Raw genomic sequence first — 41,523 nt, forward strand, 5'->3', positions numbered from 1 at the left:
GCATTTAATTGGAAGAAAGGGCATCAGTGAATATTGTTGACCAATTGTTAAGACAAGGAAAGTCATTATTATCTCCCTTTGGACTATAACAAATTGGACAACAATATTAACTACGGGAATGATTCGGTCTGTTTTAGGCTTGCTTTTTAGTATCTTTTTCTGTATCATAATAGTGATATTGAAAAAATTAGAATGACTAGTTGGAGAGTATAGAATGGCACGTATTATTTACAGTCCTAAGGACATTTTTGAACAAGAGTTTAAGACCAGCATGCGCGGTTTTGACAAGAAAGAAGTCGATGAGTTCTTGGATAACGTTATCAAGGACTATGAAGCTTATATTGCAGAAAACGAAGCCTTAAAAGCTGAGATTGAACGCTTGAAAAAGGTAACACCACCCGAACGCCAAACCTCGGCTATGGAGACCAATATGGCGCCACAGCCAACACGTATCACTCAATCAGCGACTAACTTTGATATTCTCAAGCGGATTAGCCGCTTAGAAAAAGAGGTCTTTGGCAAACAAATCGCTGATAAATAATTCATCACAAAGGAAATGCAATTTTTGGATAATCGCATGGTATTGTCATACTATGAGGAAAGTCCATGCTAGCACTGGCTGTGATGCCGGTAGTGTTTGTGCTAGGCGAACAAATAAGCCTAGGAATATTCGTTTAAGAATATTACGGCGGGAGAACTGGCTAAGTTTTAGGATATGCCATAGTATCTCTGAAAGTGCCACAGTGACGGAGTTTTTATGGAAACGTAAAAAATGGAACGCGGTAAACCCCTCAAGCTAGCAACCCAAACTTTGGTCGGGGCATGGGATACTTGGAAACGAACAAGGTATCCTGACTGTTTATTTAAACAGTAGACAGATGATTATCGAAGGAAATGAGACCTAGTCATTTCTGGAACAAAACATGGCTTATAGAAAATTGCATATTAGGTTGTTAAGCTAGCTCTGGCTAGCTTTATTTAATGAGAAAGTAATCACATGAAAGAAACATTTAAACTTGTTGCCACTGTTGCTGCCGGCCTTGAATCAGTCGTGGCCAAAGAGGTCCGTGCTTTAGGGTATGACTGCCAGGTTGATAACGGTAAAGTCTATTTTACAGGGGATGTCAGAGCTATCATCACCACTAATTTATGGTTGCGCGCAGCTGATCGGATTAAAATTATCGTAGGAACTTTTCCAGCAAAAACTTTCGAAGATCTTTTCCAAGGCGTCTTCAAGCTAGACTGGGAGGCCTACCTCCCTTTGGGCGCAGCCTTTCCCATCACCAAGGCCAAATGTGTCAAATCAAGGCTCCATAATGAACCAAGTGTGCAGGCCATCACTAAAAAGGCCGTGGCCAGAAAGCTTCAGCAGGTTTATCATCGCCCTGAAGGCGTCCCCCTTCAAGAGTCGGGTGCAGCCTTTAATATTGAAGTTTCGCTTGTGAAGGACAAAGCTACTTTGATGATTGATACCAGCGGTTCTAGCTTGTTTAAGCGTGGTTATCGTGTGGCTAAGGGCGGAGCGCCTATTAAGGAAAATATGGCGGCGGCTATTTTAGCTTTGACCAATTGGTTCCCGGATAAGCCGCTGGTTGACCCGACTTGTGGTTCGGGCACCTTTTGTATTGAAGCCGCTTTGATTGGCATGAATATTGCCCCAGGCTTTAATCGTTCCTTTGCCTTTGAAGCCTGGCCTTGGGTAGATCAAAGCCTGATCCAAGCCGTTCGTGATGCTGCTGAAATGGAAGCCAACTATGATATTGAGCTGGATATTTCGGGCTTTGATAGTGATGGCCGCATGATTGCCATTGCCGAGCAAAATGCCGCTGAAGCTGGCCTGACCGGTGTGATTACCTTTAAGCAAATGCGACTACAAGATTTTCGCACGACAAAGCAAAATGGCGTGATTGTTGCCAATCCTCCTTATGGAGAACGGTTGCTTGATGACAAAGCTGTTGACATCTTGTATAATGAAATGGGTGCAACATTTGCTCCGCTAAAAACTTGGAGTCAATTTATTTTGACCAGTGACGAACAGTTTGAACGTCACTTTGGGCGAGTCGCCGATAAAAAACGCAAATTATACAACGGCACCCTAAAAGTTGATTTATACCACTTTTACGGTCAGCGTATAAAGCGTCAGCAATGATTGAGAGGTAATAGGTGTGTCAGAAGATACAAAGGATTTTGAACAAGACGAACAAGAGTCGCTAGCCATAGATGATGCTAAGCATCTGACTGTTGGCGAAGCTGTTCGCAAAGAATCAGAAATCAAAGCCGGAGTCACTGAAGATGATAGTATCTTGGATAAATACATCAAACAACACCGTGACGAGGTTGCATCACAAAAGTTCGAAACGAAGGCTGCTGAGATGGAAGCCTTAGATACGGCTAGTTTAGATAAATTCATCGAAAAGCAGCGGCAAGAGTTGGCAAAATATACAGAATCTAAGGTTGCTGACCAGCAAGCTCAAGCAGCTCAGGAGACCTCACCGACAGATGGTGAACAGCCAAATCATCACGACACTGCTAACGAGGAGGAAGAGTCGATTGTTGCTGCTCAAACCCCGGTCACAGAAGACCTATTGGTTGAGGAAGCCCCAGTAATAGTGCCTGGACCAACAGAAAACCTGCTGGTTCCATCCCATTTTGATGAGCCTCATTCAGATGAAGACCATCCTTTTAAGGATGAAACGCCAAAGAAAAACCCCAAAAAGGGCCTTTTAGTCGCTCTCTTAGCCTTATTGTTGCTTGTCTTGGCGGTTGCTTTTGGCCTAAATGTTCTCAAACAAAAAAATAGTGCACCAAGCACAAAACAGAGTCAAACCAGTGTCAAGGAAATTTCTAAAATTAGCAAAAACAAGGCCAACGCTCAAGCCTTTGAAAAAAGCTACGCTAGTTTTTTCCTTGATAAAAATCAAACAAAGTTAAAAAATGATATGTTTGACCATTTGCCACAGCTTACGACCCAATTAGCCAAGCTAAAAGGCACAGCCTATTATGAGTCGGCCAATCAAAAAGTTGACCAATTGAAAAAACAGATTGCTGCTATTCAGGCAGTCAATGGTAAGTTTTCAAGTCAGGCGATTAAAAACGGCGAAAAGGTGACGGCAAGTGTAAAGTCTGATGCGAACTTTGATGATTTAAAAGCTGATCAGCTCAAAACGGGTAACGCAACCCTAGATAGCCTGCTACAATCGGTCATTACAGATGGCCGCAACCAACTCAAACAAAAATCCGAGACCGCAAAAGCTGCCCAAGCCGCTAAAACGGCAGCGCAAGCTGATAAAGCAGAGGCAGCAAACACCGATAGTCAGCCTGGTGGGCAAGAGGCAGGGCCACAAGCTAATCAGGCCCAAGTGACCCCAAATCCGACTGGTTCTGTGACCATTGTCGGTAATGGCGCTAGCTATAGTCATCTTGAGCGCAACCTTTCTCGGGTTCCATACAATCAAGGCTTGATTGCAGACCGGACTAATCCGGCCTGGGCCTTCAATCCTGGTGTTTTGGAAAGAATTGTTGCCACTTCGCAAGCGCGTGGCTATATTTCCGGCAATAACTATATCTTAGATCCGGTGAATATTATTAATGGCAATGGCTACTACAATATGTTTAAACCAGATGGCACTTACTTGTTCTCACTTAATTGTAAGACGGGTTACTTTGTCGGCAATGCTCCAGGCCATGCTGACGCGTTAGATTATTAATAGAAACATACAAAACAGCGATTTGCAAAAATCGCTGTTTTGTATGTCACTTCAACACTTTCAGCACAAAAATCGTTAGCACTTTGAACAAAACAAAAGAGAGAACCAAATTGAGGTTCTCTCTCGTATATAGACTTTGTCCCCCACTACATGTAACAATCAAAGGCATGTCAATTGATATTGTTTTTACGATTTGTTAGTCTTTCTTATTTGAAATTCTATTTCCGCTTTCATTTACTTTTTGATTCTAAATACTTAGAAATCACAAAAACAATTAACCAGATTAAAGCAACTGGGAGCGAAAAGAAATTGTTAGTTCGACTGAAGTATATCAGCTGAAAAATGCCGAAAAGCAAGGTCCAAAATAATATTTCTTTTAGAAGTTTATGCCGCATTGTAACCCCCAAATAGCTAATTGTCCGGCAATGAATGCAACGTTTGTTCTGACCCATGCTTTGGCAACATATTTAATGACTATTGTGGCTAATTCTTTCCATGCTTTTCTTTTGGCATACGTAATGATTGTTCCAATACTTATCATTGCTAACAACTCGTCTTTGATTTTATTTGCCATATAACTTCCCAATGCATTCCAATCCATTTTATACATGATGACATCATCATCTTGGATTTGAGATAAATTTGTATTCATTTCTCTGTCGGCAATCATTAATTCTTCTTCACTATAATTTGCTTGAGCATACTGTTTGAAATTTTCTTCTGTTACTCCTTTAGCGAACATCTTTTCTAAAACCGCAGCAAACTTATCCATCTGTTTTTGTTCTTCGGTAGTATATTCTGAAGTTATCGAGGTTCTTTCATCAGCTAGTACTCTGGCTGAAATAAAGGGCGGTACCGTCGTAGATATTACTAAAAGACTTGTTAATAACAATGCTATATATTTTTAATTTTCATTTGTATACCCTTTTTTAAGTATTGACGACCACGGTAGATTAGTTATTTTAATTTGTTTGATAAGTACAATTTTCTATTTTAACTCCTTTCTATCTCAAACAAATTGTTTCCGCTTTCATTTTACGACTTTTGATTGCGAAAATCAATGGAAAATATAGCGTTTTGATAGTTTTTTAATCAAACAATAACAGAGAGGTTTGCCGGGCAGTTTTTTTCAGAAGGACTTCTTTTGACTTCAATAAGTCACCCAGCATGATAAAAATGTCCTTGTGGTTCGAGAAAGTTCAGCAAAAACCAAAACATCCGAATGTGCCAGCCAGAGAAAGCGTGGTGGCATTGTCGAGAGGAAATCCAATCTAAAAAAGCAGGACCGGCTCTAGCCAGACCTGCACCATATTCTTATTTTATGAACTTGTGTCCCACCAAAGACTTATATATAATGGGTGCGGATTTTAGAAAAAAGCTAGGTTTCTAAAAAATAACAGAGATGGAGAAACACTAATGTTAAAGAAAAAACGCACTCAGGTGATACTAGCCTGCTTGAGCTTGGTCATCTTAGCGCTATACTTATGGGCTCCTGAAGCCGTTAGTGCGAATAGTGATGGCTCACTTTTTAGTTCGGATGAGTCAGTGCTAGAATCATTATTTCAATTTTTCCTTGGTATTATTAGCAAATTTATAAGTCTATTCAGGGGTTAACAATAAAAAAATTAGTTCTAGTGGCTTAAGTTTAATTTGTTAGAATACATTCCCAAGGATTGGCACTGCCAATCCTTTTTTAGCCCGGCTCGCTTGCTGGTGGCTCTGTTTCAGCTGCTCGCGCAGCAAGGGGCTGATTGGCGGGATGCTGGCTGCTCAAAACCCCCTCTTTTTGGTCAAAAAAGAGGGGGTTTTGGTGACTAGAGGGCCCAAGGAGCTAAGGCTCAGGCCAAAGGGCCCTTGTGAGCGGTGCTTGGGCTTAGGGTTTAGACGATCTGTCTCTTAAAGGCATCATCTGAGATTCCCTGGCTTAAGATCAGCTTGGCCCATTCTTTAGCGGCAAAGAGGCTGTGATCTTTGTAGTTGCCACAGGATTCAATAGTGGTACCAGGCACGTCTTCCCAAGTGATGCCGTTGGCAATTTCTTGCAGAGAGTCCTTGATGATGCTGGCGATTTCTGTGCTGCTGTGCTGGCCCCACATGATCAGGTGAAAACCAGTCCGGCAGCCAAAGGGGGAGCAGTCAATCATGCCATCAATGCGTTGGCGAATAAGCTTGGCCAAGAGATGCTCAATAGTATGTAGGCCGGCGGTTTCAATAGCATTAGTGTTTGGCTGCACCAGCCGCACATCAAAATTAGTAATGGTGTCGCCCTTTGGTCCTTGATCTTTAGAGATCAGTCGAACATAAGAGGCTTGAACGAGGGTGTGATCGAGTTCAAAACTCTCAACGATAACGTCTTTTGCCATAAAAGTCTCCTTTTTTTTATGTTCTTATGATACCATAAAAACTTTCTGACTAAGAGAGAATTCTGTTTTATTTAAATTGTCTAAAAGATTATTTTATGATAAACTTAGTAATAGATTTCTATAAAGAAAACTAATATATATTGAGGTATAAACATGATTTATGTGATTACATTACTTGTTTGTGCCCTCATTGGTTTGATCATAGGTTATGTGCTTATTTCGTTGAAATTAAAATCAGCGAAAGAAGGTGCAGATTTGACCCTTTTAAATGCTGAGCAAGATGCTGTTAACATTCGGGGAAAAGCGGAGTCTGATGCCCAAAATATCCGCTTGGCAGCTGAACGTGACAGTAAAGCAAGCCGTAAAGAATTACTGCTTGAGGCAAAAGAAGAGGCCAGAAAATATCGTGAAGAAGTTGCAAATGAATTTAAATCTGAAAGACAAGAGTTAAAACAGTTAGAAACACGTTTAACAGAACGTGCCTTTTCTCTTGACCGTAAAGATGAAAATCTATCAAGTAAAGAAAAAACACTTGATAGTAAAGAACAAAGTCTGACCGATAAATCTAAACATATTGATGAGCGCCAAACGCAGGTAGAAAAATTAGAAGATGAAAAACGCGCGGAATTAGAACGCGTTGGAGCGATGACAATTGCCGAAGCTCGTGAAGTCATCCTGATGGAAACGGAAAATAAGCTCACGCATGAAATTGCGACACGTATCCGTGAAGCTGAGCGTGAGATTAAGGATCGTACCACCAAGACCGCTAAAGATTTATTGGCTCAAGCCATGCAACGTGTGGCAGGTGAGTATGTGACCGAGCAAACGATTACGACAGTTCATCTGCCAGATGACAATATGAAGGGCCGTATTATTGGCCGTGAGGGCCGTAATATCCGGACTTTAGAAAGCTTGACAGGTATTGATGTCATTATCGATGATACCCCAGAAGTGGTTGTCTTGTCAGGTTTTGATCCGATTCGCCGTGAGATTGCTCGCATGACTTTGGAGTCCTTGATTGCTGATGGACGGATTCATCCTGCAAGGATTGAAGAATTAGTCGAAAAAAATCGCCTGGAAATGGATAACCGCATTCGCGAATATGGTGAAGCAGCTGCTTATGAGATTGGGGCTCCTAATCTTCACCCAGATTTAATCAAGATTATGGGGCGCCTGCAATTTCGCACTTCGTATGGCCAAAATGTCCTTCGCCATTCCGTGGAAGTTGGTAAATTGGCTGGTATCTTAGCTGGTGAACTGGGCGAAAATGTTTCGCTTGCGCGGCGCGCCGGCTTTCTCCACGATATGGGCAAAGCCATTGACCGAGAGGTCGAAGGTAGCCACGTCGAAATCGGCATGGAATTCGCTCGTAAGTACAAGGAACACCCTGTTGTCGTCAACACCATTGCTAGTCACCATGGTGATGTTGAGCCCGATTCAGTGATTGCTGTGCTCGTTGCCGCAGCGGATGCCCTAAGCTCCGCTCGACCTGGTGCGCGCAATGAATCTATGGAAAATTATATCAAGCGGCTACGCGATTTAGAAGAAATTGCCACTAGCTTTGATGGGGTGCAAAATAGCTTTGCCCTCCAAGCCGGTCGTGAGATTCGCATCATGGTCCAACCAGAAAAGGTTTCTGATGATCAGGTTGTCGTTTTATCCCATAAAATTCGTGAAAAAATCGAAAATAACCTGGACTATCCGGGCAATATCAAGGTTACTGTCATTCGAGAAATGCGAGCTATTGATTATGCTAAATAAGACAAAAATTGTGATTCGTCTGAGTCACAATTTTTTGTACAGAAAGGCAAAAAACCTGCAAGCACAAAAAGGCAGCGGTCACAGGGCTTGCTTTGCCCTAGCTACTGATCAGACGTTAAAAAATAACAAGCCAAGCCGCCCTAGCCCTAGCAAGGAAGTGCTCACCACGCCTCGCTTCGTCTCACCTGACTCGGCTTGGCTTTCTTAATACCTTGTAAGTTGCTGTAAATAAGGACGGCTAAGAGAGGCGAGTGCTATTATGTTGTGTTGGCACATTTGTGCAGCAGGGTGTTTCGTTTGTGAAGGCTACCAGGCACCCACCCTCTTTGAAATGCAAATGGTAAGGAGGGGCTTAACTAGAAATAGCTTACTTGGTATACAAAGCTAGCGCGAGCAAATAATTACCTTGAAAAAGGTAGGTGATTTTGTTAAACTATTAGAAAGCAGTTTTTAAGGAGATAAGAATGTCTGAACGTGGTTTGTTGATCGTCTTTTCCGGGCCATCAGGTGTTGGAAAAGGAACGGTACGCCAGGAAATTTTTTCAACGCCTGATCATAAATTTGAGTATTCCGTTTCAATGACGACGCGTCCGCAAAGGCCGGGTGAAGTTGATGGCGTGGATTATTTCTTTCGAACCCGTGAAGAATTCGAAGAGCTCATTCGCCAGGGGCAAATGTTAGAATACGCAGAATACGTTGGCAACTATTATGGGACACCCTTGACTTATGTGAATGAGACGCTTGATAAGGGAATTGATGTTTTCTTAGAAATTGAAGTACAAGGAGCCTTACAGGTCAAAAATAAAGTGCCAGATGGTGTCTTTATTTTTCTCACTCCCCCAGATTTAGATGAGCTCCAAGATCGCTTGGTAGGTCGTGGAACTGATAGTCAAGAAGTCATTAAAAAACGCATTGAACGGGCCAAGGAAGAAATTGCCTTGATGCGCGAATATGATTATGCGGTGGTTAACGACCAGGTTCCCTTAGCTGCAGAGCGAGTGAAACGAATCATTGAGACCGAACATTTTCGAGTGGAGCGGGTTATCGGTCGTTATGATAATATGATTAAAGAAACCAATCCCCTATCTTAATTATTTGGAAAGAGTGAATTACCATGATGTTAAAACCCTCAATTGATACCTTATTGGACAAAGTTCCTTCAAAATATTCTCTTGTGATGTTACAAGCAAAACGTGCACATGAACTGGAGGCAGGTGCTAAACCTACCCAAGACTTTAAGTCAGTAAAATCCACCTTGCGCGCCCTTGAAGAAATCGAATCTGGCAATGTGGTAATCCACCCAGATCCTGTTTCTAAGCGTGCAGCTGTGCGGGCAAAATTAGAAGCTGACCGCATTGCTAAGGAAGAGGAAGAACGTAAAATTAAAGAACAAATTGCCAAAGAAAAAGAAGAAGAAGGAGAAAAAATCTAAGGTTTTTAAAAATCTTAGTTTTTTTCATGCTACTAAAGACACGTTAAAGAAGGAGGCAGTATGACAAGAGTTGCCGACATTATTGTCGATATTCCTTTAATGCAGACCGATCGCCCTTATACCTACTTAGTACCAGATCACCTTCTTGATATGGTGGCGATAGGCTCAAGAGTGCACGTCCCTTTTGGCAAGGGTGATCGCTTACTTCAGGGCTTTGTCATTGCGGTGCACTGCACGAAAGCCCCCAGCCAGCTTAAGTCGATTGTAGCAGTCTTAGATGCTCAGCCTGTCCTTAACCAAGAACAGCTTGATTTAGCGACGGAGATGCGTCATAAGGTGTTTTCCTACAAAATTAGCTTGTTAAAAGCAATGCTACCAAATGTGCTTAATTCTCATTATGACAAATTACTGAGTCCTACGCAGGAGCTTAAGCCAGCGGACCACGAGCTTATTTTTGGTCAAGGCAATCAAGCTCTCTTTTCCCAGCTCAGTCAAGACCAACAAGCAAGGGCTCTCGCCTTGGTCAAACAAGGTCAGCTTTCCCTTAGTTATTTGGCAACGGATAAGAAAACCCTAAAAACACGTAAGATTTATCAGGTTGACCTGGCTGTGTTAGAAGCCTTGCCGATTTCTCCTCGTGCGAAAAAGAAAGAGGCTCTGCGGCAGTTTTTGTTAGCCAATCCCCAGCAAGCCCCACTTGCGGACCTTTATCAGATTTATTCGCGGGAGCTCGTTCGCTATTTTATTGACCAAGCTGCCCTAGTGATCACAACGGAGCAAGTCAATCGTAGCGACAGCTATTTTGACACAATAGAGCAAACGCAGGCCCTTCCTCTTAATACTGAGCAGGCGAAGGCGCTTGCAGCAATTACTGCTGCTATTGGCACAACAGCAAAGCCCTTTTTACTAGAAGGGATTACAGGTTCTGGCAAAACCGAAGTTTACCTGCAGGTAATAGAGGCAGTCTTAAGGATGGGAAAGACGGCTATTGTCTTAGTTCCGGAGATTTCTTTGACACCGCAGATGACGCAACGCTTTATTGCTCGCTTTGGCAAATTGGTTGCTATTATGCATTCGGGTCTCTCTGATGGGGAGAAATACGATGAGTGGCAAAAGATTAAGTTAGGCCAGGCCAAGGTAGTGGTCGGTGCTCGCTCAGCTATTTTTGCGCCCTTAGAAAATATTGGTGCAATCATCATTGATGAGGAGCATGAGGCTAGCTACAAGCAAGAATCAAACCCTCGTTATCATGCCCGAGACGTTGCTCTTTTGCGGGCCAAAAGGCATCAAGCAGCCTTGGTCCTTGGCTCAGCAACGCCAAGTATTGAGAGTCGTGCTAGGGCTAGTAAGGAGCGATACCAGCTTTTGCGTTTGAGCCAGCGAGCCAATCCTGCAGCTCTCGTCCCTCAAGTACAGATTATTGATTTTCGAGATTATATCGGCCAAAATCAGACCAGTACGTTTACCCCTTATCTGCTAGAGCAGATCAAAACCCGCCTGGCCCAGCAAGAACAAGTAGTTCTTCTGCTAAATCGTCGCGGTTATTCTAGTTTTATCATGTGTCGCAATTGTGGTTATGTGGATGACTGCCCTAATTGTGATATTTCCTTGACCTTACACATGGACACAAAGACTATGAACTGTCACTATTGTGGCTTTCAAAAGCCGATTCCCAAGCTTTGTCCTAACTGCCATAGCCAGAGTATCCGTTATTATGGCACTGGGACACAAAAGGCCTATGAGGAACTGAGTGCTCTCTTGCCTTTGGCCCGCATTTTACGGATGGATGTTGACACCACACGTAAAAAAGGCAGTCATGAGAAGTTGCTGAGCGCCTTTGGCCGGCACGAAGCTGATATTCTCTTAGGCACGCAAATGATCGCTAAAGGCTTAGACTTTCCAAATGTCACCTTGGTTGGGGTTTTAAATGCGGATACGTCTCTTAACCTGCCTGATTTTCGGGCATCAGAAAAAACCTTTCAATTATTAACCCAGGTGGCTGGCCGGGCTGGCCGGGCAGATAAGCCAGGTCAAGTCCTCATTCAAACCTATAATCCTAACCATTATGCGATTCAACTAGCCAAGCAGCAAGATTATGAAGCGTTTTATGCTTATGAAATGAAAATCCGGCAAATGATGGCTTATCCCCCTTATTATTATACGGTGGGCATCACGCTGTCTCATAGCGATGTGGCATTTGTGACCAAAAAAGCCTATGCGGTTTTAGGCCAGCTCAAGGCAGCCTTGTCAGATAAAACCAAGCTTCTTGGGCCAACACCAAAGCCGATTGCTCGCACCCACAACATGCACCATTACCAAATTATTATTAAGTACCGTTTTGAGGACCAGCTAGAGGCTGTCTTAAATCAACTGCTAGATTGGCATCAGCTCGTGGAAAATCGTCCCTTGCGATTGAGTATTGACCATGAGCCCCAACAATTAATGTAAGCAGTGCGATTTGCTTAACATAAGACTGAAAGGAAGAACAATGACAACCAAAATACTATTTATGGGCACCCCTATTTTTTCTGCAACTATTTTGCAGGGCTTGCTAAATGATGACAGGTATCACGTATTAGCAGTAGTGACTCAGCCAGATCGTGCAGTGGGTCGTAAAAAAGTTATAAAGATGACACCTGTCAAGGAGTTGGCCTTGGCCAACCACCTGCCGGTCTATCAGCCAGAAAAACTAGCAGGTAGTCAAGAATTAGAAGAGTTGATGACGCTTGATGCTGACGGGATTGTAACTGCTGCTTTTGGCCAATTTCTGCCGGGCTCATTACTTAAGACGTTTGATTTTGCAATTAATGTTCATGCTTCCTTACTGCCTAAGTATCGTGGTGGCGCTCCGATTCATCATGCCATTATTAATGGCGACAAAGAGGCAGGAGTGACCATCATGGAAATGGTCACTAAAATGGATGCCGGTGATATGATCGCTAAGGCGGCTCTTCCCATTGAAGAAGATGATAATGTGGGAACGATGTTTGAAAAATTGGCGGTTCTTGGTCGCGATTTATTGTTAAAGACCTTGCCAGCCTATCTTTCTGGCCAATTAAAACCCCAGGCACAAGACGAGAGCCAAGTCAGCCTGTCACCCAATATTAGCCCAGAAGAAGAACGAATTGATTGGAACCAACCGGCTAGAGCCATTTATAATCATGTTCGGGGCTTGAATCCTTGGCCGGTTGCTCATACGCTTTTAGGCGGACAACGTTTTAAACTATATGAAGTAGCAGTAGTTGATGGTCAAGGTCAGCCTGGTCAGATCCTTGCTAAGACGAAAAAGTCATTGATTGTTGCTGCTGGGCAAGGGGCTCTCGCTCTCAAGGTTGTCCAACCAGCAGGCAAGCCACGGATGACCGTGACGGATTTCTTAAATGGTTTTGGTCGTAGTTTAGAAGTGGGAGATTATTTTGGCAAATGATGGGCAAAACAGTGCGCGTGGCTTAGCTCTTAAAACATTAGAGGACGTGTTTGTAGAAGGGGCCTACTCCAATATCGCACTTAATAAAAACCTCAAATCCAGTAACTTAGCTGAAAGAGATAAAAATTTGGTGACCGAAATGGTCTATGGAACAGTAGCACGCAAGATCGCCTTGGAATGGTACGTGGCGCATTTTATAGCCGATCGAGACAAATTGGAAACCTGGGTCTATTTATTGCTCTTGCTCAGTTTTTATCAACTGCACTATTTGGATCAGGTGCCTGCTCATGCAATTGTCAATGATGCGGTAGCTATTGCCAAAAGCCGGGGCAATAAAAAGGGGGCAGAGAAGTTAGTCAATGCTGTTTTGCGCCGAGCTAGTGTAGAAGCTTGGCCAGATCCTAATAAGATTAAGCGTACTAATAAACGTTATGCTACGCTTTATTCTGTGCCAGTTTGGTTGGTTAAAAAATTGATCGAACAGTTTGGAAAAGACCGTGCTGTGGCTATCATGGAAAGTCTTTGGGTGCCTAGCAAGGCTAGTTTACGTCTGATTGATATGAAGCAAAAAGCGGCTATTAAGGCTGACCTTGGCTTACGCGATTCCCAATTGGCCAAGACAGCGCTAGTAGCTGATTCTGGTCGCTTTGCTGCTAGTAAATGGTTTCAAGCAGGCCTTGTGACCATCCAGGATGAGTCAAGTCAGTTGGTTGTTCCTACCTTGGCGCTGGAAGGAACAGAAACAGTCCTAGATGCCTGCAGTGCACCTGGTGGCAAGACCAGTCAGATTGCCGCTCAACTAACGAGCGGACATGTGACTGCTCTTGATTTATACGACCATAAACTTGCCCTGGTCAAAGAAAATGCTAGTCGCTTAGGCGTAGCAGATAAGGTCAAGACCCAAAAGCTGGATGCTCGGTATGTCCACCAATATTTTGCTGCTGATAGCTTTGATAAAATTTTAGTTGATGCTCCTTGCTCAGGAATTGGCTTGATTCGTCGTAAACCAGATATAAAATATAACAAGGCCAACCAGGATTTTGCTGCCTTGCAAGCGATTCAATTGGCGATCTTGTCTAGTGTTTGTCAAACACTAAGAAAAGGTGGTATAATAACCTATAGCACTTGTACGATTTTTCAGGAAGAAAATCAGCAAGTTATCGAAACATTCTTGCAACATCATCCTAATTTTGAGCAAGTAACATTAAAACATACTCAGTCAGATATTGTGAGAGATGGCTGCATCCTTATCACACCTGAACAATACCATACGGATGGGTTTTTCATTGCTCAACTTCGTCGTATTCAGTAGTATTTAGGAGGAGACTGACACAGTCAGAAAAATACATTATGGAAATCTCGTTAATAACAGACATTGGACAGAAACGTTCCAATAATCAAGATTTTGTCAATAAGTTTGATAATAAAAAAGGCACAACCTTGATTGTCCTAGCAGATGGTATGGGCGGGCACCGCGCTGGTAATATTGCCAGTGAGATGACGGTGACTGATCTTGGACGACAATGGACCCAAAATGACTTAAGTGATCTCAATGAGGTCAAAAATTGGTTGGTAGAAACCATTGAAGAAGAAAACAAACGTATTTATGAAATGGGCCAAACCGAAGACTTTAAGGGTATGGGAACAACTGTGGAAGCGATTGTCTTGATTGATTCAACAGCTATTTTTGCCCATGTTGGTGATTCCCGCATTGGATTAGTCCGTGAGGGCCAGTATGAATTACTAACTAGTGACCATTCTTTGGTTAATGAACTGGTCAAAGCTGGACAAATCACAGAAGAAGAAGCAGCCAGCCATCCCCAGAAAAACATCATTACCCAATCCATTGGTCAAGCAGCTCCTGTAGCGACTGATCTGGGATTGAAGGTTCTAGAACCTGGGGACTACTTGGTCATTAATTCTGATGGCCTGACCAACATGGTTTCCAATGCTGAAATTGCCGAAATTCTCTCTAAAGAGTTAACTTTAGACGAAAAAAATGATGCATTGGTGCAGTTGGCAAATCTTCGCGGTGGTCTTGATAACATCACAGTAGCTATTGTCCATAACGAAAGTGAGGATGTTGAATGATACAGATTGGCAAGCTCTTTGCTGGTCGTTATCGCATCTTAAAATCAATTGGTCGCGGAGGGATGGCTGATGTCTATCTAGCTAATGATTTAATCTTAGATAACGAAGATGTAGCCATCAAGGTGTTACGGACGAATTATCAAACCGATCAGGTGGCAGTTGCTCGTTTCCAACGAGAAGCTCGAGCCATGGCTGAATTGAATCATCCGAACATTGTTGCGATACGAGATATTGGCGAGGAAGACGGCCAGCAATTCTTAGCAATGGAATATGTGGATGGTGCTGATCTTAAAAAATACATTCAAGATAATGCACCACTATCTAATAATGAAGTTGTCCGGATTATGGAAGAAGTCTTGTCAGCTATGACACTGGCTCACCAAAAAGGTATTGTGCACCGAGATTTAAAACCGCAAAATATCTTATTAACCAAATCTGGCACGGTTAAGGTTACTGACTTTGGGATTGCAGTAGCTTTTGCTGAGACCAGTTTAACCCAGACAAATTCCATGCTAGGCAGTGTGCATTATTTATCACCTGAGCAGGCAAGAGGCTCTAAGGCTACTGTGCAAAGTGATATTTATGCCATGGGGATTATGTTATTTGAAATGTTGACTGGCCATATTCCCTATGATGGAGACAGTGCCGTTACCATTGCCCTGCAACATTTCCAAAAGCCCCTGCCGTCTATTATTGGAGAAAATAGTCAGGTGCCGCAGGCTCTGGAAAATGTCGTCATCAAAGCGACAGCTAAACGTTTGTCTGATCGCTATGCGACAACCTTTGAAATGAGTCGAGACTTGATGACGGCGCTCAGCTATAATCGAAGCCGCGAGCGCAAGCTGGTTTTTAGTGATACTGAAAATACCAAGCCTCTGCCTAAGGTGACACCGACACCCAATGTAGCACCCAAGGCAACGCCTGCTCCTGCGGTTAAAACACAATCCGAAAAAACGCCCCAGTCGCAACCAGTGCCAAAGCCAAAAAAAGAAAAGAAGGGCCGCTTTTTTGGCACCCTGCTAAAAATAGTCTTTGCTCTTTTTATTGTTGGCTTAGCCATCTTTGCCTACTTAATCCTCACTAAGCCCAATGCCGTAAGAGTGCCAAATGTGACCGGTTCAAGTGTGGCAGTTGCAAGAGAAGAACTGGAAAATCTGGGCTTTAAGATTGGCAAGGTTAAAGAAATAGAAAGTAACCGGGTTGCTGAAGGAAATGTTGTCAAAACCGATCCGGCAGCCGGGACCTCCAAACGTCAAGGTTCAAAAGTTGATCTCTTTGTCTCGATTGGCAACAAAAGCTTTGTGATGAAAGACTACAAGGGCCAGCAGTACAAGGATGTCATCACTGAATTGGTGGACACCTACGGCGTTGCAAAATCAAAAATCAAGATTGAACGCATTGATACAAACGAATATGAGGTGGGCACAGTCATCGGCCAATCGCCAACGAGTGGTGAGAAGTTCCATCCCAATGGTAAATCGAAAATCACCTTGAGTGTGGCCAGTTCTGATACTGTTTCAATGCCGGTCCTAACAGGCTTTAGCTATGCTGACGCGGTAGCAGAATTGACAAGACTTGGCATTTCTGCCTCCCGGATTAAGGGCTATTATCCAGATCCAAATTCTCCAACAGGCTATACCAAAATGGCTTCGCCCAAAGGCACCCTAGTTGTGAGTGCGCAAGACCCTTATGCTGGTACAAAGGTTAGTGTCTCAGATACTAATGAAATCAGCCTTTACTTCTATCCAAGTGATGCCGCTCATCCTGATGGCTCATCGTCATCAGATGCTTCGCATAATAGCAGTCAAAGCAGCAGCAGTACTTCAAAAGATGCGACATCATCATCTAGCTCCTCACAATCAAGCCAAAATGGGACAAGCCATAGTACATCAGAACCAACCCTGTCACCATAATTACAAAAGCTCCGCAGTCAATTATGAACTGCTGAGCTTTTTTGCCTCGTTGTCAACCGTAGTGGGTGATTGATAGACTGATAATTAAGCACGAGAGCAGCTAAAAAACGTTTTTCTTTTGTGGTTTGGTCGCTCCTAGGGGGTGCGCTAGTCACTACAGCAATTATAGCGTTTTTCACCTGCTCATAAGGTGCGCTAGGAGATGAATTATTAACAGAATTTTGATAAAATGACAAGAGAACGAAAGGGGTCCAATGCGCAAATTCCAGTTTTTTATCCTCGTCGAATGTATTTTATTCGCCATGGGCTTAATGACTATCTTGTCAAACAGTCTGACAAGCTTTTTGTTTATTTTAGTTATTGTCTTATTAGTGTTACGTTTTTACAATCAAGATAGCCGCAATAATTTTATTTTATCGGTCAGTTTATTGCTGCTTTTCCTAGTCTTTATGCTCAATCCCTATATTATTTTAGGTGTCTTATTAGCCATTGTTTATGTGATCATTAATCATTTTTCACAGGTCAAGAAAAAAAATCGTCTGGCGCTGCTCCAACTCAAACAAGAAGGCGTCCAGCCGCGTCCAACCAAGCATCAGTGGATTGGTGCTGCCGTTTATGATAGTGACTACTATGCCTTTGATGATATTAATATTATTCGCATCAGTGGTAATGACACTATTGATTTGACCAAGGTTATCATTGCTGGGCAAGACAATGTCATTATTATCCGTAAAATCCTTGGTAAAACCACACTTTATGTACCAATTGATGTTGCAGTGACTCTGGATGTGAGTTCGGTCTATGCCACTGTGCAATTTTTTAGCAAAGCGGCCTATGATTTACGAAATGAATCCTTGCGTTTAGAAGGTCCTGATAAGGACTATTACCTAAAAAAAGTAAAAATCATTGTCAATACCATTGCAGGGGATGTTGAGGTGGTGCAACGATGAAAAAGCGTTACTATATTCTCGTTTGGGCCTATGCCAGCATTACGATCTTATCCATTGTCTTTATTGTTCTTAATAACTTAGGCATCACCCTGAGCTATTTATATGAGCATATTTGGATTTTAGAGAAATTACTTTTTTCCATATTATTGTTAATTGTTTCGGTAACCTTGTTGCTCTTATTAATTTGGATTATTTTCGATGATAATAGTAAGCGTAGCATTAATCAAAACCTGCGCCGTATTCTCAATAATCAAGAAATCTATGTGGATGAAACTTCTGAAACCAATGTTAACCTTGTGCGCCTCTCACAAAAAATGGCCCATATGACTAAAAGTCTGCAAAAAAAAGAAAGTGCCTATATCCTAGACACCCAAAATATCGTACACCGCGAACGCAAGCGGATTGCGCGGGATTTGCACGATACTGTCAGCCAGGAATTGTTTGCTTCGTCCATGATTTTATCTGGAATTTCGCTTAGCTTGGAACATTTGGAGCAAGAGCAGTTGAAAATCCAATTAGAAGCAGTTGAAGAGATGTTGCAAAATGCTCAAAACGACTTACGGATTTTGCTATTGCACCTTAGACCGACCGAATTAGCCAATCGAACCCTGACCGAAGGCATTGAGATGATTCTCAAGGAATTAACAGATAAAAGCGCCATTGAGGTGGTTTATCGTGAAAATATTGGGAAATTGCCAAAAGCAGTAGAAGATAATCTCTTTCGGATAGCACAGGAATTTATTAGTAATACTCTTAAGCACGCAAAAGCTAGCCGTATTGAAGTTTACCTCAATCAAGCCGATAATGAAATTGAATTAAAAATGTTGGATAATGGAATTGGCTTTGATATGGACGAAGTTCGAGACCTCAGTTATGGTCTTAAAAATATCGAAGACAGAGTCGATGACCTAGCAGGAACAGTACAAATCATTAGTCAGAAAGGAAAAGGGGTCTCAATGGATGTCCGTCTACCAGTGACCCTTAAGGAAGGAAAATGAAAAAAATTAGTGTGATTCTGGTAGATGACCATGAGATGGTGCGCCTAGGTCTAAAGAGCTTCTTAAATTTACAGGCTGATGTTGAAGTCATCGCAGAAGCCTCAGATGGACAAGCAGGGATTGCTCTAGCCTTAGAGTTAAAACCTGACGTAGTGGTTATGGACTTAGTCATGCCTGGTGTGAATGGGGTTGATGCCACTTTGGCTATCTTAAAACAATGGAAGACTGCTAAAATCCTTGTTTTGACCTCTTATTTAGATAATGAAAAAATTTATCCCGTCATTGATGCTGGTGCAAAGGGCTATATGTTAAAAACATCCAGTGCTGCTGAGATCTTAAATGCTATTAAGAAGGTCTCTAAAGGTCAACTAGCCATTGAAACAGAAGTCGATAAAAAAATGAAGCATCACGACCAAAATCCTGAGTTACATGATGATCTCACTGCACGTGAGTATGATATTTTGCACCTTCTAGCCAAAGGCTATGACAATCAAACGATTGCTGATGAATTGTTTATCTCCTTAAAAACAGTCAAAACCCATGTGTCAAATATCCTCGCAAAATTGCAGGTCGATGACCGAACACAGGCTGTAGTCTATGCCTTTCAGCACCACTTAGTGCCACAAGATGAGAATTAATGGTATAATAGAAAGTGGAAAGCAGAGGGAAAAATGGACGCAAAGTTAAAATATAAAGCCAAAAAAATAAAAATGGTTTTTTTTGATATTGATGACACCCTTCGGGTTAAAGACACTGGTTACATGCCGGATTCTATCTGGCAGGTTTTCCAGCAACTCAAGGCCAAGGGGATTTTGACTGGTATTGCTTCTGGTCGTGCCCGCTACGGCGTACCTCCAGAAGTTCAGGCTCTCCATGCCGACTACTGTGTCAAACTCAATGGTGCTTACGCCAAAGATGATCAAAAAAAGATTATTTTTCAAGCACCCATTCCAGCAGAAGTAGTTGTACGCTACAAGGAGTGGGCTAATGCTGTCGGTATTGCCTACGGCATGGCTGGTCGTCATAAGGCAGTCTTATCAGAACGCAACCAAATCATCAGCGATGCTATTGATAATGTTTATGCTAATTTGGCAGTTGACCCTGATTTTAACGAAAAACATGATGTTTATCAAATGTGGACATTTGAAGATAAAGGTGATGCTCTGCAATTACCACAAGATCTAGCAAAACATCTGCGCCTTGTTCGTTGGCATGACCACTCATCTGATGTCGTGTTAAAAGACACTTCAAAAGCCTTGGGTGTTTCAAAAGTGGTTGATTATCTAGGTCTAAAGCCAGAAAATATCCTGGTTTTTGGGGATGAACGCAATGACTTAGAATTATTTGACTATGCTGGCATCAGTGTTGCTATGGGCGTCTCCCATCCGCAGCTTAAAGAAAAAGCTGACTTTGTGACAAAAAAAGTAGAAGAAGATGGCATTAAGTATGCCTTGGAGGAATTAGGATTGATAGAAAAGACATTAGATTTTCCACAGTTGGATGTGACAACAGTTGATGGACCGCTAGCTGTCATTAAAACAAACCATGGGGATTTGACGGTTAAGCTGTTTCCAGATCAAGCCCCTAAGACAGTAGCTAACTTCTTAGGTTTAGCGAAAGAAGGCTACTATGATGGCATTATTTTCCATCGGATTATCCCAGACTTTATGATTCAAGGAGGGGACCCAACTGGTACCGGCATGGGTGGACAGTCCTTGTACGGTGAAGCCTTCGAAGATGAATTTTCTGATGAGCTATATAACATTCGTGGGGCTCTTTCAATGGCTAATGCTGGTCCAAATACAAACGGTAGCCAATTCTTTATCGTGCAAAATGCTAAAGTTCCTTACGCCCAAAAAGAATTAGAACGTGGTGGCTGGCCAGCTCCTATTGCGGCGGTTTATGCTGAAAAAGGAGGGACACCGCATCTTGACCGGCGCCATACCGTTTTTGGTCAATTGGTAGATGAGGCATCTTACCGCGTACTAGATGCGATTGCCGCGGTCGAAACAGGTGCTCAAGATAAGCCACTTGAAGATGTTACGATTCAAACCATCGAGGTAAAAGACTAATGAAAATTGGCGATAAATACCGGGGGACAATCACCGGAATTAAGCCATATGGTGCCTTTGTTGCTTTAGAAAATGGTAAAATAGGACTAATTCACATTTCAGAATTAAAAACTGGTTATATTGAGAATATTCATGCGCTTGTTGCAGTTGGTGATCAGGTCTATGTTCAGGTTATTGATTATGATGAGTATAATCGTAAGGCGAGCTTGTCTTTACGCTCTTTAGAAGAAGAAAAACATCATGTGGGATCTCACCATCGCTTTTCCAATAGTCGCTACACATTTGGCTTTGAGCCGCTTGCTAAACAACTGCCCGACTGGATTAATCAGGCCCTAAAGGATTTAAAAGGCTCTTAGTAACCATGACATACCTGAGATTGGAGATAGCTACCTGGGCTGGTGCTTTCTTCAATCTTTTTTAGTAGTAGGAGTGCCTTAAAGTCATCTTTGAGGCTTTTTAAAAGGCTTATTGTCACCGACCACAGTTGACAATGAAGCAAAAAAACACCCTCTCAGGCTAAGTAAAGACAAATCTTACTTGCCTAAGAGGGTGGCTGTCTCTGTTAGCAAAGACCTCTTGATCTACAGCTAGACTTGTCTTGGCTTGGCAGTCAAGGCGATCCTAGCTGAAAGTTTTTAGTCTGCTTGATACAATTCTGTGGTAAGGTAACGTTCGCCATTATCGGGTAAAAGGGCGAGGACCTTTTTGCCTTTGCCTAATTTTTGAGCTAATTCAATGGCTGCATACAGAGCAGCTCCTGATGAAATACCAACGAGGAAGCCTTCTTTATGTCCAACTTGACGGGCTGTTAGGAGTGCGTCTTGTGACTTCACACGAGTAATGGCATCATAAGCTTTGGTGTCTAATGTTTCTGGAATAAAACCAGCTGAAATGCCTTGAATTTTATGAGGACCAGGTTCTTGACCAGATAAGACCGCAGATTCATCTGCTTCCACCGCGACAATTTGAATATTGGGGAAGGTTTCTTTGAGCACGTGCGAGACACCACTAATGGTACCGCCAGTCCCGACACCAGCAACAAAAGCATCTAAACCAATGTTGGTAAAGGCTTCAGCAATCTCTTTACCGGTTGTTGTTTCGTGGATTTTAGGATTAGCTGGATTGTTGAATTGTAGTGGTACCCAGCCGCCACGTTTTTGGGCCAGTTCATGCGCCTTGGCAATAGCACCCTTCATTCCTTGTTCACCTGGTGTTAAGACAAGCTCAGCTCCGTAGGCTTGGATAAGTTGGCGCCGCTCTTTACTCATCGTTTCTGGCATGACAATGACAACAGGATAGCCTTTGGCAGCACCTACCCAGGCTAGACCAATCCCGGTATTGCCACTGGTTGGTTCGATGATGGCGTCACCAGGTTTAAGCGTACCATCAGCTTCTGCTGCTTCAATCATAGCTAGGGCAATCCGGTCTTTGACAGATGAGCCTGGATTGAAGGACTCAAGCTTAACGTAAATATCGGCATCCTGGTCGCTGGTAAAATGGTGTAGTTTTATAATTGGTGTTTGACCGACCAGTTCCGTGATGGATTGATAAAGTGCTGCCATAGAAAATCTCCTTTTTATATCCCATTTATGCATTTTTAGCTATATTAAGTATAAAGCCAATGAAATTATCTGTAAAATATAAGTTTTCAATCACTTTGATAAGAAAAGCCTATCACTTCGTAAAAGGCACTTCAATAATTTGTGGTGCTATTTTCTCAAAGCTCACCTGACCTTGGTAATAATCAATCAATTCTTTTGTAATCTGTTTCTCTTTTTCGGGTGCAAAAAAGAGCTGTGCGATCACTTCTTGGCCAAACTCCATTTTCCCGGCTTCTAGCCCAAGCTTTGCCAAAAATGGCTCATAGCGTTGGTACTGGGAATAGCTCAGTTGGATAGCAATGCCTGCTTGTTCTTTTATGGCTACCTGGCCAAGCTCTGCGATAGCTTCAGAAACACAAGTAGAATAGGCACGAATAAGGCCACCAGTTCCTAGTTTAATACCGCCAAAATAACGGGTAACCACGGCTAAGGTATTGGTTAATCCTTGCTTTTCAAGCACGCTGAGCATGGGGATGCCAGCTGTTCCAGAAGGTTCACCATCGTCACTAGAGCGCTTTAATTCTCCTTGCTCACCAATAATAAAGGCAGAGCAGGAATGATTAGCCTTATAGTGATTTTTTTTGATTGCTGCGATAATGGCCCTGGCTTCCTCTTCATTAGAAACCCGTGCTAGGTGTGTGATAAAACGCGATTTTTTGATAGTGGTTTCAACTGTCCCACTTTGTTTGATAGTAAGATAATTAAGCATATCAAAAGTTTACTGTAAATGAGCATATTTGGCAAAGTTTTTTTCGAATAATAAGGTATGGAAGATTTATTGAGAGTTGCAGGTCGTCAGTTAACTCAGGCGGACTTGAGTCCCGAATTACAGGCTCTGGCCAAGCTTGTTCCAGCTTTTAAGAAACACCGTGGCCAGCTGATTTGTTGCCGCTGTGCTAGTATCGCTAGCAAAGATCGCTTACCTGATGGTCGCATTTATTGTCGTCAGTGCTTGCCTTTTGGTCGCCTGACGCAAGGAGATTATTTATATCGTTTTGCGCCAGCTGCGTTTGCTGTGACAGATTGTTTAGCTTGGTCGGGTCATCTGACCAAAGAACAACAGCGAATTTCAGATGGGCTTATAGAGCACTATCAAAAAGGTAAAGACAGTTGGGTTCATGCTGTTACAGGCGCCGGTAAGACCGAGATGATTTATGAGATTGCAGCCATGGTGATTAATCAAGGTGGCAGTGTTTGTATAGCGAGTCCACGGATTGATGTATGTGTTGAGCTTTTCCGCCGTCTTCAGCGAGACTTTAAGTGTCCTGTGGTGCTTTTGCATGGTCAGTCTCCTGACTATGTTGCTAGTCAACTCCTTATTGCTACGACGCATCAATTGCTCCGCTTTTTTCGGGCCTTTGATTTGCTGATTATTGACGAAGTGGATGCCTTTCCCTTAGCTGGCAATCCAGTTTTACAATTTGGCATTCAGCAGGCTAAAAAAAGAGCAGGACGGATTATCCTCCTTACGGCAACAGCAACCGCTTCCCTTCAAAAGGCGGTAAGGCAGGGTGCTATGGAAAAACTAACTCTGGCACGCCGCTTTCATAATCAGCCATTGGTTGTTCCGCAATTTCAGTGGATTCCAGGACTCATGAAGCATATCAAAAAGGGCCAGCTCCCAGTTGCCCTTTTGGTAGCAATAAAAAAACAACGCCAGAGCACTTTTCCACTTTTGATTTTTTACCCGACAATTGAAGGCGGTGCAGACTTTACCCATTGTTTAGAGCAGGCCTTCCCCAAGGAGACGATTGGAATCGTGTCGAGTCAAAGCGCCACGCGGCAAGAGACAATTGAGGCTTTTCGTAGTCACAAGGTTACGATTCTTGTGACTACCACGATTTTAGAGCGGGGCGTGACTTTTCCTCTCGTTGATGTCTTTGTGGTTGGTGCTAATCACCACCTCTTTCCAAGAACTTGTCTTGTCCAAATTGCTGGGCGGGTTGGACGTTCAGTAGAGCGTCCAACGGGAAGTTTGATTTTTTTCCATGATGGTCAAAGCCTTGCCATGTTGCTAGCCAGGCGCGAGATAAAACAGATGAATCGGTTAGGAGGTTTTTAGTGGTTTGCTTACTTTGTGGAAACAACTCTGACAGCAATGAAAGCCTGTTAGCCATCCTCTTGTTTTTTAATCAAGAAAGCTATCTTTGTTTAGCTTGCCAGCAAAAGTTTCATCAGCTTAAGGGCGAGCTGTGTATGCACTGTTGCAAGGTCAGCAGCCAGTCTCCCTGCCAGGACTGCCAAAAATGGCAACTCGATTATCAGCATAAAGTGGATCATCTCGCTCTTTACAAATACAACCAAGCAATGAAGGACTACTTTAAAGCCTATAAATTTCAGGGCGATTTTCTCTTACGAAAAGCATTTATAAAGCCAATTCGAAAGGCCCTAAAACCTTATCAAAATACTTACCATATCATACCAGTCCCACTTGATGAGGTTCGGTTAAATAGCAGGGGCTTTAATCAAGTAGTGGCTCTGCTTGAGGAAGCAAAAGTCCCCTATCGTCAGGTATTTGGCAAACATCCCAGCCAACGCCAGTCTGCCAAAAGTAGGCAAGAGCGCTTGATGACCGAGAATCCATTTTTTCTTAAGGCAAAGCCTCCCAAGCAGATCCTGCTTGTTGATGATGTTTACACCACTGGAGCCACAATCTTTCAGCTGACCAATCTCTTAAAACAAGCAGGAGTTACAACCATCAAAAGTTTTTCACTGGCACGCTAAAACTTGCAAATTTTCATGAAAGCGGTATAATTAATATAAAGAAAGCGCTACTAGCGCAAGAAAGAGGTATCCTATGATTAAATTCAGTATTCGTGGAGAAAACATCGAAGTCACCGACGCTATTCGCGATTATGTAGAATCAAAGCTTACTAAAATTGAAAGATATTTTACCGAAGATAATGAAATTGATACCCGTGTCAATCTAAAAGTATATAGAGAAAAAACTGCAAAAGTTGAAGTAACCATTTTGCTTGGTTCCATGACCCTTCGTGCCGAAGATGTCTCACAAGACATGTATGGCTCTATTGATTTGGTAGTTGATAAGATTGAGCGCCAAATCCGCAAAAACAAAACAAAAATTGCAAAGAAGCATCGTGAAAAACGACCTGCTAGTCACGTCTTTACAAGCGAATTTGAAGCAGAAGCAAGCGAAGAAGCACCAGAAATCAAGATTGTTCGTACCAAAAATGTGACTTTAAAACCAATGGACATTGAAGAAGCACGTTTACAGATGGAACTGTTAGGGCATGACTTTTTCATCTATACCGATGCTGAAGATGGTGCAACAAATGTTCTATACCGCCGTGAAGATGGAAATCTTGGCTTGATTGAAGCAAAATAACTTGATCTAACTTCTGCCCTTAAGCTAATAGCTGAGAAGTAGCTTACTTAAGAACTAGAAAATGGTTGATTTGCTAAGAGCACCCATTTGCAAGGAAAAAACATTCATCGTTGTGAACTTTAGTGATGGTTAGCATGAACAATGTAGCTATGTAGCGTTGTGACCAAATGCAAAAGGGAATAATTGAGCAGGTCTGGCCCCTCTTATTCCTGGTTTATTATTAATCGTAGCCAGCAGCTCAACGAATTGAGAGAAGAAGACCCTAAGTTGTCCTCTTAGATTGAAGAAAAAGTCTATTATGACCATTTTCTTCAATCTTTTTTATTTTCTCGCTGCAAAACAAAAACTCCTAGCAGGCTGTCCTGTCAACATTTCTAAGAGTAATCACTGGTTTATCCACGGCATTTTTGTTAACATTGCAATGCTTTAGAGGAACTTTGGCTTGGCAACCTGGCTTCTTTTCTTGTTTGTAGAGCCAAGAAAAACACGGTTGGCTTGTTTCTTGTATAAGTGATGTCGTGTTAGCTAGGTCTGGCTCGCTGAGGGGTCAGTTACCTAAGTATGGGGCTTGTGTCAAGGGTTAGTTTTTACCTATCCAAAATTTTGCTGTGTGTCTGTGTGCCTGTTGGTCCTTCAGTAGCGAGGTAGGTCTTTGCTTTTGGCTCCTTTTTTAGAGGTAGAGTTTTTAGTAACTAGCTGAAAATACATTGGTTGACTCTGCGATTGTAGGGACTTTTAGCTAGGATAGATCTTCACTGCAAGTCACCTAGCCACTTGGGTGTTACTGCATTGGTATTTGTTTGATAAGTTCAGCAGTAGCCCATGTAAATGTTAATCAGTTGCTCTGCTATTTTCCAAGAAAGGAAATCTAGTCTTACTACATGTTAGTCAGGGTAGGTGGAATGGGTGGGAAAACTAGAGTTGCCTGATTTAGCAAAAAAAGCCACCTTCTGTATGATACCAGTGGCCTTATCTAAATCATTTGGACTTTAATCAGATAAGTCTGGTATATGTAGAAGTGACTTTTTAGCGGCTAATGACGTTTTCTTTGTTTGCCGGCATTTCGATTGGATTTTGTTTTAGCCGGAGTCTGCATAATAGCTCCAGTATCTGGCTTGCTGCTTGCTGTGTTGGTGACGTCTTTTAAGCTTTTGCCAGCGGTACTAGCTGTGGGTGGGTTGTTCTTGAAATCTTCTTCGATTTGTTTGCGCACTCTTGGTCGTAAGATATAGGTGGTGATTAATTGTTGTAAAATACTAAAGAAACCACCAACAAACCAATACAAACCAACACCAGCTGGTAGATTGAAGGACATGAAAATCATCACGATTGGCATTGAATACATCATAGTCTTCATTTGTGCCCGTTGGTCTTCAGTGACAGCTTGCATCGACAACCAAGATTGGAAATAGTATAAAAGAGCAATGATAGCTGTCAGTAACAAACTTCTACTGCCTAGGGCGATGCCTAAAAAAGTACTAGAGGCAACGCCTTTTGTGTACATGGCTGCAAAATACATGGCTGAGAAAAAAGGCATCTGAATAAGCAAAGGTAGGCAGCCAATGCCACCAAGCATGTTAACACCATTTTCTTTTTGGGCGGCCATAAAGGCTGTTTGAGCAGCTAGTTTTTCTTCTTGAGTTTGTGCTTCTTTCATCCGTTTTTGAATCGGATCAAAAATTGGCTTTAGATAGGCCATTTTTTCAGATTGGAAGCTCGCCTTCCAGGATTGATACAAGCCAAGCGGTAAGATGACAGTCCGGACAATAATAGTAACGATAATAATCGCTAGGCCATAGCCCAATCCGACATGATTAGCAAAGTAATCAATAAAATGTGACATGGGTCTGCCTAAATAGTCCCAAACAATCCCCTTTGGGTTGCCGTGTGAATCTCTACCAACACAACCAGTGAGGGTCAAGAGGATGGATAGAGCTAGTCCTGAAAATAGGATGCGATTTAATTTTAGTTTCAATGTCATTTTCCTTTAACTTATAAGATACCTATCTATTTTACTTTTTTTTTGTTTTTTTAACAATACTTCTGTAGCTGTATTTTACTTGCCGATTCGAAAATCCTCATAGTCTGAAAATTGCCCCTGAGTCACATCAGCGTAGGTAACATTTGCCCATTTGGATGGCCCTTTGCGGATTTCTTGAGTAAAGGCAGCCAGCTTTTGTGCATCAGTAGACTGTGCTAAGATTTCAACAGTTCCATCATCATTATTCCAAACCCGGCCATAGATTTCTCCCATATCAAGTGCCAAGCTATAGGTGGCATAGCGAAAGCCCACTCCCTGCACCCGACCAGAAACAATTATACGTACTTTGGTCATACGATCTCTCCTTTTTTCTCCTATTATAACATAAGCTTAAAAGATGGTCTTGAAGAAGGTGGGCCAAGTAAACTATGGTATAATAGTGCTATGAAAATAACCTCAAAAGCAAATAGCTTGATTAAACAAACCAAAAAATTAAAGCAAAAGAAATACCGCACGCATTCCTATTTGATTGAGGGATGGCATTTGGTAGAAGAAGCCCAAAAAGCCAATCAAACCTTTAAACACCTTTTTGTTCTTGAGGAAATGGCTGAGCGGCTCAGTGATTTTAAGCCTGTCACAGTGGTTAGTCCTGAGGTTTTAAAAGAACTCACCGAGTCTCCTAAGCCCCAAGGGGTTATTGCCGAAGTAGCAATGGAAACACAGCCACTACCTGAAGAATTAACAGGCAGATACTTGGTTTTAGAAGATATTCAAGATCCTGGTAATGTGGGTACGATCATCCGAACAGCTGACGCTGCTTGTTTTGACGGGGTTTTTATCTCACAAAAAACTGCCGATATTTACAACGAAAAAACGCTGCGCGCCATGCAAGGTAGCCATTTTCACCTGCCGATTTGGCGGGCTGATATTTCAGAGATTTGTGCCCGTGTACAGGCTGCAAGGCTTCCTTTGTTGGCTTCGACCTTATCAAGCACCTCGGTTGCCTACCAAGACTTAGCAAAAAGTTCCTCCTTTGCTTTGGTTTTAGGAAATGAAGGGCGTGGGATTTCTGATTATATGACTGAGCAAGCTGACCAGTTGGTACATATCCCCATGCCTGGTCAGGCAGAAAGCCTAAATGTTGCCGTAGCAGCAGGAATCCTTATTTTCAGCCTGATTTAAGCTACTTATGGTATAATACCTTATGTGAGGTGATATGATATGGATTATCGAGAAGATAAAGAATTTATGGACCATGTTGGCTCTTTGATTGAACACCCGCGCTTTCAAAAACTTGGCAATATTGTGCAACATCACTATTCTACCCGTCTTGAACATTCTGTTAACGTTGCTTATACGAGTTTTAAAATGGCTCGTAAATTTGGCTGGGATGCCAAGAGTGCAGCGCGTGGCGGACTATTGCATGATTTTTTCTACTATGATTGGCGCGTAACAAAATTTAATAAGAGTCACGCCTGGGTTCATCCGCGAATTGCTGTCCGCAATGCTCGCAAATTAACCCCTTTAAATAAAAAAGAAGAAGATATTATTTTAAAGCATATGTGGGGAGCAACCATTGCTTTTCCGCGCTATAAAGAAAGTTACATTGTTACTCTGGTAGATAAATACTGGGCTATCAAAGAAGCAGTGACACCAGTGCGCACGCGCTGGGCTAAACGCCGCTTTTTTAAACGTAAAACACTTAAGAGTCACCACCATTAATAAGGAGAAATGAATGAATAATCAAGTAATCTATCAAGAATCAGATACAGGCCTTAATAGCTTTTTTGTTAAAATATATAGTTTAGTAGGTATGGGCATTGGCTTATCGGCCTTTGTTTCTTATTTAATGCTGTTTCCGTTTAAGGCTAATTTCTTAAATATTTTGACCAACCACCCAATGTGGTATTGGGGAGCTAGTATTTTAGAGCTAGTCCTTGTTTTTACAGTGAGCGGGGTAGCTCGTCGTAATACCCCGGCGGCCTTACCCTTATTTTTGGTTTATTCGGCCTTAAATGGTTTTACCTTGAGCTTTATTGTGGCCGCTTATGCACAAACAACAGTTCTTCAAGCCTTCTTATCAGCTATGGCTGTCTTCTTTGTAATGGCGATGATTGGTGCTAAAACAAAGAAAGATTTATCTGGGATGAGTAAAGCTCTCTTTGCAGCTTTGATTGGTATCATCATTGCCATGTTGATTAACTTTTTCTTTAAAAGCAATGCCATGAGCTATATGATTAGCATCGCTTCTGTCTTGATTTTCTCAGGCCTGATTGCTTCTGATAACCAGTTGATTAAGCGGGTTTACACAGGAACAAATGGCCAAGTCAGCGATGGCTGGGCTGTATCCTTGGCCTTGTCCTTGTATTTAGACTTTATTAATATTTTTATTAGTCTGCTCCGCCTATTTGGCCGAAATGACTAAATGTAACAAGAGGCTGTGGACGTGCGTCCCAGCCTTGTTTTGGCTCATCATACTAGCTAGGAAGGTCAAACAGCAGCTGATGTCAGCTACTACATGAAGCTCAGCTCTTTTTACACGTGTTTGGCTTGTGAGGTAACAAAAAAAGATGGCTAAGTCAGATGGACAAGTCAAATAGTCCGCCTGCTTCAAGCTATTTAAAATTTCTGCCAAGCTAATAAGGGGCGGTAGGCACAGGCCTTGATAATGGCTAGTCTGCTCTTTCTTAACCATAGGTTGTTGTTTGTGTATTGGTATTTTTTTTGATATAATAGGACGAATAATGAACGAGGAGATTATAAAACGATATGTCAACAGCTATATGGGTATTACTGATTATCCTTGCTTTAGGTGCCGGCCTAGTGGGAGGCATTTTCATTGCACGCAAGCAAATTGAAAAAGAAATTGGTGAACATCCCCGTTTAACACCAGAAGCGATCCGTGAAATGATGAGTCAAATGGGTCAAAAACCAAGTGAAGCAAAGGTTCAGCAAACCTATCGTAATATTGTTAAGCAATCAAAATTAGCTTCAGCAAAAGGAAAAAAATAAAAGCTTTTTGCTAAGTTGAGGTACTGGTATGTGCTTTGAGCGAGCAGACAACGATGCCAAAAGGGCCCCCTTTGTCGGCACCATTTCAGATGTCAACTGTTCAGGGTTCCAAAAAAAGCTCAGTTGGCTAGCACCGACTGGGTTTTTATTAGTATAAGAAAGTGTAAAGATGGATAATCGGCCAATCGGATTTTTAGATTCGGGTGTTGGTGGTTTAACAGTTGTAAAAGAACTGCGACGCCAACTGCCGCACGAAACAATTGTATATATTGGAGATTCAGCCAGAGCGCCCTATGGCCCAAGACCTGCTGAGCAGATTAAGGCTTTTACTTGGGATATGGTCAATTTTTTATTGACTAAGAACGTCAAAATGATTGTCTTTGCCTGTAATACAGCAACTGCAGTTGCCTGGGAAGAAGTAAAGGCTAAGTTAACCATTCCTGTCTTGGGTGTTATTTTACCTGGCTCCAGTGCTGCCATCAAAAATACCCAAGCAGGAAGGATTGGTGTGATAGCAACACCAATGACCGTCAAGTCGGATATTTACCAGCAGAAAATTAAGCTTTTAGCGCCTCAGATGCAGGTGACAAGTTTAGCTTGTCCCAAGTTTGTCCCTATTGTTGAGTCCAATGAAGTAAAGTCAAGTGTCGCCAAAAAAATTGTTTATGAAACGTTGGCACCCCTTATTGGTCGTATTGACACTTTGATTTTAGGTTGCACGCACTATCCGCTATTACGTCCCCTCATTCAAAATGTTATGGGGCCAGATGTTCGGCTGATTGATAGCGGAGCTGAGTGTATTCGGGATGTTTCTGTTTTGTTAAATTATTTCCAAATTAATGCCAGTCGATTGGTCAAAGACAGGCAGAATTTGTTTTATACGACCGCTAGCGTAGAGCGATTCCGGCACATTGCACTTGAGTGGCTAGAAGAAGATATTAATGTGGAGCGAGTAACATTATGACAACAATTTACGAATATAAAGATGAAGAGAATTGGTTTGTTGGCTGTTGGGGTGGCTATAATGATTTGCACATTTTAGATCGGGCGCTTTTTGCCCCGCCTATCTGGCAAATCATCCGAGAATTAGATATGCTTGTGCCCGTTACTGATGGGAGCCAAGGCGGCTTTAGTGTTTCGGTCAATCGCTTTACCTCTGACCTTCATTTGTTTCGTTTTTTGCTTGATATGATCAATCACGAAACCAAACGTAACTTTGAGTTAGTTCAGCACCAGGGGGCTTTCATCGTCAAAGAAGGTGAGACGATCAGACTTGTCCATTTACCACAAGCGGGCTTACCGAGCACAGCCTTTTTGGCTTCGCAGGAGTCACCAGGTATGGGCGATAGCATTTTAATTGCGACTAGAAATGAAGGCAAGACAAAAGAATTTCGTACCCTATTTGGTGCTCTAGGCATTCAGGTGGAAAACTTAAATGATTATCCAGAACTACCAGAAGTCCCAGAGACAGGAATGACATTTGAAGAAAATGCCCGCTTAAAAGCAGAAACTATTGCCAAGCTGACCCAAAAGATGGTCTTAGCTGATGATTCTGGCTTAAAAGTTGACGTGTTAGGTGGCCTACCAGGGGTTTGGTCAGCACGTTTTTCAGGGCCAGATGCCACTGATGCCAAGAACAACGCCAAGCTCCTTCATGAATTAGCGATGGTCTTTGATAAGGATAAACGCTCTGCTCAATTTCATACCACTTTGGTGGTGGCAGCTCCAGATCGAGACAGTTTAGTGGTCGAAGCTGAGTGGCCTGGCTACATTGCCACAGAACCAAAAGGTGATAACGGCTTTGGCTATGACCCTTTGTTTATTGTTGGAGAAGGTGAGCGCCATGCAGCAGAGCTCTCAGCAGAAGAAAAAAATCGTCTGTCCCATCGAGGGCAAGCGGTGAGAAAATTAATGGAGGTGTTTCCAGCATGGCAAGCAAAACAATCATAGTCATGAGTGATTCACATGGCGATCGTGCAGTGGTTGAAGATATTAAAGCCAAGTATATAAACCAGGTGGATGCTATTTTTCACAATGGCGACTCGGAACTGCTGGCTTGCGATCCTCTTTGGCAAGGTATTTTTGTCGTTGCAGGCAATTGTGACTATGATTCTGATTACCCAGCTACCCAAACCATTTCTTTAGGGCAAGACCGGATTATTCAGACCCATGGGCACTTACAGCACATTAATTTTACCTGGGATCGATTAGGTTATTTAGCGCAAGAAGCCCAAGCAACCCTTTGTTTATACGGCCATTTGCACCGACCGGCGGCCTGGCAAAGTCAAGGCACTGTCTTTATTAATCCCGGATCTGTAGCTCAGCCCCGTGGGGAAGTCTCTGAGAAGCTTTATGCCTATATAACCTTGACAGATGAAAAAATCGCAGTTGACTTTTATACGCTTCACCATACACTATACCCACAACTCTCTAAGGAATTTAGACGATGATAGCAAAACCATTTGAGGAGTTTATCCTTCAACATTTAGATAGTTACTTACTGCCAGCTGATGACCTTGCCATTTTTATTGATACACATAATTCAGACCACGTGATGCTCTTATTAGTGAGTAATGGTTTTTCACGTGTTCCCGTTATCACTAAAGATAAAGAATTCAAAGGGACAATCAGTATTTCTGACATTCTAAATTTCCAACAAAAACATGGCTTGACTGATTGGGAAATGAGTCAAATAGATATTGGCAATATGGTGAACACTAAAATTCAGGCAATTCCTGAGGATGCTACTTTAACTCATATCATGCACGATTTAGTGGACTATCCTTTCTTACCTGTTGTTAATAAACAACATCAGTTTATAGGAATTATTACCCGTAAATCCATTCTTAAGGCCCTAAACAGTCTTTTGCATGATTTTACCGATGATTACACGATAACCAAAAAAGAAGATGATTCATTTAATTGAGGACTTTCTCACAAGTCGACAGTTGAGTACTAACTCGCAAAAGGCTTATCGTTACGACCTAAAGCAGTTTTTGGCACTGACTAGGGACCAACTAACGCCCTTTAAATTAGAACTTTATAAACAATCGGTCGCCCAGCTTAGTTTGTCTGCTAGAAAACGCAAGTATTCAGCAGTTAATCAGTTTTTACACTACCTCTACCAAATCGGCTATTGTGACCGTTTTATGCAACTAGATGAAGCTATTCGTTTACAGCGCAGTAGTGAACAAGACTACCAATTACGTGATTTGACTGTATTGGAAAAAGAAAGTAAACACACTGTAGGGCAATTAATTGCCTTATTGATCTACCATTTGGGATTAACGCCTAGTCAGATTGCTATGCTTAAACAAGATGATATTGACCTGAATTTCAATGTACTCAGTACACGTACTGCTAAGCAGGTGCAAGTTTTAAGTCTGCCAAAATTATTGCCAACCTTTTTAGCCCCTTTTATGGATAGCCAAAAGACTTATTTAATTGAGCATCACGGACAGCCCTATTCCAGGCAGTGGTACTTTCAACAATTGCGGCTCTTTTTGGTGGCTGTTAACTGTGCTGATCTATCGGCTCAGAGTCTGCGCCAGCAATTTATCCTAGCCCAAAAAGCCCAAGGGGCCTCTCTCTTGGCTATCAGTCAGCAATTAGGGTTAAAAAGTCCAGTCACATTGGAAAAGTATTTTAAATAAACATGGATATAAAGTTAAAAGATTTCGAAGGGCCACTTGACTTGCTTTTGCATCTGGTTGCCAAATATCAAGTAGATATTTATGATGTGCCCATTGTTGAAGTGATTGAACAGTATTTAGCCTATATTGAAACCTTGCAAATCATGCGACTCGAAGTGGCTGGTGATTATATGGTAATGGCTAGTCAATTGATGGTAATTAAGAGTCGAAAGCTCTTACCAAAAGTCGTTGAACCTCAAGAAGTGGAAGCTGATCCTGAAATGTCCTTATTAAATCAGCTTGAGGAATACAGTAAATTCAAGGAGCTTAGTGAAGGCTTAGCCCTTAAACATGACCAACGTGCTAAATTTTTTTCTAAGCCAAAGCAAGAGCTTATTTTTGAAGATACGGTCCTGCAAGAAGATAAAACAGTCATGGATCTTTTTCTGGTTTTTTCCAAATTGATGACAGTCAAGCAAGCTACCTTTAAGCAAAACCACACGGTTATTGAAAGAGATCATTATCGGATCGAAGACAAGATGCAGGAATTGCAAGTTCAGCTTGAGCAGCGAGAAAGACTAACATTAGAGGAGGTCTTTGCTGCTTGTCAGTCTCGCAATGAAATGATTACACTATTTTTAGCAACACTAGAACTCATTAAAATTCAATTTGCCACGGTTAGTCAAGCAACTAACTTTGGGACAATTGTCTTACAAAGGGAGGCGTCATGTCATACTTAGCCCAAATTGAGGCTTTATTATTTGTAGCTGGTGAAGAAGGTTTGAGTTTACGTCAAATGGGAACATTACTGGCTTTAACGCCATCAGCTCTTCAGCAGCAAGTAGACAAATTAGCACAAAAGTATGCGAGTGATTCTTCTTCTGCCTTGTGCCTTTTGGAATCCTCTAATACCTATAAATTGGTTACTAAGGAGCAGTTTGCTGCTTTGCTGCGCGATTATGCCAAAGCACCAATCAACCAATCCCTTTCTCGAGCAAGTTTAGAGGTTTTAGCAATCGTTGCCTATAAACAGCCGATAACCAGGCTTGAAATTGACGAAATCCGCGGAGTAAATTCCAGTGGGGCTTTGAGTAAACTAGTTGCCTTTGAATTAGTTAAAGAAGCCGGCAAAAAAGAAGTCATCGGTCGCCCCAATCTCTATGTGACAACTGACTACTTTCTTGACTACATGGGGATTAATCATTTAGAAGAGCTAATGGCGATTGAGGACTTAGCCGTTGATGAAGAGGCACCAGAGTTATTCCAAACAAGCGATGAAGCCTAGAACAAAGATAAGGAAAAATATGAGAATCAATAAATTTATTGCGCATGCTGGTGTTGCCAGTCGTCGCAAAGCTGAAACATTCATTAAGCAAGGTCTGGTGACGATTAATGGCCAGGTTGTCACCGACTTAGCCACTCTGGTAAAAAGTGGTGACCGGGTTGAGATTGAAGGAACCCCTATCTACAATGAAGAAAAGGTCTATTACCTCTTAAATAAGCCTCGCGGAGTCATTTCCAGTGTATCTGATGATAAAGGACGTACCACCGTTTTGGATTTCTTACCTCAAGTGCAAGAGCGTATTTATCCTGTTGGTCGTCTCGATTGGGATACGTCTGGACTTTTACTTTTAACCAATGACGGCGATTTTACGGATAAGATGATCCATCCACGCAATGAAATTGACAAGGTCTATTTGGCGCGGGTCAAAGGAATTGTAACCAAGGAGAATCTACGTCCTTTGACACGTGGCGTGGTCATAGATGGGAAAAAGACAAAACCAGCTCGTTATAAGATTATTCGGGTTGAAACAGATAAGAATCGTTCTATAGTTGAGCTAACCATCCACGAAGGTCGAAATCACCAGGTCAAGAAAATGTTTGAAGCAGTAGGGCTACTAGTAGATAAATTATCGCGTACCCAGTTTGGCACACTGGATTTAACTGGTTTGCGCCCTGGCGAGGCTCGTCGCTTAAATAAAAAAGAAATTAGCCAGTTGCATAATGCAGCTGTTATCAAACAAAGATGAAAACTATCTTCATTTTGTTGGTACGTGCCTATCAAAAATGGATTTCACCTGCGTTTCCGCCTTCTTGTCGTTACCGTCCAACCTGCTCTGCCTATATGATTACTGCCTTGGAAAAGCATGGCTTAAAAGGTTTTGTCATGGGATTAGCGCGCATTTTGCGCTGTCATCCTTTTGCTGCTGGTGGAGAAGATCCAGTTCCTGATTATTTTACCTTACGCCGTAATCCTGATGGGAAAAAATACTAAACTTACCTTTTTGGAGTTTGAGAAAGTTGGTTTTTGTAGCTCAATAATTGCTATGCTTTTTAGAATTGTGGTCCATCAGAGGTCTTAATACCATTTTGGCTCACCTAAAGTCAGATGATGGCGACCTTGAGAATAAGGCTGAGAAGTAAGACTTGCCGCCGTCGTGGCGTGTGTTTAGGAAGTAAGTGTGTGAAAGGCTTGTTAATGGCTGAGCAGACATTCTTACTGGCCAGTGGCTATGAGCTTAGAGTAGCTGTTGACTTCTCAACGAGAAGTGCTATAATAATGACTAAGCATTCGTTGGTTTAAATCAAACCTGTTATGATTTAAGGTAACGAAGCACCATAACCACATTGTCTGCTGAGAACGACTCCGGGCATTGTGGTTTTTTAATGTAGAAGGGAAGTTGGAACGGTTATGGCTATTCATCAACTTAATTATAAGGAAGCACATCCGCGAAATCATGTGGTTCTGTTTCAACCGCAAATACCGCAAAATACTGGGAATATTGCTCGGACGTGTGCAGCAACCAATGCGCCTTTACATATTATTAAACCAATGGGCTTTCCCATTGATGACCGCAAGATGAAACGGGCAGGTCTGGATTATTGGGATAAGCTGGACGTGACTTTCTATGAGAGTTTAGATGATTTTATGACCCGGTGTCAGGGACAGTTGCACCTGATTAGCAAGTTTGCTGAGCAGGTTTATTCAGATGTTAATTATAATGATGGCCAAGAGCACTATTTCTTATTTGGACGAGAGGATAAGGGATTGCCAGAACCTTTTATGCGGCATCATCCTGAAAAAGCTTTGCGGATTCCTATGAATGACCAACATGTGCGCAGCCTTAATCTTTCAAATACAGTTTGTATGATTGTGTATGAGGCGCTCAAACAGCAGTCCTTTCAGGGTTTAGAGCTAAGCCATACTTATGATCATGACAAATTAAAATGAGCTTTGTGGATATACTAATAATATAAAGACAAGTCTGCCATTAGTGGGGACTTGTCTTTATAGGTATAGTCAAGTCCTTGTTTTAGAAACCTAGCTGTTGCTCCTGCCTACTAAGAAAAATGGCTAAGCTAGGCTGTCACTCTCTTAGTGAAAAGCTAAGTTTGCATTCCTAGCTGAGCAGTGCGGCGCCTCTCTTAATAAAGTGATTTTCATCATTTGAGATGAGTAGTTTAATCTGCTAGCGGAGTAAATAATTTGCTTTTTGCTATTTGTTAACATCGCTGAAGCTGATTCGTGATTAAGTCGCCTGATCTGCTATCTGTCAGAGGAACTAAGTCAGCCTCATGGTCAAATAATTTGCTTTTTGCTATTTGTTAACAGGGCTACAGCTAGTGGGAATTCACTAGGTTTTTGTGTGATTATGGTTCAAGCCCACTCGCTATTTGCCCAGCGTGATTTTAGGCGCGATCTGCTTTGTCCTCTTGCTTAGCTTTTTACTGGTGTTATTTTACTGAGAATTGCTCAGTGTGGTCGAGCAGTTTAGACTGGAATTTAATAGGAAGAGGGAGATTTTTTTGAATTATGACGCAAATTTATTGCTAGATAGTGATAAATATGCTATTCTATAAGTGTCTTCAGGGCAGGGTGTAATTCCCGACCGGCGGTGACTAGTTATAGAAGTCCGCGAGCGCAAGCTGATGTGGTGCAATTCCACAACCGACAGTAAAGTCTGGATGAGAGAAGACCGGGCTTTTTGAGGTGCCTTTTTGGCTACCTCAACGACAACGGAACTTCTTTCAATTTGCAAAAATTGGAGGAATTTTTTATGTTCAAAACACGACAATTAGTGGCGATTGCTATATTGTCCACTATTTCGTTTTTACTAATGTTTTTTAGTTTCTCAGTCATACCAGGAGCTAATTTTTTAAAGATTGACTTTAGTATTATCCCTATTTTGTTAGGGCTTGTCCTATTTGATTTGAGGAGCGCTTATATTATTTTAATCTTTCGCACACTTTTGAAATTTATATTAAACAATAGTGGTGTTAATGATTTTATTGGCTTACCTATGAATATAGTAGCCATTGGCTTATTTGTTACGGTATTTGCCCTCATTTGGCAACCACGAAAAAGGCCTAAGCCTAAGAGCTATCTGCTGGCTAGCATTGTTGGAACACTTGTTTTGACAATAACCATGGTTCTTCTCAATTATGGTTATGCCATTCCCCTTTATGCTAAATTTGCCCAGTTTGATATTAAAACCATGCTTGGTTTAAGTAATTATTTGCTGGCTATGGTTGTGCCTTTTAATCTCCTTGAGGGTGCTTTATTTGCCCTTTCCTTTTATTTTGTGTATATTGCATGTAAACCACTTATAGAAAGATATTAAACCAGATTTGAAAAATAAACAAAAACACTTCTTAATTGCTTCGTTTGCCTTTTTATTATTTGTGATGATTGGCTATGCCATTCGTTTTTACCCAGCTACATTGACAGGGTATGATCAGACAATCCAAGCGATGGTGCGAGGAAATCTACCGGATAATATGACGAGGTTCTTTATGCTGATAACTGTCTTAGGAAATGTATTAACGCAACTCATCGTGGTGGTATTTGCCTTTGTCATCCTACAAGCTCTAAAGTGGAAAGCAGAAAGCTATTATGTTTTAATAGCAGGGCTTGGTGCGAGTGTTCTCATTGTCAGTTTAAAATTAATTTACCAGCGCGTTCGCCCGACCATTGAGCATTTGGTGTTTGCAGGGGGCTATTCTTTTCCCAGTGGTCATTCGATGGGAAGTATGCTTATCTATGGTAGTTTAATTGTTATTGCTCATCAACGGATCAAGCAGCCTTTCTTGCGGCTAGTTGTTCAATGGCTGCTAGGCAGTTTGATTGTTCTGATTGGTTTATCACGGATTTATTTGGGCGTGCATTATCCAAGTGATGTTTTAGCTGGTTTTATCCTGGGTTTTGGTGTTTTAGAGTTAGTCTATCCCTTTTATGATCGCAAGCGCTTTGAATGGCGCTTTCACGGTGAGCAAAACTAAGTGCTTAGAGTGAACACGTTTCAAAGCTCTGGCTATTTTTAGTACTTATAGGCATTGGCAGTGACTAAGAAAGTGCTTCAATGCCTTTTTTGTTTTACAAAGGCTAACTATGTTGTTCCCCTTTAATGGTGGTGGAATAAGGGGTGCTTACTTGATAAGCAGCCTTTTTATTTCGCTTTTTTATTTTTTGAGTTGTGATACAATAACAGTATGGAAAAAAGCTATCGTGCACTCAATGATTACTACCGACAATTATTTGGTGAAAAAATATTTAAAGTCCCCATTGATGCTGGTTTTGATTGTCCCAATCGTGACGGGACAGTTGCTCGGGGAGGTTGTACTTTTTGTACGGTGTCTGGTTCGGGGGATGCCATTGTTGCTCCAGATGCTCCTATTAAAGAACAGTTTTATAAAGAAATTGACTTTATGCATCGCAAGTGGCCCAATGTGCGCCGCTATCTGGTCTATTTTCAAAATTTTACCAATACCCACGCTCCTTTGCAGCTAATTAAAGAGCGCTATGAACAAGCCATTTATGAACCAGGCGTCATTGGAATCAACATTGGTACGCGACCGGATTGTTTACCCGATGAAACCATTGATTACCTGGGCCAGCTCGCACAGACCATGCATGTAACGGTGGAACTAGGTCTCCAAACAACCTACGAGGCAACCTCAGCTTTAATTAATCGGGCCCATTCTTATGAACTCTATAAGGATGCGGTGAAGCGTGTCCGGCGCTATCCCAAGATTGAAGTTGTCTCCCATCTGATTAATGGTTTGCCTGGGGAGACCCACGATATGATGGTTGAGAATGTCCGCCGTTGCGTGAGCGATAACGACATTCAAGGAATCAAATTGCATTTATTACATCTGATGACCAATACACGCATGCAGCGTGATTATCATCAAGGCCGCCTAAAACTGATGAGCCAAAGGGACTATGTTATGACGGTTTGTGATCAGCTAGAGATTATTCCACCAGAGATTGTTATTCATCGCATTACCGGTGATGCACCAAGAGATAAGCTGATTGGTCCTATGTGGAGTTTAAACAAATGGGAAGTGCTTAATGCCATCAATCAGGAAATGAAGCGGCGTGGCAGTGTCCAGGGGTGCAAACTGTAGTGATTGCAAGCCAAGTCTCCTACGGCAGATTAAGAAAATGCTACCAGAGTCTAGTCTTGAGAGCAGATGCTTCTTTTTTAGAAGGCTTGGCCTTAGCGTTTGCTGCCTTTTGCGGCGCTAGCTATTTTGTAAATAAATCTGTAAAAGAGATGAGTAAGGACTAAAGGAGAGATCATGAAAGGCCCATTGCAGTATTCCCACACATTTTTAGCTGAAATTCTGACCAAGCATTCACAGGTGCTGGATGGGACCATGGGAAACGGCCATGATACCCTTTTTCTGGCTCAAAGGGCCCAAAAAGTCTATGCTTTTGACATTCAAGAAGCGGCAGTTGCCAGGACAAAAGATTGTCTAGATCAGGCTGGCCTGACTAATGTCCAATTGATCTTAGATAGCCATGAAAATCTAGATACCTATGTCAGGCGTCTGGATGCTGCTATCTTTAATCTGGGCTATTTGCCTAGCGCGGATAAGTCTTTAATGACCAAACCGGATAGCACGATTGTGGCCCTCAAAAAAACCTTGCACTGTTTGGTGCCAGGAGGCCGAGTGGCTATCATGGTTTATTATGGCCACCAAGGCGGTGTGGAGGAAAAGGATGCCGTCCTTGATTTTGTGGCGACCTTAGAGCAAAGGAACTATACAGTCATGCTCTATAAGCCCTTGAATCAGGTCAATCAGCCTCCTTTTTTGATCATGATTGAAAAGCACTAAGCTTTTGGAAAATAGCCAGGCAGTCATTTAGTAAGTCTTGGGCTATTTTGCTTGAGTAAAAAGGTGCTTATTAGCTGTGCCCGCAGCTAATAAATTTTGATAGCATGATTTGAAA

At 42.1% G+C, this 41,523-nt stretch carries 43 protein-coding genes, 1 other RNA gene and 1 riboswitch; of the genes, 38 read left to right on the forward strand and 6 right to left on the reverse strand.

The genetic code is table 11. The annotated features are described in order from the left end of the window. Positions 1–214: 214 nt before the first annotated feature. The 4 genes from gpsB to GWD08_RS05395 all read left to right on the forward strand — a co-directional run bounded on the left by gpsB (position 215) and on the right by GWD08_RS05395 (position 3,707). Positions 215–541, forward strand: a complete 327-nt coding sequence (gene gpsB / locus GWD08_RS05380; protein ID WP_159542825.1) for a cell division regulator GpsB — start codon at positions 215–217, stop codon at positions 539–541. 20 nt (positions 542–561) lie between these two features. After that, an RNA gene (gene rnpB / locus GWD08_RS05385) (RNase P RNA component class B) lies at positions 562–936 on the forward strand. 61 nt (positions 937–997) lie between these two features. Further along, positions 998–2,149, forward strand: a complete 1,152-nt coding sequence (locus GWD08_RS05390) for a THUMP domain-containing class I SAM-dependent RNA methyltransferase (RefSeq protein ID WP_159564643.1) — start codon at positions 998–1,000, stop codon at positions 2,147–2,149. A gap of 16 nt (positions 2,150–2,165) precedes the next feature. Next, positions 2,166–3,707 carry a cell division site-positioning protein MapZ family protein gene (locus GWD08_RS05395; RefSeq protein ID WP_159564645.1) on the forward strand — a complete coding sequence of 514 codons (1,542 nt, stop codon included), beginning with the start codon at positions 2,166–2,168 and terminating at the stop codon, positions 3,705–3,707. 376 nt (positions 3,708–4,083) lie between these two features. Here the strand turns inward: GWD08_RS05395 and GWD08_RS05400 are convergent, their stop codons facing one another. Next, positions 4,084–4,479 (reverse strand): streptococcin A-M57, encoded by a 396-nt coding sequence (locus tag GWD08_RS05400; RefSeq protein ID WP_159547778.1) that lies wholly within the window; start codon positions 4,477–4,479, stop codon positions 4,084–4,086. A 1,108-nt stretch (positions 4,480–5,587) separates the two neighbouring features. Next, positions 5,588–6,070, reverse strand: a complete 483-nt coding sequence (locus GWD08_RS05405) for an S-ribosylhomocysteine lyase (protein ID WP_159547779.1) — start codon at positions 6,068–6,070, stop codon at positions 5,588–5,590. 153 nt (positions 6,071–6,223) lie between these two features. Here GWD08_RS05405 and GWD08_RS05410 point away from each other — a divergent pair, with 153 nt between their 5' ends. From GWD08_RS05410 to GWD08_RS05470, 13 genes are all read left to right on the forward strand, one after another. After that, entirely contained in the window at positions 6,224–7,831 is a 1,608-nt protein-coding gene (locus GWD08_RS05410) for a ribonuclease Y (RefSeq protein ID WP_159547780.1), read from the forward strand. 464 nt (positions 7,832–8,295) lie between these two features. Further along, positions 8,296–8,922 (forward strand): guanylate kinase, encoded by a 627-nt coding sequence (gene gmk, locus GWD08_RS05415; RefSeq protein WP_159542810.1) that lies wholly within the window; start codon positions 8,296–8,298, stop codon positions 8,920–8,922. A gap of 23 nt (positions 8,923–8,945) precedes the next feature. Continuing rightward, the gene (gene rpoZ, locus GWD08_RS05420) at positions 8,946–9,263 is read left to right on the forward strand and encodes a DNA-directed RNA polymerase subunit omega (RefSeq protein WP_159542807.1); all 318 of its coding nucleotides are present in this window, start codon (positions 8,946–8,948) and stop codon (positions 9,261–9,263) included. Positions 9,264–9,323: 60 nt separating this feature from the next. Beyond that, positions 9,324–11,711 carry a primosomal protein N' gene (locus GWD08_RS05425; RefSeq protein WP_159547781.1) on the forward strand — a complete coding sequence of 796 codons (2,388 nt, stop codon included), beginning with the start codon at positions 9,324–9,326 and terminating at the stop codon, positions 11,709–11,711. A gap of 40 nt (positions 11,712–11,751) precedes the next feature. Then, entirely contained in the window at positions 11,752–12,690 is a 939-nt protein-coding gene (fmt, locus tag GWD08_RS05430; RefSeq protein ID WP_159547783.1) for a methionyl-tRNA formyltransferase, read from the forward strand. Next, positions 12,680–14,002 (forward strand): 16S rRNA (cytosine(967)-C(5))-methyltransferase RsmB, encoded by a 1,323-nt coding sequence (gene rsmB / locus GWD08_RS05435; protein WP_159547785.1) that lies wholly within the window; start codon positions 12,680–12,682, stop codon positions 14,000–14,002. Before fmt ends, rsmB begins: the two co-directional genes overlap by 11 nt. Positions 14,003–14,040: 38 nt before the next feature. Beyond that, entirely contained in the window at positions 14,041–14,781 is a 741-nt protein-coding gene (locus GWD08_RS05440; protein WP_159547787.1) for a Stp1/IreP family PP2C-type Ser/Thr phosphatase, read from the forward strand. Continuing rightward, positions 14,778–16,694, forward strand: coding sequence for a Stk1 family PASTA domain-containing Ser/Thr kinase (gene pknB, locus GWD08_RS05445; protein WP_159547789.1), 1,917 nt, complete (start codon positions 14,778–14,780; stop codon positions 16,692–16,694). The genes GWD08_RS05440 and pknB overlap by 4 nt, the downstream gene beginning before the upstream one ends. A 254-nt stretch (positions 16,695–16,948) precedes the next feature. Continuing rightward, on the forward strand, positions 16,949–17,644 hold the full coding sequence (gene liaF, locus GWD08_RS05450; RefSeq protein ID WP_159542789.1) for a cell wall-active antibiotics response protein LiaF: 696 nt from the start codon (positions 16,949–16,951) through the stop codon (positions 17,642–17,644). Next, positions 17,641–18,642: an envelope stress sensor histidine kinase LiaS gene (locus GWD08_RS05455; RefSeq protein WP_159547791.1), complete on the forward strand. Its 1,002-nt coding sequence runs from the start codon at positions 17,641–17,643 to the stop codon at positions 18,640–18,642. Before liaF ends, GWD08_RS05455 begins: the two co-directional genes overlap by 4 nt. Beyond that, positions 18,639–19,280, forward strand: a complete 642-nt coding sequence (locus GWD08_RS05460) for a response regulator transcription factor (RefSeq protein ID WP_159542783.1) — start codon at positions 18,639–18,641, stop codon at positions 19,278–19,280. Before GWD08_RS05455 ends, GWD08_RS05460 begins: the two co-directional genes overlap by 4 nt. A gap of 33 nt (positions 19,281–19,313) precedes the next feature. After that, the gene (locus tag GWD08_RS05465) at positions 19,314–20,714 is read left to right on the forward strand and encodes a bifunctional Cof-type HAD-IIB family hydrolase/peptidylprolyl isomerase (RefSeq protein WP_159542780.1); all 1,401 of its coding nucleotides are present in this window, start codon (positions 19,314–19,316) and stop codon (positions 20,712–20,714) included. Beyond that, positions 20,714–21,070, forward strand: a complete 357-nt coding sequence (locus GWD08_RS05470; protein WP_159542777.1) for a S1 RNA-binding domain-containing protein — start codon at positions 20,714–20,716, stop codon at positions 21,068–21,070. Before GWD08_RS05465 ends, GWD08_RS05470 begins: the two co-directional genes overlap by 1 nt. 279 nt (positions 21,071–21,349) lie before the next feature. Here GWD08_RS05470 and cysK read toward each other — a convergent pair whose 3' ends face one another. Further along, the gene (cysK, locus tag GWD08_RS05475; RefSeq protein ID WP_159564647.1) at positions 21,350–22,276 is read right to left on the reverse strand and encodes a cysteine synthase A; all 927 of its coding nucleotides are present in this window, start codon (positions 22,274–22,276) and stop codon (positions 21,350–21,352) included. A 112-nt stretch (positions 22,277–22,388) separates the two neighbouring features. Then, positions 22,389–23,024 carry a YigZ family protein gene (locus GWD08_RS05480; RefSeq protein WP_159564649.1) on the reverse strand — a complete coding sequence of 212 codons (636 nt, stop codon included), beginning with the start codon at positions 23,022–23,024 and terminating at the stop codon, positions 22,389–22,391. Between the two features lie 57 nt (positions 23,025–23,081). Here GWD08_RS05480 and GWD08_RS05485 point away from each other — a divergent pair, with 57 nt between their 5' ends. The 3 genes from GWD08_RS05485 (at position 23,082) to hpf (ending at position 25,661) form a co-directional block, all read left to right on the forward strand. After that, positions 23,082–24,377, forward strand: coding sequence for an ATP-dependent helicase ComFA (locus GWD08_RS05485; RefSeq protein ID WP_159564651.1), 1,296 nt, complete (start codon positions 23,082–23,084; stop codon positions 24,375–24,377). After that, positions 24,377–25,039, forward strand: a complete 663-nt coding sequence (locus GWD08_RS05490) for a ComF family protein (protein WP_159564653.1) — start codon at positions 24,377–24,379, stop codon at positions 25,037–25,039. The genes GWD08_RS05485 and GWD08_RS05490 overlap by 1 nt, the downstream gene beginning before the upstream one ends. Before the next feature lie 73 nt (positions 25,040–25,112). Further along, positions 25,113–25,661, forward strand: coding sequence for a ribosome hibernation-promoting factor, HPF/YfiA family (gene hpf, locus GWD08_RS05495; protein WP_159542761.1), 549 nt, complete (start codon positions 25,113–25,115; stop codon positions 25,659–25,661). Positions 25,662–26,694: 1,033 nt separating this feature from the next. Here hpf and yidC read toward each other — a convergent pair. Beyond that, positions 26,695–27,636 carry a membrane protein insertase YidC gene (yidC, locus tag GWD08_RS05500; RefSeq protein WP_159542758.1) on the reverse strand — a complete coding sequence of 314 codons (942 nt, stop codon included), beginning with the start codon at positions 27,634–27,636 and terminating at the stop codon, positions 26,695–26,697. A gap of 81 nt (positions 27,637–27,717) precedes the next feature. Next, positions 27,718–27,996, reverse strand: coding sequence for an acylphosphatase (locus tag GWD08_RS05505; protein WP_159564655.1), 279 nt, complete (start codon positions 27,994–27,996; stop codon positions 27,718–27,720). A 90-nt stretch (positions 27,997–28,086) separates the two neighbouring features. Between GWD08_RS05505 and GWD08_RS05510 the strand changes: the two genes are divergently transcribed. From GWD08_RS05510 to mnmM, 18 genes are all read left to right on the forward strand, one after another. Beyond that, on the forward strand, positions 28,087–28,824 hold the full coding sequence (locus GWD08_RS05510) for a TrmH family RNA methyltransferase (RefSeq protein WP_159564657.1): 738 nt from the start codon (positions 28,087–28,089) through the stop codon (positions 28,822–28,824). A 39-nt stretch (positions 28,825–28,863) separates the two neighbouring features. Then, on the forward strand, positions 28,864–29,364 hold the full coding sequence (locus tag GWD08_RS05515) for an HD domain-containing protein (protein WP_159564659.1): 501 nt from the start codon (positions 28,864–28,866) through the stop codon (positions 29,362–29,364). Between the two features lie 13 nt (positions 29,365–29,377). Next, the gene (locus GWD08_RS05520) at positions 29,378–30,067 is read left to right on the forward strand and encodes a Bax inhibitor-1/YccA family protein (protein ID WP_159544935.1); all 690 of its coding nucleotides are present in this window, start codon (positions 29,378–29,380) and stop codon (positions 30,065–30,067) included. A gap of 344 nt (positions 30,068–30,411) precedes the next feature. Beyond that, positions 30,412–30,654 carry a YneF family protein gene (locus tag GWD08_RS05525; protein ID WP_159544937.1) on the forward strand — a complete coding sequence of 81 codons (243 nt, stop codon included), beginning with the start codon at positions 30,412–30,414 and terminating at the stop codon, positions 30,652–30,654. 169 nt (positions 30,655–30,823) lie between these two features. Beyond that, positions 30,824–31,618, forward strand: coding sequence for a glutamate racemase (racE, locus tag GWD08_RS05530; protein WP_159544939.1), 795 nt, complete (start codon positions 30,824–30,826; stop codon positions 31,616–31,618). Further along, the gene (locus GWD08_RS05535; RefSeq protein WP_167547767.1) at positions 31,612–32,604 is read left to right on the forward strand and encodes a nucleoside-triphosphate diphosphatase; all 993 of its coding nucleotides are present in this window, start codon (positions 31,612–31,614) and stop codon (positions 32,602–32,604) included. Before racE ends, GWD08_RS05535 begins: the two co-directional genes overlap by 7 nt. Beyond that, positions 32,583–33,104 (forward strand): metallophosphoesterase, encoded by a 522-nt coding sequence (locus tag GWD08_RS05540; RefSeq protein ID WP_159564663.1) that lies wholly within the window; start codon positions 32,583–32,585, stop codon positions 33,102–33,104. The genes GWD08_RS05535 and GWD08_RS05540 overlap by 22 nt, the downstream gene beginning before the upstream one ends. Continuing rightward, positions 33,101–33,580, forward strand: a complete 480-nt coding sequence (gene cbpB, locus GWD08_RS05545; protein ID WP_159559974.1) for a cyclic-di-AMP-binding protein CbpB — start codon at positions 33,101–33,103, stop codon at positions 33,578–33,580. Before GWD08_RS05540 ends, cbpB begins: the two co-directional genes overlap by 4 nt. Beyond that, on the forward strand, positions 33,564–34,307 hold the full coding sequence (gene xerD, locus GWD08_RS05550) for a site-specific tyrosine recombinase XerD (protein ID WP_159564665.1): 744 nt from the start codon (positions 33,564–33,566) through the stop codon (positions 34,305–34,307). Before cbpB ends, xerD begins: the two co-directional genes overlap by 17 nt. Before the next feature lie 2 nt (positions 34,308–34,309). Continuing rightward, positions 34,310–35,026 (forward strand): segregation/condensation protein A, encoded by a 717-nt coding sequence (locus GWD08_RS05555; RefSeq protein ID WP_159544947.1) that lies wholly within the window; start codon positions 34,310–34,312, stop codon positions 35,024–35,026. Then, positions 35,014–35,571 (forward strand): SMC-Scp complex subunit ScpB, encoded by a 558-nt coding sequence (scpB, locus tag GWD08_RS05560; protein WP_159564667.1) that lies wholly within the window; start codon positions 35,014–35,016, stop codon positions 35,569–35,571. The genes GWD08_RS05555 and scpB overlap by 13 nt, the downstream gene beginning before the upstream one ends. Before the next feature lie 19 nt (positions 35,572–35,590). Then, complete coding sequence (locus tag GWD08_RS05565; RefSeq protein ID WP_159564669.1) at positions 35,591–36,316, forward strand: pseudouridine synthase; 726 nt, start codon at positions 35,591–35,593, stop codon at positions 36,314–36,316. Continuing rightward, the gene (gene yidD / locus GWD08_RS05570; RefSeq protein ID WP_159564671.1) at positions 36,313–36,561 is read left to right on the forward strand and encodes a membrane protein insertion efficiency factor YidD; all 249 of its coding nucleotides are present in this window, start codon (positions 36,313–36,315) and stop codon (positions 36,559–36,561) included. The genes GWD08_RS05565 and yidD overlap by 4 nt, the downstream gene beginning before the upstream one ends. Positions 36,562–36,978: 417 nt before the next feature. Beyond that, complete coding sequence (locus tag GWD08_RS05575; RefSeq protein ID WP_159544955.1) at positions 36,979–37,518, forward strand: tRNA (cytidine(34)-2'-O)-methyltransferase; 540 nt, start codon at positions 36,979–36,981, stop codon at positions 37,516–37,518. A 627-nt stretch (positions 37,519–38,145) separates the two neighbouring features. After that, positions 38,146–38,268: riboswitch (FMN riboswitch) on the forward strand. A gap of 76 nt (positions 38,269–38,344) precedes the next feature. Continuing rightward, the gene (locus tag GWD08_RS05580) at positions 38,345–38,908 is read left to right on the forward strand and encodes an ECF transporter S component (RefSeq protein WP_159547853.1); all 564 of its coding nucleotides are present in this window, start codon (positions 38,345–38,347) and stop codon (positions 38,906–38,908) included. 7 nt (positions 38,909–38,915) lie between these two features. Continuing rightward, positions 38,916–39,566, forward strand: a complete 651-nt coding sequence (locus GWD08_RS05585) for a phosphatase PAP2 family protein (RefSeq protein ID WP_159544957.1) — start codon at positions 38,916–38,918, stop codon at positions 39,564–39,566. Between the two features lie 210 nt (positions 39,567–39,776). Continuing rightward, on the forward strand, positions 39,777–40,694 hold the full coding sequence (mnmL, locus tag GWD08_RS05590) for a tRNA modification radical SAM protein MnmL/YtqA (RefSeq protein ID WP_159544959.1): 918 nt from the start codon (positions 39,777–39,779) through the stop codon (positions 40,692–40,694). 174 nt (positions 40,695–40,868) lie between these two features. Further along, positions 40,869–41,408, forward strand: a complete 540-nt coding sequence (gene mnmM, locus GWD08_RS05595; protein WP_159564673.1) for a tRNA 5-(aminomethyl)-2-thiouridylate-methyltransferase MnmM — start codon at positions 40,869–40,871, stop codon at positions 41,406–41,408. The last annotated feature ends 115 nt before the right edge of the window (positions 41,409–41,523 follow it).

This window comes from Streptococcus halichoeri (assembly GCF_009870755.1).
GTDB lineage: Bacteria > Bacillota > Bacilli > Lactobacillales > Streptococcaceae > Streptococcus > Streptococcus halichoeri.

Excerpts from the sequence above, each read along its gene's own strand:
- gpsB (WP_159542825.1), top strand. The coding sequence starts at position 215 with ATGGCACGTATTATTTACAGTCCTAAGGACATTTTTGAACAAGAGTTT.
- GWD08_RS05390 (WP_159564643.1), top strand. The coding sequence starts at position 998 with ATGAAAGAAACATTTAAACTTGTTGCCACTGTTGCTGCCGGCCTTGAA.
- GWD08_RS05400 (WP_159547778.1), bottom strand. The coding sequence starts at position 4,479 with ATGGATAAGTTTGCTGCGGTTTTAGAAAAGATGTTCGCTAAAGGAGTA.
- GWD08_RS05405 (WP_159547779.1), bottom strand. The coding sequence starts at position 6,070 with ATGGCAAAAGACGTTATCGTTGAGAGTTTTGAACTCGATCACACCCTC.
- GWD08_RS05410 (WP_159547780.1), top strand. The coding sequence starts at position 6,224 with ATGATTTATGTGATTACATTACTTGTTTGTGCCCTCATTGGTTTGATC.
- gmk (WP_159542810.1), top strand. The coding sequence starts at position 8,296 with ATGTCTGAACGTGGTTTGTTGATCGTCTTTTCCGGGCCATCAGGTGTT.
- rpoZ (WP_159542807.1), top strand. The coding sequence starts at position 8,946 with ATGATGTTAAAACCCTCAATTGATACCTTATTGGACAAAGTTCCTTCA.
- GWD08_RS05425 (WP_159547781.1), top strand. The coding sequence starts at position 9,324 with ATGACAAGAGTTGCCGACATTATTGTCGATATTCCTTTAATGCAGACC.
- fmt (WP_159547783.1), top strand. The coding sequence starts at position 11,752 with ATGACAACCAAAATACTATTTATGGGCACCCCTATTTTTTCTGCAACT.
- GWD08_RS05440 (WP_159547787.1), top strand. The coding sequence starts at position 14,041 with ATGGAAATCTCGTTAATAACAGACATTGGACAGAAACGTTCCAATAAT.
- pknB (WP_159547789.1), top strand. The coding sequence starts at position 14,778 with ATGATACAGATTGGCAAGCTCTTTGCTGGTCGTTATCGCATCTTAAAA.
- liaF (WP_159542789.1), top strand. The coding sequence starts at position 16,949 with ATGCGCAAATTCCAGTTTTTTATCCTCGTCGAATGTATTTTATTCGCC.
- GWD08_RS05455 (WP_159547791.1), top strand. The coding sequence starts at position 17,641 with ATGAAAAAGCGTTACTATATTCTCGTTTGGGCCTATGCCAGCATTACG.
- GWD08_RS05460 (WP_159542783.1), top strand. The coding sequence starts at position 18,639 with ATGAAAAAAATTAGTGTGATTCTGGTAGATGACCATGAGATGGTGCGC.
- GWD08_RS05465 (WP_159542780.1), top strand. The coding sequence starts at position 19,314 with ATGGACGCAAAGTTAAAATATAAAGCCAAAAAAATAAAAATGGTTTTT.
- GWD08_RS05470 (WP_159542777.1), top strand. The coding sequence starts at position 20,714 with ATGAAAATTGGCGATAAATACCGGGGGACAATCACCGGAATTAAGCCA.
- cysK (WP_159564647.1), bottom strand. The coding sequence starts at position 22,276 with ATGGCAGCACTTTATCAATCCATCACGGAACTGGTCGGTCAAACACCA.
- GWD08_RS05480 (WP_159564649.1), bottom strand. The coding sequence starts at position 23,024 with ATGCTTAATTATCTTACTATCAAACAAAGTGGGACAGTTGAAACCACT.
- GWD08_RS05485 (WP_159564651.1), top strand. The coding sequence starts at position 23,082 with ATGGAAGATTTATTGAGAGTTGCAGGTCGTCAGTTAACTCAGGCGGAC.
- hpf (WP_159542761.1), top strand. The coding sequence starts at position 25,113 with ATGATTAAATTCAGTATTCGTGGAGAAAACATCGAAGTCACCGACGCT.
- GWD08_RS05505 (WP_159564655.1), bottom strand. The coding sequence starts at position 27,996 with ATGACCAAAGTACGTATAATTGTTTCTGGTCGGGTGCAGGGAGTGGGC.
- GWD08_RS05510 (WP_159564657.1), top strand. The coding sequence starts at position 28,087 with ATGAAAATAACCTCAAAAGCAAATAGCTTGATTAAACAAACCAAAAAA.
- GWD08_RS05515 (WP_159564659.1), top strand. The coding sequence starts at position 28,864 with ATGGATTATCGAGAAGATAAAGAATTTATGGACCATGTTGGCTCTTTG.
- GWD08_RS05520 (WP_159544935.1), top strand. The coding sequence starts at position 29,378 with ATGAATAATCAAGTAATCTATCAAGAATCAGATACAGGCCTTAATAGC.
- GWD08_RS05525 (WP_159544937.1), top strand. The coding sequence starts at position 30,412 with ATGTCAACAGCTATATGGGTATTACTGATTATCCTTGCTTTAGGTGCC.
- racE (WP_159544939.1), top strand. The coding sequence starts at position 30,824 with ATGGATAATCGGCCAATCGGATTTTTAGATTCGGGTGTTGGTGGTTTA.
- GWD08_RS05540 (WP_159564663.1), top strand. The coding sequence starts at position 32,583 with ATGGCAAGCAAAACAATCATAGTCATGAGTGATTCACATGGCGATCGT.
- cbpB (WP_159559974.1), top strand. The coding sequence starts at position 33,101 with ATGATAGCAAAACCATTTGAGGAGTTTATCCTTCAACATTTAGATAGT.
- xerD (WP_159564665.1), top strand. The coding sequence starts at position 33,564 with ATGATTCATTTAATTGAGGACTTTCTCACAAGTCGACAGTTGAGTACT.
- GWD08_RS05555 (WP_159544947.1), top strand. The coding sequence starts at position 34,310 with ATGGATATAAAGTTAAAAGATTTCGAAGGGCCACTTGACTTGCTTTTG.
- scpB (WP_159564667.1), top strand. The coding sequence starts at position 35,014 with ATGTCATACTTAGCCCAAATTGAGGCTTTATTATTTGTAGCTGGTGAA.
- GWD08_RS05565 (WP_159564669.1), top strand. The coding sequence starts at position 35,591 with ATGAGAATCAATAAATTTATTGCGCATGCTGGTGTTGCCAGTCGTCGC.
- yidD (WP_159564671.1), top strand. The coding sequence starts at position 36,313 with ATGAAAACTATCTTCATTTTGTTGGTACGTGCCTATCAAAAATGGATT.
- GWD08_RS05575 (WP_159544955.1), top strand. The coding sequence starts at position 36,979 with ATGGCTATTCATCAACTTAATTATAAGGAAGCACATCCGCGAAATCAT.
- GWD08_RS05580 (WP_159547853.1), top strand. The coding sequence starts at position 38,345 with ATGTTCAAAACACGACAATTAGTGGCGATTGCTATATTGTCCACTATT.
- mnmL (WP_159544959.1), top strand. The coding sequence starts at position 39,777 with ATGGAAAAAAGCTATCGTGCACTCAATGATTACTACCGACAATTATTT.
- mnmM (WP_159564673.1), top strand. The coding sequence starts at position 40,869 with ATGAAAGGCCCATTGCAGTATTCCCACACATTTTTAGCTGAAATTCTG.